55 protein-coding genes, 2 other RNA genes, 2 pseudogenes and 3 other annotated features (1 of these 62 running past the window's edge) are annotated in these 57,671 nt (G+C 40.8%); of the genes and pseudogenes, 9 read left to right on the top strand and 50 right to left on the bottom strand.

All coding sequences use genetic code 11. The features are described 5' to 3' along the window. On the bottom strand, nt 1–2,365 hold the 5' portion of the coding sequence (locus CEF22_RS06795; RefSeq protein ID WP_100402264.1) for a hybrid sensor histidine kinase/response regulator. It extends 689 nt beyond the left edge of the window; the window shows 2,365 of its 3,054 coding nt (coding positions 1–2,365); it begins with the start codon at nt 2,363–2,365; its stop codon lies off the left edge, out of view. Nucleotides 2,366–2,684: 319 nt separating this feature from the next. On the opposite strand from CEF22_RS06795, the gene CEF22_RS06785 reads away from it, so the two are divergent. The 3 genes from CEF22_RS06785 to CEF22_RS06775 all read left to right on the top strand — a co-directional run bounded on the left by CEF22_RS06785 (nt 2,685) and on the right by CEF22_RS06775 (nt 5,373). Then, the gene (locus CEF22_RS06785) at nt 2,685–3,392 is read left to right on the top strand and encodes a helix-turn-helix transcriptional regulator (RefSeq protein WP_100402263.1); all 708 of its coding nucleotides are present in this window, start codon (nt 2,685–2,687) and stop codon (nt 3,390–3,392) included. A 239-nt stretch (nt 3,393–3,631) separates the two neighbouring features. Next, a complete protein-coding gene (locus CEF22_RS06780) occupies nt 3,632–4,507 on the top strand; it encodes a DMT family transporter (RefSeq protein WP_232726076.1) in 876 nt (291 codons plus the stop codon). 116 nt (nt 4,508–4,623) lie between these two features. After that, complete coding sequence (locus CEF22_RS06775; protein WP_100402261.1) at nt 4,624–5,373, top strand: hypothetical protein; 750 nt, start codon at nt 4,624–4,626, stop codon at nt 5,371–5,373. A gap of 56 nt (nt 5,374–5,429) precedes the next feature. On the opposite strand, the gene argS is transcribed toward CEF22_RS06775, so the two are convergent. Then, nucleotides 5,430–7,115 (bottom strand): arginine--tRNA ligase, encoded by a 1,686-nt coding sequence (gene argS / locus CEF22_RS06770; RefSeq protein WP_100402260.1) that lies wholly within the window; start codon nt 7,113–7,115, stop codon nt 5,430–5,432. Nucleotides 7,116–7,310: 195 nt separating this feature from the next. Continuing rightward, nucleotides 7,311–7,523: a binding site (T-box leader), on the bottom strand. A 68-nt stretch (nt 7,524–7,591) separates the two neighbouring features. Here argS and CEF22_RS06765 point away from each other — a divergent pair. After that, entirely contained in the window at nt 7,592–9,013 is a 1,422-nt protein-coding gene (locus tag CEF22_RS06765) for a YcdB/YcdC domain-containing protein (protein ID WP_100402259.1), read from the top strand. Nucleotides 9,014–9,057: 44 nt separating this feature from the next. Here the strand turns inward: CEF22_RS06765 and CEF22_RS06760 are convergent, their stop codons facing one another. The 24 genes from CEF22_RS06760 to CEF22_RS06640 all read right to left on the bottom strand — a co-directional run bounded on the left by CEF22_RS06760 (nt 9,058) and on the right by CEF22_RS06640 (nt 33,610). After that, nucleotides 9,058–10,695 carry a YndJ family protein gene (locus CEF22_RS06760; RefSeq protein WP_100402258.1) on the bottom strand — a complete coding sequence of 546 codons (1,638 nt, stop codon included), beginning with the start codon at nt 10,693–10,695 and terminating at the stop codon, nt 9,058–9,060. Then, nucleotides 10,692–11,315 (bottom strand): DUF4166 domain-containing protein, encoded by a 624-nt coding sequence (locus CEF22_RS06755; protein ID WP_100402257.1) that lies wholly within the window; start codon nt 11,313–11,315, stop codon nt 10,692–10,694. Before CEF22_RS06755 ends, CEF22_RS06760 begins: the two co-directional genes overlap by 4 nt. A gap of 1 nt (nt 11,316) precedes the next feature. Next, complete coding sequence (locus CEF22_RS06750) at nt 11,317–12,231, bottom strand: DoxX-like family protein (protein WP_100402256.1); 915 nt, start codon at nt 12,229–12,231, stop codon at nt 11,317–11,319. A 114-nt stretch (nt 12,232–12,345) separates the two neighbouring features. Continuing rightward, nucleotides 12,346–13,296, bottom strand: coding sequence for an ABC transporter permease (locus tag CEF22_RS06745; protein WP_100402255.1), 951 nt, complete (start codon nt 13,294–13,296; stop codon nt 12,346–12,348). Next, entirely contained in the window at nt 13,296–14,216 is a 921-nt protein-coding gene (locus CEF22_RS06740; RefSeq protein ID WP_100402254.1) for an ABC transporter ATP-binding protein, read from the bottom strand. The genes CEF22_RS06745 and CEF22_RS06740 overlap by 1 nt, the downstream gene beginning before the upstream one ends. Beyond that, nucleotides 14,213–14,917 carry an ABC transporter ATP-binding protein gene (locus CEF22_RS06735; protein WP_100402253.1) on the bottom strand — a complete coding sequence of 235 codons (705 nt, stop codon included), beginning with the start codon at nt 14,915–14,917 and terminating at the stop codon, nt 14,213–14,215. Before CEF22_RS06735 ends, CEF22_RS06740 begins: the two co-directional genes overlap by 4 nt. Next, nucleotides 14,910–15,290 carry a GntR family transcriptional regulator gene (locus tag CEF22_RS06730; RefSeq protein WP_100402252.1) on the bottom strand — a complete coding sequence of 127 codons (381 nt, stop codon included), beginning with the start codon at nt 15,288–15,290 and terminating at the stop codon, nt 14,910–14,912. Before CEF22_RS06730 ends, CEF22_RS06735 begins: the two co-directional genes overlap by 8 nt. A gap of 3 nt (nt 15,291–15,293) precedes the next feature. Beyond that, on the bottom strand, nt 15,294–16,064 hold the full coding sequence (locus CEF22_RS06725) for a hypothetical protein (protein WP_100402251.1): 771 nt from the start codon (nt 16,062–16,064) through the stop codon (nt 15,294–15,296). Nucleotides 16,065–16,273: 209 nt separating this feature from the next. Then, nucleotides 16,274–16,561: a hypothetical protein gene (locus CEF22_RS06720; protein WP_100402250.1), complete on the bottom strand. Its 288-nt coding sequence runs from the start codon at nt 16,559–16,561 to the stop codon at nt 16,274–16,276. Further along, nucleotides 16,561–16,860 (bottom strand): DUF2089 family protein, encoded by a 300-nt coding sequence (locus CEF22_RS06715; protein ID WP_100402249.1) that lies wholly within the window; start codon nt 16,858–16,860, stop codon nt 16,561–16,563. Before CEF22_RS06715 ends, CEF22_RS06720 begins: the two co-directional genes overlap by 1 nt. 127 nt (nt 16,861–16,987) lie before the next feature. Further along, nucleotides 16,988–17,749 carry a tRNA threonylcarbamoyladenosine dehydratase gene (locus tag CEF22_RS06710; RefSeq protein WP_100402248.1) on the bottom strand — a complete coding sequence of 254 codons (762 nt, stop codon included), beginning with the start codon at nt 17,747–17,749 and terminating at the stop codon, nt 16,988–16,990. Nucleotides 17,750–17,961: 212 nt separating this feature from the next. After that, a non-coding RNA gene (ssrS, locus tag CEF22_RS06705) (6S RNA) lies at nt 17,962–18,151 on the bottom strand. Nucleotides 18,152–18,218: 67 nt separating this feature from the next. Then, nucleotides 18,219–19,994 carry an aspartate--tRNA ligase gene (gene aspS / locus CEF22_RS06700; RefSeq protein ID WP_100402247.1) on the bottom strand — a complete coding sequence of 592 codons (1,776 nt, stop codon included), beginning with the start codon at nt 19,992–19,994 and terminating at the stop codon, nt 18,219–18,221. Nucleotide 19,995: 1 nt separating this feature from the next. After that, on the bottom strand, nt 19,996–21,273 hold the full coding sequence (hisS, locus tag CEF22_RS06695; RefSeq protein WP_100402246.1) for a histidine--tRNA ligase: 1,278 nt from the start codon (nt 21,271–21,273) through the stop codon (nt 19,996–19,998). A 76-nt stretch (nt 21,274–21,349) separates the two neighbouring features. Further along, nucleotides 21,350–21,575, bottom strand: a binding site (T-box leader). A 68-nt stretch (nt 21,576–21,643) separates the two neighbouring features. Then, complete coding sequence (gene dtd, locus CEF22_RS06690) at nt 21,644–22,084, bottom strand: D-aminoacyl-tRNA deacylase (RefSeq protein WP_100402245.1); 441 nt, start codon at nt 22,082–22,084, stop codon at nt 21,644–21,646. A 12-nt stretch (nt 22,085–22,096) separates the two neighbouring features. Then, nucleotides 22,097–24,286 (bottom strand): RelA/SpoT family protein, encoded by a 2,190-nt coding sequence (locus CEF22_RS06685; RefSeq protein WP_100402244.1) that lies wholly within the window; start codon nt 24,284–24,286, stop codon nt 22,097–22,099. Nucleotides 24,287–24,467: 181 nt separating this feature from the next. Further along, nucleotides 24,468–24,983, bottom strand: coding sequence for an adenine phosphoribosyltransferase (locus CEF22_RS06680; RefSeq protein WP_100402243.1), 516 nt, complete (start codon nt 24,981–24,983; stop codon nt 24,468–24,470). Further along, entirely contained in the window at nt 24,974–27,088 is a 2,115-nt protein-coding gene (recJ, locus tag CEF22_RS06675; protein WP_100402242.1) for a single-stranded-DNA-specific exonuclease RecJ, read from the bottom strand. The genes CEF22_RS06680 and recJ overlap by 10 nt, the downstream gene beginning before the upstream one ends. 136 nt (nt 27,089–27,224) lie before the next feature. Then, a complete protein-coding gene (gene ltrA, locus CEF22_RS06665) occupies nt 27,225–29,114 on the bottom strand; it encodes a group II intron reverse transcriptase/maturase (protein ID WP_100402241.1) in 1,890 nt (629 codons plus the stop codon). Between the two features lie 714 nt (nt 29,115–29,828). Continuing rightward, entirely contained in the window at nt 29,829–30,119 is a 291-nt protein-coding gene (locus tag CEF22_RS06660) for a hypothetical protein (protein ID WP_198508033.1), read from the bottom strand. A 97-nt stretch (nt 30,120–30,216) separates the two neighbouring features. Then, the gene (locus CEF22_RS06655; RefSeq protein WP_100402240.1) at nt 30,217–30,516 is read right to left on the bottom strand and encodes a LapA family protein; all 300 of its coding nucleotides are present in this window, start codon (nt 30,514–30,516) and stop codon (nt 30,217–30,219) included. 128 nt (nt 30,517–30,644) lie between these two features. Next, nucleotides 30,645–30,824, bottom strand: a complete 180-nt coding sequence (locus CEF22_RS06650; protein ID WP_100402239.1) for a hypothetical protein — start codon at nt 30,822–30,824, stop codon at nt 30,645–30,647. Between the two features lie 70 nt (nt 30,825–30,894). After that, nucleotides 30,895–33,156, bottom strand: a complete 2,262-nt coding sequence (secDF, locus tag CEF22_RS06645; protein WP_100402238.1) for a protein translocase subunit SecDF — start codon at nt 33,154–33,156, stop codon at nt 30,895–30,897. A gap of 142 nt (nt 33,157–33,298) precedes the next feature. Then, on the bottom strand, nt 33,299–33,610 hold the full coding sequence (locus CEF22_RS06640) for a post-transcriptional regulator (RefSeq protein WP_095477994.1): 312 nt from the start codon (nt 33,608–33,610) through the stop codon (nt 33,299–33,301). A 115-nt stretch (nt 33,611–33,725) separates the two neighbouring features. Between CEF22_RS06640 and spoVB the strand changes: the two genes are divergently transcribed. Next, nucleotides 33,726–35,261: a stage V sporulation protein B gene (spoVB, locus tag CEF22_RS06635; protein WP_100402237.1), complete on the top strand. Its 1,536-nt coding sequence runs from the start codon at nt 33,726–33,728 to the stop codon at nt 35,259–35,261. A gap of 2 nt (nt 35,262–35,263) precedes the next feature. On the opposite strand, the gene CEF22_RS06630 is transcribed toward spoVB, so the two are convergent. Then, the gene (locus tag CEF22_RS06630; protein ID WP_100402236.1) at nt 35,264–35,905 is read right to left on the bottom strand and encodes a DUF421 domain-containing protein; all 642 of its coding nucleotides are present in this window, start codon (nt 35,903–35,905) and stop codon (nt 35,264–35,266) included. Nucleotides 35,906–35,990: 85 nt separating this feature from the next. Between CEF22_RS06630 and CEF22_RS06625 the strand changes: the two genes are divergently transcribed. After that, entirely contained in the window at nt 35,991–36,368 is a 378-nt protein-coding gene (locus tag CEF22_RS06625; protein ID WP_232726075.1) for a TIGR04086 family membrane protein, read from the top strand. Between the two features lie 61 nt (nt 36,369–36,429). Here the strand turns inward: CEF22_RS06625 and yajC are convergent, their stop codons facing one another. From yajC to ruvA, 6 genes are read right to left on the bottom strand one after another with little or no spacing between them, the layout of a single operon-like run. Then, the gene (gene yajC / locus CEF22_RS06620) at nt 36,430–36,693 is read right to left on the bottom strand and encodes a preprotein translocase subunit YajC (RefSeq protein WP_095477988.1); all 264 of its coding nucleotides are present in this window, start codon (nt 36,691–36,693) and stop codon (nt 36,430–36,432) included. A gap of 30 nt (nt 36,694–36,723) precedes the next feature. Then, on the bottom strand, nt 36,724–37,863 hold the full coding sequence (tgt, locus tag CEF22_RS06615) for a tRNA guanosine(34) transglycosylase Tgt (protein WP_100402235.1): 1,140 nt from the start codon (nt 37,861–37,863) through the stop codon (nt 36,724–36,726). A gap of 21 nt (nt 37,864–37,884) precedes the next feature. Next, a complete protein-coding gene (queA, locus tag CEF22_RS06610) occupies nt 37,885–38,913 on the bottom strand; it encodes a tRNA preQ1(34) S-adenosylmethionine ribosyltransferase-isomerase QueA (RefSeq protein WP_100403933.1) in 1,029 nt (342 codons plus the stop codon). Between the two features lie 18 nt (nt 38,914–38,931). Then, nucleotides 38,932–39,138: a DUF2905 domain-containing protein gene (locus CEF22_RS06605; RefSeq protein WP_100402234.1), complete on the bottom strand. Its 207-nt coding sequence runs from the start codon at nt 39,136–39,138 to the stop codon at nt 38,932–38,934. Beyond that, on the bottom strand, nt 39,135–40,136 hold the full coding sequence (ruvB, locus tag CEF22_RS06600; RefSeq protein ID WP_100402233.1) for a Holliday junction branch migration DNA helicase RuvB: 1,002 nt from the start codon (nt 40,134–40,136) through the stop codon (nt 39,135–39,137). Before ruvB ends, CEF22_RS06605 begins: the two co-directional genes overlap by 4 nt. Before the next feature lie 24 nt (nt 40,137–40,160). After that, nucleotides 40,161–40,772 carry a Holliday junction branch migration protein RuvA gene (gene ruvA, locus CEF22_RS06595; protein WP_100402232.1) on the bottom strand — a complete coding sequence of 204 codons (612 nt, stop codon included), beginning with the start codon at nt 40,770–40,772 and terminating at the stop codon, nt 40,161–40,163. Between the two features lie 142 nt (nt 40,773–40,914). Here ruvA and ssrS (CEF22_RS06590) point away from each other — a divergent pair. Beyond that, nucleotides 40,915–41,101: non-coding RNA, 6S RNA (ssrS, locus tag CEF22_RS06590), on the top strand. 96 nt (nt 41,102–41,197) lie between these two features. On the opposite strand, the gene CEF22_RS06585 is transcribed toward ssrS (CEF22_RS06590), so the two are convergent. From CEF22_RS06585 to nadB, 6 genes and pseudogenes are all read right to left on the bottom strand, one after another. Continuing rightward, nucleotides 41,198–41,692, bottom strand: a complete 495-nt coding sequence (locus CEF22_RS06585) for a YhcN/YlaJ family sporulation lipoprotein (protein WP_100402231.1) — start codon at nt 41,690–41,692, stop codon at nt 41,198–41,200. A gap of 67 nt (nt 41,693–41,759) precedes the next feature. Continuing rightward, on the bottom strand, nt 41,760–42,704 hold the full coding sequence (locus CEF22_RS06580) for an aminoglycoside phosphotransferase family protein (RefSeq protein ID WP_157843187.1): 945 nt from the start codon (nt 42,702–42,704) through the stop codon (nt 41,760–41,762). A gap of 1,170 nt (nt 42,705–43,874) precedes the next feature. Continuing rightward, nucleotides 43,875–44,031, bottom strand: a pseudogene (gene safA, locus CEF22_RS18820) (SafA/ExsA family spore coat assembly protein); the annotation flags it as partial. 201 nt (nt 44,032–44,232) lie between these two features. Then, the gene (gene nadA, locus CEF22_RS06570) at nt 44,233–45,336 is read right to left on the bottom strand and encodes a quinolinate synthase NadA (RefSeq protein WP_100402229.1); all 1,104 of its coding nucleotides are present in this window, start codon (nt 45,334–45,336) and stop codon (nt 44,233–44,235) included. Next, nucleotides 45,314–46,192: a carboxylating nicotinate-nucleotide diphosphorylase gene (gene nadC, locus CEF22_RS06565; protein ID WP_100402228.1), complete on the bottom strand. Its 879-nt coding sequence runs from the start codon at nt 46,190–46,192 to the stop codon at nt 45,314–45,316. The genes nadA and nadC overlap by 23 nt, the downstream gene beginning before the upstream one ends. Then, the gene (nadB, locus tag CEF22_RS06560) at nt 46,161–47,753 is read right to left on the bottom strand and encodes an L-aspartate oxidase (RefSeq protein WP_100402227.1); all 1,593 of its coding nucleotides are present in this window, start codon (nt 47,751–47,753) and stop codon (nt 46,161–46,163) included. Before nadB ends, nadC begins: the two co-directional genes overlap by 32 nt. Nucleotides 47,754–47,845: 92 nt before the next feature. Between nadB and CEF22_RS06555 the strand changes: the two genes are divergently transcribed. Beyond that, nucleotides 47,846–48,982: an IscS subfamily cysteine desulfurase gene (locus CEF22_RS06555; RefSeq protein ID WP_100402226.1), complete on the top strand. Its 1,137-nt coding sequence runs from the start codon at nt 47,846–47,848 to the stop codon at nt 48,980–48,982. 15 nt (nt 48,983–48,997) lie between these two features. Then, on the top strand, nt 48,998–49,540 hold the full coding sequence (locus CEF22_RS06550) for a transcription repressor NadR (protein ID WP_100402225.1): 543 nt from the start codon (nt 48,998–49,000) through the stop codon (nt 49,538–49,540). A gap of 50 nt (nt 49,541–49,590) precedes the next feature. Here CEF22_RS06550 and pheA read toward each other — a convergent pair whose 3' ends face one another. From pheA to CEF22_RS06495, 11 genes and pseudogenes are all read right to left on the bottom strand, one after another. After that, on the bottom strand, nt 49,591–50,442 hold the full coding sequence (gene pheA / locus CEF22_RS06545; RefSeq protein WP_100402224.1) for a prephenate dehydratase: 852 nt from the start codon (nt 50,440–50,442) through the stop codon (nt 49,591–49,593). Nucleotides 50,443–50,499: 57 nt separating this feature from the next. Then, complete coding sequence (locus CEF22_RS06540; RefSeq protein ID WP_100402223.1) at nt 50,500–50,958, bottom strand: ACT domain-containing protein; 459 nt, start codon at nt 50,956–50,958, stop codon at nt 50,500–50,502. Nucleotides 50,959–50,983: 25 nt separating this feature from the next. Then, the gene (gene obgE / locus CEF22_RS06535; RefSeq protein WP_100402222.1) at nt 50,984–52,276 is read right to left on the bottom strand and encodes a GTPase ObgE; all 1,293 of its coding nucleotides are present in this window, start codon (nt 52,274–52,276) and stop codon (nt 50,984–50,986) included. A gap of 84 nt (nt 52,277–52,360) precedes the next feature. Continuing rightward, nucleotides 52,361–52,912: a Spo0B C-terminal domain-containing protein gene (locus tag CEF22_RS06530; protein ID WP_157843186.1), complete on the bottom strand. Its 552-nt coding sequence runs from the start codon at nt 52,910–52,912 to the stop codon at nt 52,361–52,363. A gap of 233 nt (nt 52,913–53,145) precedes the next feature. Then, nucleotides 53,146–53,430, bottom strand: coding sequence for a 50S ribosomal protein L27 (gene rpmA, locus CEF22_RS06525; protein WP_094835851.1), 285 nt, complete (start codon nt 53,428–53,430; stop codon nt 53,146–53,148). A gap of 15 nt (nt 53,431–53,445) precedes the next feature. Next, nucleotides 53,446–53,778 (bottom strand): ribosomal-processing cysteine protease Prp, encoded by a 333-nt coding sequence (locus CEF22_RS06520; RefSeq protein WP_100402220.1) that lies wholly within the window; start codon nt 53,776–53,778, stop codon nt 53,446–53,448. A gap of 12 nt (nt 53,779–53,790) precedes the next feature. Further along, nucleotides 53,791–54,099, bottom strand: coding sequence for a 50S ribosomal protein L21 (gene rplU, locus CEF22_RS06515; RefSeq protein ID WP_094835849.1), 309 nt, complete (start codon nt 54,097–54,099; stop codon nt 53,791–53,793). A 14-nt stretch (nt 54,100–54,113) separates the two neighbouring features. Continuing rightward, nucleotides 54,114–54,196 (bottom strand) — a sequence feature (ribosomal protein L21 leader region). Nucleotides 54,197–54,260: 64 nt separating this feature from the next. After that, nucleotides 54,261–55,706, bottom strand: coding sequence for an Rne/Rng family ribonuclease (locus tag CEF22_RS06510; protein WP_157843185.1), 1,446 nt, complete (start codon nt 55,704–55,706; stop codon nt 54,261–54,263). 56 nt (nt 55,707–55,762) lie between these two features. After that, on the bottom strand, nt 55,763–56,620 hold the full coding sequence (locus CEF22_RS06505; RefSeq protein ID WP_100402218.1) for a M50 family metallopeptidase: 858 nt from the start codon (nt 56,618–56,620) through the stop codon (nt 55,763–55,765). Next, nucleotides 56,613–57,263, bottom strand: a complete 651-nt coding sequence (locus CEF22_RS06500) for a M23 family metallopeptidase (RefSeq protein ID WP_100402217.1) — start codon at nt 57,261–57,263, stop codon at nt 56,613–56,615. Before CEF22_RS06500 ends, CEF22_RS06505 begins: the two co-directional genes overlap by 8 nt. A 136-nt stretch (nt 57,264–57,399) precedes the next feature. Further along, a pseudogene (locus tag CEF22_RS06495) lies at nt 57,400–57,671 on the bottom strand (septum site-determining protein MinD); the annotation flags it as partial.

The following is a 57,671-nucleotide window of genomic DNA, read 5'->3' as shown; positions in this document are numbered from 1 at the left end:
CATTCGCCCCGACTTCTAGTGATAGGACTAAATCAGTATGCTTCACAACAGCAGTTAAAATAATGATCGGCAATTCCAACATGTCATAATCTTCTCTGACCTGTCTACATAGATCATATCCAGACATCTCTTCCATCATTAAATCAACAAGCATTAGATCAACCTTCATTGTGTTTAAATAGTTTATGGCATCGAATCCGTTATCAACAGCGATGATCGAATATCCTTCTTGTATAAGGGCATCTACTAATACTTTAATATTAAGATGGTCATCATCCACGACTAAAATCGTTTTTCCGTCCACGAAATGTTCAATAGGGAGCTCTAATTTCAATATTTCAGTTTCATTAGTGGCAGATACCTGAGCGGCGGCTATTTCAATCATTGCCTCTGTCGCCAATGGGATAGTAAAAGTGAAAGTTGTTCCCTTCCCGAGTTGACTCGATACTTTAATTTGTCCATTCAAAGCTTCTACGATGTTTTTCGTAATACTTAACCCAAGGCCAAGGCCACCTTTTTCATTATGAGGGTTCACTTGGTAGAAAGCGTTAAAAACATGCTCTAAATCACGTGACGGAATACCAATACCTGTATCACTCACTTGGATTTTAAGCATTTCATCTTGCACTTCCGCACGAACGGAAATCTCCCCTTGTTCTGTATATCGAAATGCGTTGTACACTAAATTATAAAGCACTTGTTTAAAACGTAGTTCGTCCGTATACATCGGTGGCAATACTTCATCTATATTGCATATCAACTGAATATTATTTAGGTTTTGCACAAACACCTTAACTTCTTCTATAACTTCATTCATCACTGTTACTGGCACCACCTGCATAGAAACTCTTACTTCTCCTGTCATATAATTCGATGAAAATAGCAAATCTTCAACGAGGTGTTCTAACCTTTTCGTTACATTATGAATTAACATCACATTTTCCTGTTGCGCTCTCTTCAATGGTCCTTGCATCCCCTCCATTAACGCTTTCGATACATTTAATATTCCATTCAACGGTGTTCGGAGTTCATGCGATGTCTTTAATAGAAATTCATCCTTCATTCGATTGTATGCTGTTAATTCTGCTGATAACTTTTGTGCCTTTTCATACGACACATTTGTTCGGTAACTTAATAGAGAAGAAAAGCCTAACAACACTAGTGAGAACAATAATAAAGCAATATGGTCGATCGGTACACCGAACAAAAAATTCAAAGATACTAAAACAGCATAACAAAAGAGGGAGGCTAAAACGATTAAAAGGTATTTTATCCCTTCTAAATCAAGAAAAACAGCCTTCATTAATACAAAAACATTATAAAAAACCACTAAAATCAACACTAAAATATATATATTTTGCCGAAAAAATAACTCTTCACTTTTTAAATCAACAGGGGCTGAAAAAAAGCTATAAACAGAATAAACCAGAAAACTAACTGCCAACAAGATTATAACCCCTACAATCATTCTCTGGTTGACTAGCTGTGGAAACATATAATAAACAAAAAGAGTCATGCTAGCTAGAGCGAGTAGTGCTGTACCTAACTGCATACTCACTTGCACGTTCATATCAATATCTGAGTTCAAAACAAAAAACCACTTCTGATTGATAAGAGACAGGTGGAACCCAAACGATAAAGCAAATAATCCGAAAAATAACTCTTCCTTTCTCTTTCTATTTTGCCAATATGAAATAAGGTAAATCAGCCCAAATACGATATAGCCAACGATCCCCACAATATCCACTAACATTCTCCAGAGATAACCCTTTTGAATACCATCTTTTTCACCGAATTGAATCGGATATAAAATCCCCGCTTTCGGATAAGATTGATTGCCTACATGAACCATAAGGTCGATCACTTGATTCTCACTTTTACCAAACACAACATATTTATCATCATTTTCCTTTTCAAATGTTGCTGCAGACTGACTAGGGTTCCCTATCCCCCCAACTTCTTCACCATTGATGAATACACGATTGGCTTGGCGAATCGTCTTTATATAAAAGCCGTATTCTCCATCTCTAGATACATGAATTTTCAAATGGTATGTACCTACTGACACACCTTCTGCATTCGGCTCCACATAATCATCCCATGTTTTTGGAACAGGGATTACTAATCTATTCTCTTCATATGGTTCTAGAGATTGCGTTGGTGAAAGAAGCTCGTTCGGATAAAAAGACCATTCACCGTCTAACTGCCATACTGAATTCCCTTGCAGATCCGCTTCAGTTAACGTTAACTCACCATCTTTTACTATTTTCCGAGTGCCAGATTCGAAATAACCCCAATTCTCAAACAAAAACACCGAGAGAAATAACATGATAATAGCAACGATAATTGTTATATTCTTCTTCATTATCATACGTCCTTTTTCACAATTAGTTATATCTACATAGAAGACGATACTCTCTCTATCTACTTCTATTATAAGTTTTTACAGAGCTATCTTCATCACCTTTTACTTCCACCCATTTAATGCGACAATGGATGAAGCTAGTAACAATTTGTTTTTGGATATATTTTATTCCTCCTTAATTTCAAGCTATAATAATGAACAACCTGTTTTTTTATTATGGCTTGAAATTATAAAATGGCTCGTATCCTATCTACCATTACAGTTAATGGTCCCTTCTTTGCAGCTGGTTTGAAAAAATAAATCCTTTGGAGTGATCAAAATGGAATCTATCGAAAAAATCCTAGCGGAACGGCGAACATATTCAGCGATTCAAGATACACATGCTCATCTGTACGCTCAAATGATTTTCCCTCTCCAAGGAGAGCTAGCCATTCAAACAGAGACCCAAACTCTTCAACTAGATGATCAAACCTTATTTTATATTCCACCTCAGTGCGATCATACCTTTCATTCAACTGTTCGAAATGAATGTTTAGTATTAGATATTCCTTACTTTATGCTGTCGCCGAAAGAGTTACAGAATAGAAGCACTTCCATCGGATTAACAGACCATTGGAAAGGGATTCGGAACTTGCTTTTAAATGAAACGGGCCAAAAAGCGGCACTCAAGAAACTCTATCCTTACATTTCCTATCATTTACTTCAAGCACAACAACCGAAGTCGATCCGATATATTCATGAGCATTATGATGAACCGATTTCGATCAGCCAGCTAGCCTCACTAGAGCATTACAATCGCACTTATTTTTCAGAATGGTTTATGAAGGAAACCGGGAAGTCCCCAGCTTCCTATATAAGAGACGTTCGCTTAAATAAAGCGAAAGAGTTACTCCGCCATACCGATTTACCCATCCTACACATTGCTATTCAAGTCGGATTGGAGCATCAATCATCGTTAACGAGACTTTTTCAAACGTACGAAGGCATGACACCGAGTCAATATCGTAGAAATACAGAATACAAGTAAAAATAGACCCGACATTCGGTCAAATCCAGTACATCAACATGTCGTATCCTTACATAAAGTGAAACTTCAATCCGTGGGGGTTTTCTTCATCCCCCACGGATTGTTAGTTGAACCAATCGGGCTTTTACGGGCTGTTGATCTCCCACCTACACGTCTGCGTCCCTTCTGTCATGTTGAGGCGGGAGTCTTACAGCCCGTTAATGCGGGATAAAGAAAGGACGTTGATCTGGATGCACACCATGTTAGGTATATTATTTGCTCTTTTATGGTCGTCTGCGGCGATTGCCACGAAATTTGGATTGTACTCGACTACACCGTTAGCATTGGCCACCATTCGCTTACTATTAGCCGGAAGCTTATTGTTTGTTTATATTTATCTCGTAAAGAAAACATACCGTTGGCCACAATTACATGAATGGAAACCACTGATCATTTTAGGAATCTTGAACACTACCATCTACTTAGGTGCGATCTTTTGGGCATTAAAAAGCATCTCTGCTGGTTTGTTTAATTTATTTGTCACAGTAAATCCTTTTATCGTCGCTTTGTTATCATACATTTGGCTGAAACGGCAAGTCACTTTAAAAGAATGGACCGGTATGATTATTGCCGGGATCGGATTAATAATCGCTACGTGGCCCTCTCTGTCTACTAGCGAGGCCACCATTAGCGGGTTGATTACTTTAGGGATAGGGATGCTAGCAATGGCGGTTGGCAGTGTGTATTTCAAAAAGGTCAAATTAGACCTCCCTAATATCGTCATTAACACTTGGCAAGTCATCATCGGTGGTGTCCTATTAGTCCCTATTACTTACACTCTCGAAAACGAAACATACTTTTTGCATATGGATAATTATTTGCTCTGCTCCCTCATTTGGTTAGTACTGATCATCTCGATCGCTACGATGCTACTTTGGTTTTACCTACTGAAACAAGATGCTGTTAAAGCGAATAATTGGTTATTTTTAACCCCTATTTCCGGCTACTTATTAGCAGCGATCTTTTTAAATGAATCTATAACGGTATTCGATATCACCGCTACATTCTTTGTGCTAATGGGATTACTGCTTTCGGGGAATATTACGGTTTCTTCTAAACAAATGAAAACATCATAAAATTAGGTTTATTTTTGATTTTTCCTTTACTCAAAACTCCCCCTTCCTTTTACTAATTAACTAAAATATACTTAATTGTATGACGTGTTTTTAAATACGAGTTGGGGGAGATTTGCATGCTAGCAGGGGAAGCTTCTTTAATGAGAATCACCGAATTAATGGATGAGCTTGTTGAAGAAATTGATACAGTGATGCAGGCCAAAAACGAGCATGTAGCAGAGTGTCAGGAAATTGAATGTGTTTTAGAAGACTTGCAACACATCGTTGAAAACATTCGTCTCAATGCCTCTGAGTCTGCTAAAGTGGTCAAAAAGATGAGAGAGCTTCGCGAAAAAAGACGAGAATTGAAGAAGTTTATTAAAAAAGTTTATACTGCACAAACAAAATTAGAGCCGTTAAAAGATGATATAGACAAGACCGTAGTGCAAATCAAAAAAGCAGAACAACAAGTGGAAGCGCAAAATAGCGTCTATCACTTTCGATCTAAAGAAACCGCTGCTTTCATCGATTCCATTACCGATCATGAAAAGCGTAGTAAAGTGACAATGATAGAACACCAAAAATCTATTCTAATCAAAAGCTTTTCAGCGACAATACCAAATCAACAAGCAGAGACAACTATTACACCTTCAGAGTTTCCCATACTGCAAGTGGTTCGAAAAGCCAACCAATGGTTAATTTTAGACGGGGAGACGGTCACTTTTAAAAATAAAAAGATCGCCAAAATTATTGATTACATACAAGCAAACGACTTAATGGTCAAGATGAGCGAGAAAAATAAAAATCATTTTTTTACGTATATGAATCAACACAGCAAACAAGATGATCAAGAATTTACATCTAGAATCTGTTCAGAACCTGAGTGATCTGTAAGAGCAAAGATCCCTCGATAGCCGGCTATTTCGAGGGATCGCTTTATTGATTACATCTCCACCGGCGCCTTGATCCCTAGCAGTCTCAATCCTTCCTCTAACACAATCGTCACCGCTTTCACTAAAGCAAGCCGGCTTTCTTTTTCTGCATCATCTACTAAAATTTTGACGTGGCTATAATATTTATTGAATTCCTGTGACAAATCAATCACATATTTGGCGATTTGAGACGGTTCATATTGTTGCAAACTTCTTTCAATCACAGCAGGAAACTCCATTAATAATTGGATCACGGTCCAGCTATAATCATCATTCAAGCTAGCTGGAGAATCGATTTCGCACTCCGATTTTCTCATAATTGAACAAGCTCTCGCATGCGTGTATTGCACATATGGACCAGTCGTCCCTTCAAACTTCAACATATCTTCAAGCGAGAACTCAATATTTCCTTGCCGTTCCTGTTTCAAATCGTGAAAAATAATCGCTCCAACACCGACAGCTTTTGCTACTTCTTCTTTCTGGGCAAGCTGCGGATTTTTCTCCTCAATGCTTTGCTTCGCTAATTCAATCGCTTCTTCAATCACTCCCTCAAGGAGCACGACTTTCCCTTTTCTCGTCGACATCTTTTTCCCATCTTTTAAAATAAAACCGAACGGAATATGAACCATGCCTTTTGCCCATGCGTAGCCCATTTTTTCAAGCGTGAGAAAGACTTGCTTAAAATGCAGACTTTGTTCGTGTCCAACCACATATAAAGCTTGATCAAACTGATAATGATGTTGTCTATAAATCGCAGCCGTTAAATCCCTCGTTGCATACAGAGTTGCCCCATCTGACTTTTTAATTAGGCACGGCGGCAAATCATCTTGTTGCAAATCAACGACTTCAGCTCCATCCGACTCTTGAAGCAAGCCCTTATCTTGCAATAACTGAACTGTTTCGCCCATGCTCTCATTATAAAAAGCTTCCCCATTCAGCGAATCAAAGCGGATATCCATTAAGTCATAGATCTTAGAAAACTCCACAAGCGATTCTTCTTTAAACCACTTCCATAACTGGTTCGCCTCTTCATCTCCATCCTCTAGCTTTTTAAACCACATTCTTGCTTCTGCTTCTAGACTAGGCTCATGTTCCACTTCATCATGAAATTTCACATATAAGCTCAACAATTCTTGGATAGGATGTTGTTTCACTTTGGCCTCACTCCCCCAATGTTTATAGGCAGTGATTAACTTTCCAAATTGTGTTCCCCAGTCACCAAGGTGATTAATCCGAATCGTTTGATATCCTGACTTTTCAGCAATGTTGGCAATGGCATTCCCGATCACAGTGGAGCGCAAATGCCCCATCGAAAACGGCTTAGCAATATTCGGCGAGGAGAAATCAATCGTAATCACTTTTCCTTGACCATAGGTTGAATGGCCGTAATTCGCTCCTTGCTGTAAAATATCGGTGAGTATATGCTCGCTAACGATTTGTTTATTTAAAAAGCCGTTCACATACGCTCCATTCGCAACAACTCTCTCAAACAATGAGTGATCAATCTGGCTCGCTAAATCAGCGGCAATCAACTGCGGCGACTTTTTCATCATTTTCGCTAATGAAAAACAAGGGAAAGCGACATCCCCCTGCTCTGCATATTTTGGTTTTTCGATCATCTCCAGAATTTCTTCTAGTTCCACCACACCATCTAATGTAACAGCAATTTCTTCCGCAAATGTTTTCATCACTTCCATCTCATCACGTCCTTTTCTATAAAGTGAAACTTCAATCAGTGGGGGTTTTCTTCATCCCCCACTGATTGTTAGTTGAACCAATCGGGCGTTTACGGGCTGTTGATCCCCCATCTGCCAGTCTGCGCTTCTTGCCACGTTGAGGTGGGGATCTTACAGCCCGTTAATGCGGGAAAAATAAAAAATCCCGCCTCTAAAAATAGAGACGAGATTGAAATAACCCGCGGTACCACTCTGATTGTTCCTAAAGAACCTGCTTTACTTTATAACGGGGTGATCCCCGGCTCACCCTACTTTGTTTCAGGCGGCTTCTCAGAAGTGCGCTTCATTTAGATCAGACTATCGGGCTTCCACCATCCCCGACTCGCTTTCAGACTCCATCTAAACTACTCTCTTCATCATGGAAATTTTCATTATTTTTTGATATTATATACAATTGTTAAAGGAAATACAATCATCAGTTTAAACACGAGAGGAAGATTCCTATTTTAACCGACCAATTAAAACAAAAAGCAAAAACAATCGGCCGCGTCCCAACCAACTATGAGCTTGAAATTGAAGATTATCGCGAACATGAAACGGACAGTCGCGCTTTATACGTATGGAAAGATCCGAATAATGAAGATACAGGTGTTTGGGTAGAATTAGATGGAGTTGGCCGTTTAATCAAATGGGAAAAGGACACAGCTACAGAAAGCGAAGGAAGCTCCTTAACAAACGAACAGTTAAAAGAAATCGCCTTGCATTTTTTCCTTGAACATTATCCAGAAGCTCCGAAGCTTTTTACCTTTAAAAAAATAGACGAATTAAAAAATGGAGACTTACGATTTACTTTTAACCAAGAAAAATTAGAGCTACCGTTTCCTAACACTGGCTTTTCTGTTCGTATCACAAAAGCTGGAGAAATCGTTGGCTTTCGTTACGATGGAATCGCTAAAAAAATCGTTTCTCCTGAAAAGATCATCAATAAAGAGGAAGCAAAAAATACATTATTAAATGAATTAGAAATGGAATCAATGATCACCGTTCTTAGCAAAGAAATATATGAAAATGGTGATGATTTGCCCCATCTCGTATTTGAACCGAACTTGCGATGCCATCAACTACTAGCTGATGGCACAACCCCACAATTTGAACAAGAGGAGGACACCCCTAAACAGCTTGTCCCATTGGCCAAGCCATCCAAAACATCAACGAAGGACATCGATACTTTTATCGGCTTAGATCGATCGGCTTTCAAATTAATTCGCGAGCAAGATATGGGAGATGCGATCGGTACGGTTTGGCGAATGGACGAAGATGAACCTGAGAAGGCCTCTAGTCGTAGTTTAGATGATTTCTTTCAACAACGAAATGATCACACCATTAAATTGCGAACAGATAAAAACAACAAGCAGTTAAAAGGAATGTTTTCTTTCTTGGAGCGAAAAGGAGATTTACAATTAAGTCTTGCTGAGTGTGAAGATATCGCTCTGCAATTTTTATATCATCTTTACCCAAAAGCAGATCAGTATTTTCGGATGAAGTCAGACCCCCAAGTGGACGAAACAAACGCTTGGTTCCACTTTGAGCTATACCACGGAGGCATTCATGTAAGGTTTGGGTTCGTCAGCATAACGGTCAATCGAACGACGGGGCACATTGATCATTATCTCGGGCCGGAAATTCACCCTGAATTGATCACTTCCCTTCCGCTCGAACCAATTGTTGCTGAGGAAAAAGCAAAACAATTGTTCACTCGCTTTTTTGATGTTGAGCTACAATGGGAGAAAGAATACGTCGAGGACTCCGAAGATTATTATCAGCTTGTTTACAAACCGCTATATCCAAACTTGACAGGTGAATTAGCGTTTATTGAAGCGGAAAACGGTGACATCATCGTAGGGAAAGATTTATATTGATGAAGAAAGCCTGCTAAATGAAGCAGGCTTTCTTCATGGGAGATTTAGAAGTTTTCCTCAACCGCCCTCTTCTTAATCTCATAATTGATCTCAAGAAATTTCACCCCAAAGATCCACATTTGATGATGAGCCAGTAATTGATCGGCTGATTTTTCCTTAATGATAAATGTTTCAGCAAGCGGTAAGCGAATCACAGCCAGTGGGGTACGCAAATAAATTCCTTCGTCTCCGTTGCCTATTGTTCTTCCTTTACTCGAAAGAATTAAATTTTCCCCTTCATTTTCAAAGCGCAAAATGCCCGTCATATTAGAGAATGGCAGCGGCAAAGCGATATTCATATATGTTTCCTCTTCATATGTATGCTGTGAATAAAGAGCAACAAAAATCGTTTCTCCTTTCTCATTATTACGAACCCAAGCACGGACATGCTCCCTGCCGTCTTTACTTGATTGAACAGCCACAATATCACCCGTCATCATCTCCCAGCGTCCACCAAATGATAGATGAATTTGCTGTACGTGCCGACTAACTTTTTCATATAAAAAGGCTAAAGGCTTAAACCATGAAGCCCATTGAATGAACGCCTTCAACTGATAATTTTCTGTCTGTTCGTAAAACTGAGAGATCGATGGCGCTAGCTTTTGTTTATCAAAATGCTTGGAGCAAAAATGCCCCATATCATCGACAAGCCCACCATATGTACGTTCATCTATTAATTTTTTCCTTGTCAGAAACTGCTCACTAATGATCAAATAGCCGAAGATTCGGCTCATCGGCTTGCCATAATAAGGACGTCCATTAGATGTCCCTTCTATAAGCCAACCAATTAATGCGGGCAAAACCACTCCAAAAGCATTGACTGCTCCATGAATAAAGATCATTTGTTTAATAGTCAATCCTTCTGAAAAGCCTAGTCTGCCATACGCATAAAGAAAGGAAAAGAAAATCGTTACAAGTAACGCAGCTGAAGAAAACGTTATAAGCAACTTGGCCCATTTACTGCGAAAATTCGCTTTAACAACAAAGAAACCGTATAGATAAAGAGCGACAGCATATACAACGACGGCAATGAATTCAATCCAGCGCGAATACGTAATCCCCACAGCAATCGTCATTGGTGAGACGATGATGAGCATCAAGATGAACGAATAGAATAAATTTTTTTCACTAATCTTTCTTCCAAGCATCCCACTAATAATCGGAATAATAAAAGCTGAATAATGAAAATGAACGGCGGTTAACAAAATCGTTTCTCTAGAAAAATGCATGATCGGTAGTTCACTCACATAAGCAAAAAACCAAAAGCCACCAAGCCCCAAATAGATCCAGCCACTGTCGATGGCGACTTCTGCAATCGGCCGTACACCTCTCTCCAACAACCGAAAAACCCCAAACAAAGATGCACCTATCGTATAAGCAAACCAAATAGATGCAAGTATCGTAAAATGCCCAATGATAGCGAAATAGGCGGAGAGAACAGCCGGAATATAAAAGATAGAAAGAAATTTCGCAAGTCGCATCCGCTGTCCATCTCTTTTATGCTGATCGGTCAATTCCCAAGTGATTGGTACGAATATCAACATCGATAATAATAACAACATCTCTGCTGGGTGAAGGGACTCCCATTGACTAATGATGTATAGCGAAAAGAGAATGAACCCTACCGTCACTTTGCTTCTCATACTTGTTCACTCTCCACTTCATGAAAATAGCCGCTATAATAAAACAAAGTACCAACTAATGGATTGCTAACATGTACTTCCACATAAAAACAATCCCTATCCTCTTGAAATGATTCAATAATTGAGGCATTCCCATACAAAAATTTAGGTAAAGGAATGTTCTTTCCGAATAACTTCAACCACTGTTTATCGGATGAAATATGTAAACGCCCCTCTGTATCAACGTGAAAATCGAGAGTGGATACTAAAAATGGCGGAACTCCGAAATCATCGATAATCTTCCTTTTCTTCGAATCCAAATACATGACCGCATCAAAATGCCGTTCCTTTTTATCAAAGGTAAAACTGCGATTCCACCTCACATGCTCACAATCGCCATCCGCTATATATGCCGTATTTTTAATAAAAAACGAAATGTCCCTTCCTCTTTCTGAAAAAAAGAGGCGCCGTTTCGCTCCCCATTGAAATAGCGGACGGATCAAGCGATGACCACCGGAAATTTCCTTCATCTTTCCTTGTCCATAAAAGCTTTTTTCTGTCGTAATCGCATAGCGATGTTGTAACATCGGATGCAGCTTAGTAAATGAATCTCCTAAAATAGTTTGATAAATCGATGGCATCTCACTTCATCCCCTTTCTCTTTCTAACCGTCTTACTTGGTTGTGGCAAATCGCTACTGTTGAAATAACCAATTATTGAAATAAGGACGAGTGCCACATTAAGCGAAAGTGGGTTAAACGGATGCACAAAACTCGCCGGATTGGCGACCCAAACTAATAGAGTCATAACTCCGATTAACATAGCGTGAAAGAGAAACCACTTTCTCTTTTGAAAAGGAAGTAGCCACAAGAGGCCGAATGCTATTTCTCCCCCACCAACAAGTCGAATCGCCGTTCCAGCATCAATCGGTAACGAAGCAAGTGAACGTAACATTTTCACTTCTTCTGGATGAACAGTGATAATTTTTGGCACAAGCCCTTGATATATCCAAATGAAGCTCAGCAAAACACAAACGAACGAATAAGTTAAGGATTTTTGAAGAAGCAACTTTGGATGATAGCCTTTTTCAAGCCAGAGCTTCAATGCCTCAAAGCTCCAAGCTGTCGCCCAACCAAGTAGTGGCCGAAACAGCCAAGCATCCATCACTTTTCCGAGTTTGCCAAAGTTCGTCTCATAGTTATATTGTGTTTCGAATTGGATAGAATTTTCTACCGGTGTGTATTTCCAATAGCCGCGCCCTAAACGAATCAAAGAAAGTGGATGATCGGTCCAAAATTTTAATGACGATACTCTCTCTCCTGTTTTTTGTTGAACCTCCCCTATCGTTTCTCCTTTTCCAGCAATCTCAAGGCCAAAACCAATCTTTGTTTTATATAAAAACTGCTGTGGCTCATCCTCTTTTTTCTCGAGGTACGAGATTTCCGTAAATCGTACGTCCCACTCTGTATGTAGCTCTGGCTGTTGTGTATACTTCCATAATTCTTCCATGGACGTGTTGATTTGTGTCTGTACATAAATGGGTGTTTGCTTCTTCATCTCGATCCCTCCTATTGGTAATTATCAGGAAGGTGTTCTTATTTGTAAAGCTTTACTTTCATACCATTTTTAACAAGCAAAAAAAACACCTCCAATCACTGGAGGTGCTAAACATTAAGCAGCGACATCTCTTTTCGAGAAGATAAAGAAAGCCAGCAAGTGGAAAATAACGAAGTAAACAGCAAGGACTACAATTGAGAATTGCAATGTCATACCTTCTACCATCACTTGCCCTGTTTCATATCCCATTAAGTTCGTATTAGCAAATAATGAATATTTCGCCCAATCGTATTTCATGGCGATTAACATCGTCACATTCGCGCCCATAAATAATAGGAAGAGTGAAATACCGATTGCTAACGAGCTATTGCGGAAGACTGCTGAAATCATAAAGGCCATTGTGGCGATCATAAAGATATCGATCGAGCTTAATAAGTAATATTTAAATAGATACAAAGTTAAGCTTTGTTCAACAACATTTCCACCATCATAAGTTAGATGAACCGTTTGACCATCTGTTCCGAATAAGATCGCTCCAACTAAAGAAGAGAATAAGAATAAAATACTAATCATTAATAACCCGAATAAAATGACAGCAACATATTTAGAAAAAAGAATTTTCGAACGACTAAGCGGGCGAATTAAAAGTAATTTAATCGTGCCCCAATTGTATTCACTAGCGACAATTCCGGCCGCAATAATAATCATAAACAACCCAGCAAAACTAAGAAAGCTCGTACTACTATCTACAAATGACCACATCGTTGTTTTCGTATCCACTGGAACATTTTCCGCTAAACGGTATTCATTAATTTTGATTTCTTCTTGAATTCGTTCCTTTCCTTCTTTATACATATTTGGGTTATCTTCTAACTGTTTTTGTGAAGCGGCTATATCAGCTTGAACCATTTCTTCCCACGTTGGCTGCTTTCCTTTTTGTTTGCTTTCATCATATTTAGTATAGGCAGCAGCGGCACTGACCATTAGAATCAACAACCCAATCATGACATACGTTCCCGGTCGCTTAAACACTTTAATCCATTCGTTCTGTATTAACCGAAACATTACACTAATACCCCCTGTTTCTCTGTAATTTCTAAGAATCGTTCTTCTAGTGACTTGGATACTGGTTTCACTTCGTAAATACGAATGCCTCGTTCGGCGAGCAACGTCACGATATCTGGAATTTGCTCTTTATCACTTTCCATTACAAGCTGACCTTCGACAATTTTCACTTGCCCACCTGGGAAGAATTGCTTCACGTATTTCACTGCATCCTCGACATGATTCACTTCAAAAGAGTACATCTCCGTCTCGTCTTCCATCCAATTGTGGACCGACTGCACATCGACTAATTTCCCTTTTTGAATAATGGCGATCCGATCACACATCATTTCCATTTCTGCTAGTAAGTGACTCGATACAATGACAGCCAAGCCTCTCTTTTCTGCTAGTTCTCTCACGTGTTGGCGAATTTCTTTAATCCCCGCTGGATCTAATCCATTCGTCGGCTCATCCAAAATTAATACTTTCGGGTCATGAAGAAGGGATTGAGCAATTCCAAGACGTTGGCGCATCCCGAGTGAATACGTCTTCACTTTGTCGTGAATACGCTCACTTAATCCGACAAACTTCACAACTTCATCAACCTTTTCTTTTGTGATTCCTTTATGCATGCGAGCATATTGTTGCAAGTTTTCATAGCCCGATAAAAACTTATACATTTCCGGATTTTCAACGATCGCTCCAACATTCTCAACAGCCTTCTCAAATTCTTTTTGAATGCTGTGTCCACAAATCACGATATCGCCTTCTGATAACTTCATTAATCCAACAATCATGCGAATCGTAGTCGTTTTTCCGGCTCCATTCGGTCCAAGAAAGCCAAATACTTCTCCTTTTTGAATAGTAAAGCTAAGCGAATCGATAATTTTTTTGCCTTTAATCGTTTTTGAGACGTTTTTCAATTCCACTACTGCGGTCATAATTGACCCTCCTTCACAAAATTATGTTTCAACCATTGTAAAACAGAAATTCCCTGTTCTTCACGCAAGCTTTCTACATGACAATGCGCCTTGATGTTTCCTTCTTCGATGACTAGTGCTTCGTCCAAAATCGGTTCAATCTCCGTGATTTCATGAGTCGTAATAATGACCGTTTGCTCACCGAAATCGATAAATGAAACGAGCCCTTTCACAATCGTATCGCGCACCATTGGATCGAGACCGATAAACGGTTCATCTAATAACAGCACAGGCGCTTGACGAGAGAGGACAAGCAACAGCTTGAGACGGCCTTGTTGCCCCTTCGACAGCTTCGCGATTTTTTGATCAAGATCTAGTTCTAAAAATGCGAGTAATTGTTGCGACTTTTCAATTGAAAAATCCGGATATTGCGAGGAAAAATAATCGATCATCTGTCTTACTTTTAAACTAGGATAAATCATTCCTTCACTGGCAAGAAAGGCGACATCTGAAGCAATGCTTCGATCCACTCGACGACCGTTAATTAACACTTCTCCTGTTGTTGGAAACACAAGTCCGGCACCCATTTTCATCATCGTAGACTTTCCACTACCGTTTGGCCCAAGAATGCCGTACACTTTTCCTTTTTCAAAAGTGAAAGTCATGTCATCTAGTGCTTTTCTTTTGCCGTATTGCTTAGAGACATGATTAAATTCAATCATTGTCTCCCTCCTCTCCACTTAAAAACTGATCAATCGCTTCCGTAATTTCACTATCTTTCACACCAATGTCACGCATATTTTGAATGAATTGGTAAATCATTTCTTGTTGGATGTTCACTCTTAACTTTCGTTTCATCTCTGCTTGTTCTGTCATAAACGTTCCCTGCCCTCTTTTCGTTTCTACGACACCCATGCGTTCCAACTCCCCATACGTTCTTTGAATGGTATTCGGATTGACTCCCGACTGAATCGCCATTTCTCGAACAGAAGGCAGTTTTTCTCCAGACTGGATTTCTCCTCGGACAAACTGTTGAATAATTCGATCGGCGATTTGACTATAAATTGGCTTTGATGTTTTGAATTGTTCGACCATTGCTTACACCTCAACTTTCCGATCGAGCAGCCAGCAAGATATAACATATAAACTAGCAATGTATAACAGAGAAAAGATGATGGGCCACACTGCAATACCTTCTGGAGGTCTAGTAATCGTAAGCCCTATTATCATCGGTTCTAACCAATCTTCCACTGGAATGACCCAACTATTAAATAACTTTTGAATAAAAGGCTGATCGACTATCCAAGTGATGATTGCGTTCATTACGATATAAAGAACGATTAAGAGGACCCAACGAACTTTCTTTAATACTGGAAACACATTGAGAGAATGATAAACCGACCAAAAGAACAAGCCTAAAAAAGTGAAATAAAACGACACTAGTAAAATCATCCCATTAACTAGAAAACCTTCTACATAAGGAATTTCTTGATTGGGGCTGTTCACAAACTCTACTGGAAATTCAATAAAGAAGGAGATCAGCACCAACACATCGACTACCACTAAAGAAGCTAACGTCACAACTAAAGCAATCAGCAGTTTAGAAAACATCAATTTAGATGCCCGAGCTGTTCCATGCAACCAATATTGTCCCTTCTCCTCTTGTCTCAGCAGCACCATTAGCACAACCGGAAAAATCACGACATGAGCCATATAAGCGAAAAAGAGAAAAACAAAAATGTAATCAAAAATACCTTGAGAAGCAAAGAAGCTCGCTCCTCCGATAAATAGCACTATTTCCGCTATTAACCCGATAAGCAACAGGTCTTTCACTAATAAAAAATCCTTTTTTAACAATCCGCGAAGCATAATGATCCCTCCGTGTATCACTGTACTAGTTACATAGTACACTAGAACAAAACGATCCGTCAACCCCTTTTTTTCCAAAAGCTCCATCGAAATGGAACAACTATGTCTATGTATGAAACGAAGAGCCCGTTTTGTTTCATCTGTTTACAAAAACGGGCTCTTCGTTTCTAACGATGTTAACTTTTTGGTTCATTCACTTTCAGCAAACATTACAAGTTTTGCACTTCAATTTTCTCCATTTCCTTTTTCCTCTTTCTTGAAATATATTCACGTCCTGATAGCCAATACCCTAGTAAGAATACGACTCCTAATACGCCTGCTAATAGTAACGCCTTATCACTAACACCTATAAATAAGTTAGTTATTTTTCCATATATTAAAAACGCTATATACAATATTGGTAAAACCGCTCCCCAATAGGCTTGCTCTCTTCTTGAAAGATAATGTTGGACGACTAAAACCCCAATTACAACCATAAATAGAGTCAGATCGCTCATTAAATGTCCTCTCTCTCTTTTTTATATTTATCAATAATTATTTTGGCAACTTCTAAACTTATCCGTTCATCGATGACTAAATTTTTTATAAGATTCACAAATTCAACATCGCCTTCTTTGCTATGAAGTTCAATCTTTTTGATTAAACTGTCTAACTTTGCTCGAACTGTTGGATAAGATACACCGTAGTCTTTAGCCATATCCTTTAAAGAACCGGAGTTCAAAATGAATTTTCTAATAAACTCTACGTTTTCTTTATCTAACACCAACAGCCAAGATGGAATTTCATTTCTTTCCATAACACCCCTCCTTATTAACAATATTAAATTAAAACTTAATATTGTTCAAGTTTTTTTAAATATAATTAAATTAGATTGTCATTTCAAACAACAAAAAGCCACCCTACAACATGCAGGGTGACTCTTATTAATCGTTCACACGAGTGATTTGAATATCTTTTAGTTGCTCACGCACAACATAACTTGCCATAATCAAGCCACAAGTGGATGGCACAAAAGCATTAGAGGCAGGCGGCATTTTCGCTTTACGAATATCCGCATCTTCTTTCCCAACCACTTTACGTACATCTTCCCGAATGACAATTGGACTTTCATCAGAGAAGACAACCGGGATACCTTTTCTAATCCCTTCTTTACGCAAGCGCGTACGAACCACTTTCGCAATTGGGTCAGTATGTGTTTTGGAAATATCGGTGATTTGGAAGCGTGTCGGGTCAAGCTTGTTCGCCGCTCCCATACTTGAGATGATCGGAATATTTCGGCTTAAACACTCTTTCATTAAGTGAATTTTATACGAAATCGTATCTGACGCATCGACAACAAAATCTAAGTCATAGCTAAAAAATTGCTCGTATGTTTCTTCTGTATAAAACATTTTCAAGGCAATCACTTCACACTCTGGATTAATATCAGCAATTCGCGCTTTCATGACATCTACTTTTGGCTCACCGACTGTTGATAACAAAGCAGGTAGCTGACGGTTCACGTTCGTAATATCTATCGTATCTTTATCAACAAGTACAAGACGCCCCACACCAGAACGAGCCAATGCTTCAGCTGAAAATGAACCGACACCGCCAATGCCGAGGATCGCTACCGTTGTATTTTTTAATCGATCAAGCCCTTCCTTACCGAAGGCCAGCTCATTACGAGAAAATTGATGTAACATTATAGACCACTCCATGTCTTTATATTCTCTTATTTCAGATAGGATTAATCATACTTGAAATTGATCGTTCATTCAATATCTTTCCCCGATTTCCGTGTGAAAAAGCGGAGGAAGTTGATCCCCACTTTTGCTGAAGCATACAGAAAAGGGACTGTCACAGAAGGTCAGTTTTCACTGACTTTCTGGACAGTCCCTGATATTTAAGAAGAAGGGTAAGTCCCAATCGTGCCGTCCTATGGATCTATATGTTTTGAACCCGCTCTTCGCAGGTGGGTGTCCTGTAGTAAGTGTTATACGTCCTCAAGCCATGGAGGCATGTATGCTGCTTACAAACCCGGACTCCCTAAACATATATTGTTCGGTCAAAACAGATAGTAAATGAAACGAACACATCAGGACTTACTGTTATTGAAGTAATGATAACATATCGATTCCTTCATTTCAACTAATTAGTTGTCTGAACATTCGATTATTTTTTCGCTGTTAATCGAACCGCTAAGTGTAATTCTTCTAGTTGGTTGCCGCTTACTTCGCTTGGCGCATCCATTAGGACATCACTTGCGCTCGCTGTTTTCGGGAACGCGATCGTATCACGAAGGTTTGTGCGGCCTGTTAATAGCATTACTAGTCGGTCTAATCCAAGCGCAATTCCGCCGTGTGGAGGTGTTCCATACTCAAACGCTTCTAGTAAGAAGCCGAATTGCTCTTTCGCTTCCTCTTCTGTAAAACCAAGTAGTTTGAACATTTTTTCTTGAATGTCGCGCTCAAAAATACGGATCGATCCGCCACCTAGCTCATAGCCGTTTAAGACGATATCATACGCTTGTGCTTTCACCGCACCCGGGTTTTCATCCATGATCGCTAAATCTTCGCGAGCTGGCATCGTAAATGGATGGTGAGCTGCATAATAACGACCATCTTCTTCATTGAACTCAAGCAATGGCCAATCTGTTACCCATAGGAAGTTAAATTGATTTTCATCGATTAAGCCGCGCTCTTTTCCAAGCTTCAAGCGAAGTGCGCCTAAAGCGTCCGCTACGACTGATTTTTTATCCGCTACAAACATGAGCAAGTCACCAGCTGTCGCTTCTGCTGCCGCTGAAATTTGCGCTAGTTCTTCCTCAGTGAAGAATTTAATGATTGGGCCTTTTAAGCCATCTTCCTCCACTTTCATCCAAGCAAGACCTTTTGCTCCATAAATCGCCGCAAATTCTGTTAAATGATCGATATCTTTACGAGAGTAGTCGATGCCGCCGCCTTTCACGTTGATCATTTTCACTTGGCCACCGCTTGATGCTGTGCTTGCAAACACTTTAAAACCTGAACCTTTGACAATCTCGGATACATCAACTAGCTCCATACCAAAGCGAGTATCTGGCTTGTCTGAACCGAAACGGCTCATCGCTTCATCATAAGACATTCTCGGGAAAGCTTCTGTGATTTCTACAGCTTTCACGCGTTTCATAATGCGCTTTAACATCTTTTCTGTCATCGCCATAATATCTTCTTGGCTCATAAAGCTTGCTTCGATGTCAATTTGCGTAAACTCTGGTTGACGATCCGCACGTAAATCTTCATCACGGAAGCAGCGAGCAATTTGATAATAACGGTCAAATCCAGATACCATTAGTAATTGCTTGAAAATTTGTGGAGACTGTGGCAACGCATAAAACTCGCCTTCATGCACACGGCTCGGTACTAAATAATCACGCGCGCCTTCTGGTGTACTTTTTGTTAAAATTGGCGTTTCCACATCAAGGAAGCCGTTCTCATCTAAATAATCGCGCATCGTTTTTGTAATGTCACTACGCATTTTGAATGTTTCATACATCACCGGACGACGAAGATCCATGTAACGATACTTTAAACGAATATCTTCTGACACTTCCATGTCATCTTCAATCATAAATGGCGGTGTTTTTGCTTCGCTTAAGATTGTTACTTGTTCTACTTCAATTTCAATTTTTCCAGTCGCAATATTTTCATTCACTGTACTTTCATCACGAGCAATGACCGTACCTTGAATATCAAGTACGTATTCGTTACGAATCTTTTCAGCTAACGCCAAAGCTTCCGCCGACGTTTTTTGGTCAAATACGATTTGCACAATGCCTGTACGGTCGCGAAAATCGATAAAGATGACGCCGCCTAAATCTCTTCGACGTTGCACCCAACCTTTTAATGTCACCTTTTCTCCAATTTGTTTCTCTGTCATTTCTCCACAATAATATGATCTACCAAACATGTTATTTTGCCTCCATCATCGTTTTTAATACGTCTACTACTTGATCTAGTTCGACTTCTTGCTGTTCACCAGTTTGCATATCTTTTACGTTTATTTTATTAGCTTTTAGCTCATCTTCTCCAAGAATCGCCACAAAGCGAGCGTTTAAGCGATCAGCCGCTTTAAATTGGGCTTTCATTTTGCGGTCTTGATAATCTCTTTCTGCGCTAATACCAGCCTGACGTAAATCATACAATAGCTTCACCGTATAGTCTTTTGCTTCCTCTCCAAGAGACACAAGGTAACAGTCCAGACTATTTTCAAATGGCCAAGCGATGCCTTCTGCTTCAATCGCAGCAATCAGTCGTTCGATACTAAAAGCAAAGCCGATACCAGGTACATCTGGACCTCCTAATTGACTCACCAATCCATTGTAGCGACCACCTCCACATAAAGTGGTAATAGCACCAAAACCTTCTGCATTGCTCATAATTTCAAACGCCGTATGATTGTAATAATCCAAACCACGAACAAGCGTAGGATCAACAACGAAAGGAATTTGCAAGTCTGTTAAGTATTTTTGCACCTTTTCAAAATACGCACGGGAATGATCATTTAAGTAATCAAGAATCGACGGGGCTGTTGCCATTAACTCATGCTCATGATCTTTTTTACAATCAAGAATGCGCAGAGGATTCTTTTCTAAACGGCTTTGACAGTCGTCACAAAACTCCCCAATTCTCGGCTCGAAATGCTGAACTAGTGCTTCTCTATGTGCCGTCCGGCTTTCTGGGTCCCCTAAGGAATTAACCACTAGCTTTATTTGTTTTAATCCAGCCTCTTTGTAAATATCCATCACAAGGGCTAATACTTCCGCATCGATCGCTGGGTCCTCACTGCCAATCGCCTCAATCCCAAATTGGACAAACTGACGATAGCGACCAGATTGCGGACGCTCATAGCGGAACATTGGTCCATTATAAAATAGCTTAACTGGTTGATTCGGATCGCCAAACATTTTATTTTCAACGAATGAACGTACAACCGCTGCTGTGCCTTCTGGGCGAAGCGTTAAGCTTCGATCACCACGATCTTTAAACGTATACATTTCTTTTTGAACGATATCCGTCGTATCTCCTACACTCCGTTGAAATAATTCTGTATGTTCAAAAATCGGTGTTCGAATTTCTTTATATTGATACTTGCGGCATACTTCTTTGGCAATTTGCTCAACATATTGCCATTTTTCTACCGTTCCCGGTAAAATATCCTGCGTGCCGCGCGGAATTTTCACGCTCACAATCATTTCCTCCTTTTATTCAATATCGTCATGAACAGGTGTTTTTTTCCAAAATAAAAAACTCTCATCCCTAAAGAAAAGGGACGAGAGTTTATTTCCCGTGGTACCACCCTAGTTAAAGCTAGTCATTTAGCTTTCACTTTTCCAGTTAACGCCTGCTACACGTTTTCCCCTACTATATGTATTCAAGGAAAAACCTAAGGAGTGTTCGTTCATTAAGTCGCAACGGAAATGCTTTCAGCCAAGGCATCTCTTCTCTACAGAAGCGGTTCTTAACTACTTTTCTCCCTCAACGGTTGATTCATTTATTTTTCGTATTGCTCCTATTATAAAAAACTTTATATAGGCATTCAAGCTTCTTTTTCAACATTTACTTACTTTCTACAATTAACGTCACAGGTCCATCATTGACAAGAGATACGTCCATCATTGCTCCAAATGTGCCTGTCTCGACATGGATACCTTTTTCCCGCAGCCTCTCATTAAACAGATCATACATCTGCTTCGCTTGCTCTCCTTTTGCTGCCGCCATAAAGTTCGGTCGTCGTCCTTTGCGGCAATCACCATAAAGAGTAAACTGAGAAACGGATAAAATCGAACCACCCACATCTAGTAAGGAATGATTCATTTTTCCTGCCTCATCTTCAAAAATTCGCAAATGAATAATTTTATCTGCTAAATAATTGACATCCTCTTCGCGATCTTCATGCGTCACACCAACGAGCAAAACGAGTCCGCTCTCGATTTGGCCCACGATTTCACCTTCGACTGTGACCGAAGCCTGCTTGCTTCGTTGCAAAACCACTTTCATTATCCAACACCCTTAATGTAAAATTCTGCGCACGGAATAAATATCCGGGATTTGTTTAATTCGCTCAACCACTTTATGAAGATGGCTAATATTATGAATATAAATCGTCATGTCAATCTTCGCCACTTTATTGCGATCTGACCTGCCAGAAACAGCGGAAATGTTCGTTTTCGCTTCACTCACAGCTTGCAATACTTCATTTAACAGACCTTGACGATCATATCCAGAAATTTCAATGTCGACCATATATTCTTTCTGTTGATCAGCTCCGCCCTCCCATTCGACCGGAATGAGGCGGTTAGCCGACTCTTCATCCATTACATTTAAGCAATCTGAACGGTGAACCGATACCCCACGACCTTTTGTAATATAGCCCACGATGTCATCACCTGGCACTGGATTACAACAGCGCGATAGACGAATCAATAAATTGTCGATTCCCTTCACCGTCACACCTGAGCTTTTCTTACTAGGTGTCGTTTGCGGCTTCAATTCTTTCATCGATTCCTGAACCGCCGCTTCTTGGTCACGCATTCTCCGCAGCTTTTCTGTTAAACGATTGACTACTTGAAGCGCCGTAATCCCATTATACCCGACCGCTGCATACATATCTTCTTCATTAGAGAAATTGAACTTCTCTGCCACTCGCTTCACATTTTCTGGAGTGATCACTTCTTTGACATCAAAGTCCATATTCTTAATTTCACGTTCGACTTGCTCACGGCCTTTTTCGACATTTTCTTCACGATTTTGCTTTTTGAAAAACTGTTTAATTTTGTTTTTCGCCTGTGAGGTTTGAGCCATTTTCAGCCAATCTTTACTCGGGCCGTAAGAATGCTTGGACGTTAAAATTTCGATAATGTCGCCCGTTTTCAATTTATAATCGAGCGTCACCATTTTTCCATTCACTTTTGCCCCAATGGTTTTATTGCCGATCTCTGAATGAATGCGGTAAGCGAAATCAAGCGGGACAGAACCTGCTGGTAGTTCGATAACGTCTCCTTTAGGCGTGAACACAAACACCATGTCAGAAAACAAATCCAGCTTCAATGATTCCATAAATTCTTCGGCATCCGCTGAGTCATTTTGATATTCTAAAATCTCGCGGAACCACGTCATTTTTTTATCAAAAGAAGCCTTTTCATTAATTGTGCGACCCTCTTTATATGCCCAGTGAGCAGCCACCCCATATTCAGCAATTTGATGCATGTCCGTCGTACGAATTTGCACTTCTAACGGATCACCTTTAGGTCCGATCACCGTTGTATGAAGCGACTGATACATATTCGTCTTCGGCATCGCAATATAATCTTTAAAGCGACCTGGCATCGGCTTCCAGCACGTGTGGATAATGCCGAGCACCGCATAACAATCTTTAATACTATCAACAATAATTCGCACCGCTAACAAATCATAGATCTCGTTAAATTGCTTATGTTGAAGCGCCATTTTTCTGTAAATGCTATAAATATGCTTCGGTCGACCGGATAAATCAGCTTTAATATCTAAATCATCTAAACGGTCTCTTACTTCATCGATGACTTCCTCTAAATAGAGCTCACGTTCCGCACGTTTTCGTTTCATTAAATTCACAATTCGATAATATTGCTGTGGGTTTAAGTAACGAAGAGCCGTGTCCTCAAGCTCCCACTTAATTTTGGAAATCCCTAGACGATGAGCTAACGGAGCAAAGATCTCTAACGTTTCGTTGGAAATTCGTCGTTGCTTTTCTTGAGGCAAATGCTTTAACGTTCGCATATTATGCAAACGGTCAGCTAATTTAATTAAAATTACGCGAATATCCTGCGCCATCGCCACAAACATTTTCCGATGGTTCTCTGCCTGCTGCTCTTCTTTCGATTTATATTTAATTTTCCCGAGCTTGGTTACGCCATCTACTAGCATCGCCACTTCTGCTCCAAACTCTTGCTCCATATCCTCAAGTGTCACTTCTGTATCTTCCACTACATCGTGCAAAAAACCAGCAGCCACTGTAGCCGGGTCCATTTCTAAATCAGCTAAAATCCCTGCTACTTGAATCGGGTGAATAATATACGGTTCACCTGATTTACGATACTGTTCTTTATGTGCTTCTTGCGCATACACATAAGCTCTTCGCACAAACTCTACATGTTCTGGGTTTAAATACGCACTCGTTCGTTCAATCACTTGTTCGGCGGTTAGCACCCGATCATTCGCCATATGTTTACTCACCTTTGCCATGTTTAAAGTATTTTTCTTTTCAAAAAGAATCTAATTGTTCTTATTATCGAAAAAAAGAGAAGAGATGTAAAGCCATCTTACACATTTTCTAAAAAACAATCGAAGTTATTTCACTAAGTCTCTATATAAAAAATGGACACGCAAAGTGCCCATTTTCTTATTACTCATATGGAAGCAACGTTAACACATCGTAACCGTCTAATTTACTGCGACCATTTAAGTATTCAAGCTCAATTAAGAAAGCGATCCCCGCAACTACTCCACCAAGCTGTTCTACTAGTTGAATCGTTGCTTCAATCGTTCCACCTGTCGCTAGCAAATCGTCAGTAATTAACACACGTTGCCCTGGTTTCACTGCATCTTTATGAATCGTGAGTACATCTTTTCCATACTCTAAACCATATTCGACTTTCACTGTTTCCCGAGGAAGCTTCCCTTCTTTTCGAACCGGCGCAAAGCCAATTCCTAAAGAGTAAGCAACCGGACAGCCGACAATAAAGCCGCGCGCCTCAGGACCTACTACTAAATCAATTTGTTTTTCTTTCGCATACTCCACAATTTGATCCGTTGCATAGCGAAATGCCTCGCCGTTATCCATTAATGGGGTGATGTCTTTAAATTTAATTCCCGACTTTGGCCAATCTGGAACAATCTTGATGAATTGTCTTAAATCCATGTCTCAACTTCCTCCTTATTATCGACAGACAAACGCTCTTCCAACCAATCCTTTAGCTCTTGATAGGAAGAGTACAACAATTGATTCTCTAATTCCACTTGCATTTTTTTATGTTGATACGATGGCGATTCCGTTAAATTCCGCTTCGCAGCAGTCTCATGCAATGCCATCATTCCATTGTTTATTGTAACAAATTCTAGCTCAGAAAACACTTGTGACATGAAATCAATCGTTTCTCTCGACCAGCCCCGATGTTTAGCTAGATCATTTCCGTAACGATGTAAATCAAACGTTTTTCGCTTCATTAAAAAAGCGTAAAACCATTTAAAATGATCCCTCGCCGGCATCGTACTGAAAAAATGGTTGTCCTTTTGATGAAAATGAACGTAAATCCTCTCAGGTCGACCATTTGTCAGCAAGGCTTCTATTAGCTGACTAGAAGGTGGCATATCAATCAATACGATATTTTTTTGATCAACCACAACTTGTTTCGCTGCTTCTACATCAGTAACTTCAATGATTTCCGTCTGCCAACGGTCGAGCTTTAACTCCGCGATCGTTTCTTTGTTAAACAGAATCAATACTCGATCTTGTGGCACTTGTTCCAACCATTTTTCGAATTGACGATGCCCACGCGCATCAAATAATTGCCACGTATCTACTCGAAGATCTTGCAGAAAAAGCTGTGGCTTACGAATATTATTCCATTCGTTGACTGCCAACTCGCCAATGACAGAAACCTTTGATAGTGGTGCAATATGATCCGCATAATGCCCCATACCAAAACCAATACTGTCAAGAGACGTTTGTTGATCGTCTAATTGAAGCTTTAAATGCGTTTTATCTGAGCCAATTTTCCGCATAGAAGACAGCCCTACTTCTTCAATTAATACTTTGGGCTTCGGATTCAACACTCCATATGGCGCAAGGGACCCAAGCTGTTCAACAACATCTAAATTAACTTCTGGTAGAGGCACAGTAACATCAATTTCAGTGACTGGAATGAAATCTTCTTCTGTTAGCTGCTCCTGTGCTAACTGACAAAGTCTCGAACGCAACTCATCCACATCGGACAGTTGAAGCGTCATCCCAGCTGCCATCGGATGTCCACCAAAATGCGGCAACAGCTCGCGGCATGTCGATAAGTTTTTAAATAAATCATAGCCAGCAATGCTTCTTGCTGACCCTTTAGCTGTATTAGCTTCTCGATCAAAACTGAGTACAATCGTTGGTCGATAAAATTTTTCAACGAGCTTGGAAGCGACAATCCCGATAACACCCGGGTTCCAATTTTCCTTCCCGATGACGAGCACAGGATATTGCTCAATAGGATAATGTTCTTCTACCATCGCTAACGCTTCCACTGTAATCTCGTTCACAATTGCTTGGCGTTCTTTGTTCATCGCATCAATTTCTTTCGCTAACTGTTCGGCCGTCCCTTTATCTTTCGTCAACAGTAATTCAACGGCCGGATCAGCATCAGATAATCTGCCTACTGCATTAATACGCGGAGCAATCATGAAGCCAATTGTTTCTTCGGTAATCGCTTCTTTTTTTGTTGCTGTCAGCTTACACAGTGCTTCAATCCCTGGTCGAGTTGTTTGTTGCAACTTTTTCAAACCAGCTTTTGCAATCGCACGATTCTCCCCAGTTAACGGAACGAGATCGGCAATCGTTCCAATTACTGCCAGTTCAAGTAGATGCTCTGGTACCTCTCCATATAAAGCATGCGCAACTTTAAAAGCAACACCTACCCCTGCTAAATAGCCAAAAGGATAGTCTCCTTCTGGATGCTTCGGATGAATAATTGCCAGTGCTTCCGGCAGTTCTGGACCCGGTTCATGGTGGTCGGTAATAATTAAATCAAGACCTAGCTCCTTCGCTACTCTTGCTTCTTTAATTGCGGCAATACCAGTATCCACGGTAATAATTAAACGAAAGCCGCTATCAGAAGCCCAACGAAAAGCCTCTTCATTCGGACCATATCCTTCTGTAAAGCGGTTCGGAATGTAAAACTCCACATTCGCTCCTAAATCTTGCAAAACGGTCATCATGACAGATGTACTACTTACGCCGTATAGTGATAGGTAAGCCTTTGATATCATCTCTGGCTTTTCCCCCACTTCACACCGTGCGTGAGATTTTCACCTCACACGGCGTTCCATCGAAAAACATTCAAAACTTTTGTAATCTACATAACTTAACAGAATTCACTTTTTGTTATATGTCTAATCGTCCAAATTAGATTGTTAATGGTTCTATTTCTAATTTCTTTCTTAGCGTATTTAACTTGTTTAAACTTTTTGTGTTCGTAATTAGATGCTGATACTTTGAGATTATTTCTTCATCTTTAGCATGTATTAAAATATGAATGTCTTTATCAACGAGGCAGAGGTTTTTGTATTCGTCAGTACCACCTTGCAATCGTGGTACTTTGTGATGACAGTGAAGTGTCATCGGGTTTAGTTCTTGCCCTGTTACATGGCATTTACCTCTTTGTGCGCAGTATAATGCAATTCGATTGTCGTTATATTCAACACTTCGTTGTGAAATTGGATGTTCCATTAAGAAACGAAGTACGCCAACATCAATAGTAGAAAGATTTTTATGAATTTCTTCTCTACCTTCTTTTGTATATGCATTTACTACATTTCGTTTCATCATTGGACTTTTGTGCTTAATGTAACCAATAGGTAGAAACGGTTCTCGTGATATAAATCTAAGTTGCTTGCTTTTTCCGTATTCTTTCTTTATGAAATCAGATGTAATAACACCCGTTTTCTTGATTCGCCGTTTCATTCGATGGTCTTTCAAACACGCATTAACTTCATATGCGATATTCCCCATGTCTTCAGCTATCATTGTTGCTATACGGAAATATTGATGAAGTCCGATTACAGTTGAGTTGTATAATGCAATTTTTCTTGCTTGGTCGTTGGAGCCACTATCATGTCGGATACCATTGATGATTTCCTTTAGATTATTTTTAGTGCGTTGTACTGCTTTATCGCACATATGACTTTTCACAACCCATTTTTCGCCCTTTGGAATGAGTTTCATTTTTAACCCTAGAAATTCTGAATAGTCCTTTTTAAGATTCACGATTTTTGACTTATCTTTGCTAATTTCTAAGCCCAGTCTATCTTCAAGCCATTTTTGTACTGCAATAAATAACTTTTTGGCATGGTTAGGATTGTTACAAAAGATTTTAAAATCATCTGCGTAACGAACGATATAACATTCCTTCAGTTTAGAAGTTTTCTTTAACACCCTGTATTTGTAACTATTATGAGGATGTTTGTTTTCTCCCTTGCCACTATACTGAGTGTAGTTTTTCACAGTAGGGAACGTCTCCCATTGACTTTCAATCCATCTGTCCAATTCATTGAGCACAATATTTGATAACAACGGAGATAAAATTCCTCCTTGTGGTGTACCTTTCTCATTCTCAAGAATTTGACCATCTGGCATTTTGACTTTAGCTTTTAGCATTTTTGAAATAATCGTGAGTAAATTTTTGTCTTGTATACCTAATGTCCACATTTGTTTTAGCAACTTTGCATGTGAGACGTTATCGAAAAATCCCTTTATATCTATATCAATTACATATGACATTTTGGAATGTTGCATTAATCGATAACTTTGAGCAATCGCATTTTCTACTGAGCGATTCGGTCTAAATCCATGACTTCTACTAGAGAATTTTGCTTCTGCTCTAGGTTCAAGAACTTGTAAAATACATTGTTGGACTATTCTATCCCAAATTGCAGGAATTCCTAAAGGTCTTACCTTCCCATTAGGTTTTGGGATTTCAACTCGTCTAACTGCTTTCGGTTTGTAATCTCGTAATTTATTTCTAACATAACGAACGAATTGTTCTTCAGTTAGCTTTGATATATGTTCGATTGTTCGACCATCTACGCCAGCCGTTTTACTGCCTGTATTTTTCTTAATGTTACGATACGCTAACTTAATGTTTTCAGACGAACTGATAATCCCCATTAAGTTTTTAAAATTACTGCCGTTTTTACTTTGGTCATATAGCATGTCAAAAGTTGACTGCATACTATAATATTCCGTATTTCTTAACTTGGACTTTTTAACATGTTGTGCGATTCGTGAATTTGCCACAGACATCAACCCCTTTCTCAAGCGGTGATTCTTTTAGTCATACTCGAATCTGTGTCTGTTATGCATTTATAAGTCTTTGAAAGTTCCGACTAGAGCCTATCCCTCCACCGTTTATTATCACGGCTTCATAGGTACTGTAGCTCCACTCTCACGGAAAGTTAATCAGTTTTAATAGGGTTCCCCTTTATATACCAAACTGCTTCATAGGTAGGTTAATACCTCCACATCTTCCGCTTTCCACGTTCCGATTTCTCTATCCTTCCATATATCCTTAGGTTTCTCCTATAGTCCTGTATGCTTGAACTTGCCTATAACAAGCTATGGGCTTTCATAACGCCAGATTCTTACTTACCCACACATACGATAGCACTGCCACCTGTTACATTTCTGCAACATCTACGTCTAGACCCGTACATTCAGAGATTCGTCAGTGCTTATGCAGCACATTCTAACCATAGATACTTTATGGACTCCCGGCATATAGGATACACCATCCACCTCTGGACAGCTTTCGTGCAAGTTACTTCCTAGGTATTCACTTACTTACGGTATCTCTCTGCCGACTTCACCGAGCTTCATACTTCACTATTTAACCTTAGCTAAAGCATGTCGGAGTATCAGAGTAGGCGTTTCAAGGCGTTACCCTATCATTCCACCTATCAAGAAATCAGTTCTCCCAGATAACTAAATTAATCTGGTGCCTAAGCTTTTCACTTAGAAACGTGTCGCACCCGCGTCATAATCACCATAAATAAGAATCGGCTCCTCATTGCTGATCGCTGCTCGAATTCTTTCAACAGCTTCAGCCATTCCTTTTAGTAAAAAGGGATCATGAAAATCGTTGCCTTTATCAAATAAAAAATGCCGGGCAGTCTCTTCATCAGTAATGCCACGGTTAATAAGTAACGAAGCCAACAATGGGCTTATCGCTAACTTTTCACATAATTGATCTCGCATTTCCTCGTCCGTTTGTCGAACAATCCAACGGGTTTTTGGTTTTAACATATCGTCACCCCTCAACCTTCTTATTATACAAGAGGGAAAATCGGGTTTCAATGCGCAGAATTTGTTTCCTTCCTCTCTTACAGACGAAAAAAAGACCTTATTTCAGGTCTTTTTGATCAACTTCTTTACTTGCCGTGTTAGGTATTCTTTTTTTCAACTGTTCAATTTCATGGACTAATACTTTATTTTGTCTTTTTAGACCCATTGTTCGGAATACGCTTAATGAAACAGAAATAATTCCACCCATCAAGACAGAAAAAAGAATCACAAGCACAAGCGGCCATTCCGCTTGACCAAACAAATAATTAACCGTCACTGGATCTACATTAATCACAGCAAAAATAGAAATAATAAGTGCGAAAATTACTCCTAATAATAAATTAAATTGTCCTTTCATACATTCCCTACCTTTCTTAAAAAGTAAAGACACATGGTATTTCAAATTATACTATACCCATATAATAAAGGATATAATCTCATCGGTTAAGAGTTTGAATATGTATTCATACACATGAAAAAACGCGGTCAAAGATTAAAAACTTTGACCGCGTTTCTATGTTTTAGCTGAAGCCGACTCGCATTTTGCTTGTCGTGTCTGAACAGTTGGCTCCGTTTTTCTTTGTTTGTCCAGCTACAGGCGCCAACGACTAGTGGACTTCCATGTTCCTCCTTGCGATAAGTCAACATCGACTCACTGTCGTTCATCGTGTTTCCTTTATCTCGTGCGGACCATTCCAGTCCATACGTCGCTAAACGGCGCCTTCCGCTTTTCTTTTTACACTTGCGGTTCGTCGCTCCATTGTTTTTTCTCTTTGTATGTGATCAGTGTACCTTTTTTCTTCAGTTCTTTCTTCTTCCATACGAGCCATAGTTGAGCTGCGATGAAGAGGGAAGAGTATGTTCCTGAAATAAGGCCGACTAATAACGCAATTGAGAAGTTCAAGATCGAACTGCTTCCGAGAACAAGTAACGCCACAACTGCGATGACAACTGTTAAAACGGTGTTGATTGAACGCGTTAATGTTTGACGCAAGCTTTGGTTGACGATATCTTCCAGTTCTTGTTCTGTTTTGATTTTACGCTTTTTCGCTAAGTTTTCACGCATCCGGTCAAACGTCACGATCGTATCGTTAATCGAGTAACCAATAATCGTTAACACGGCGGCGATAAAGGTCATATCAACTTCTAAACGCGTTAAACTGAAGAAGGCGATAATGAAAAACGCATCGTGCAGTAACGCAATAATCGCTGCTAATGCCATGTAGATTTCAAAGCGCAAAGTAACATATAACACGATTCCTACAGACGCAATCGCTAAAGCAATCATGGCATTTTTCGCTAATTCCTTCCCAACGACAGGGGAAACAGTACTAACATTTGGCTCAGTACCATACAACTTAGCAAAGTGATCTTTTACTTTCGCAATTTCTTGTTGTGTCAGTGGTTCTTTAAAACGTGTCACTCCTAAGTCTTTCTTTTCTCCTGAAATGACAATATCGTCAGTGGTTAAACCAACTTTTTCTAATTCTGCTTTTACTGATGCTTCTGTCAATGGTTTATTTGCCATCACTTCCATGCGCGTTCCGCTTGAGAAGTCAATTCCAAGATTTAATCGGAACACACTAAGAACGATCATCCCCGCTACGATTGCTACCATTGAAGCAGTAAAGAATTTACGATGATGCTTCACGAAATCAAAGCGATCGAATTTCGTTGGTAAGTCTAGCGTGTCATAACTTTCACTAATGTCTTTAATATCTTTTTTGCTGACACCGAACCAGCCTGGTTTATTGTTCAACATTCCACTTTGAACGAACAAGCCTAACAGTAGACGTGAGCCCCAAACCGCTGTTAAGAAGCTAACAACGATACTAATCATGAGCATTGTCGCAAAGCCTTTCACCGAGCTTACCCCGAAATAAAACAGAACGGCACCGGCTAAAACGGTTGTCACGTTCGCATCAAGAATCGTTAAGAATGAGTTTTTATTTCCTTCTTTAAACGCCGCTTTAATCGAACGACCTACTTTCATTTCCTCTTTAATTCGTTCATACGTAATGATGTTGGCATCGACTGCCATACCAACCCCAAGGATCAAGGCCGCAATACCAGGTAGCGTTAATACCCCGTTCATCCAATCGAAAATTAATAAAATTAAATAAATATAAACAGACAACGTCACCGTAGCAATTAAGCCTGGCAAGCGGTAATAGAAGAGCATAAATAAGAAAATGATCGCAATACCTACAATACCAGCTAGAATTGTCTGATCTAGGGCTTTTTCCCCAAATGAAGCGCCAACCGAAGTAGAATAAATCTCCTTCAATTTAACAGGTAAAGCACCAGCCTTTAAGATCGACGCCAAGTTTTTCGCTTCTTCTAAAGTGAAAGTCCCTGTAATCGCCACTTCATTTGAATCAAACACTTCTCCGACAGTGGCTGCAGAGATAAACTTCGGATCTTTCTTTTGAATTTCCTGTACATAGGAATCTTTTCCTTCTTCAAAATCCAACCAAATGACCATCTGGTTCATCGGCGCTAAGCTTAACACATGCTCTGTCACTTCTTTAAATTTCTTCTTATCCTTCAGCTTGACAGCGATGCTTGGGTTTCCTTTTTGATCAAATGATTGCTTCGTACCACTGGCCACAACGTCTTTTCCGTCCATCAAGAGCTTGTCATTAACATCACGGAAAGTCAGATTCGCTTGAGTGGACAATAACTCACGCGCTTCATTTTGATCTTCTACACCCGCAAGTTGCACCCGAATACGGTTGCCTTCTTCTACTTGAATATTCGGTTCGCTAACACCTAGCACGTTAATCCGCTTATCTAGCGCATCAACGGTGTCTGTGACCATTTCTTTTGTGATCTTCTCACCTTTCACCGGCTCGACTTGATAAAGAACTTCAAACCCTCCTTGAAGGTCTAGCCCGAGCTTAATATCCTTCACGATGTTCTTCGCCGTAAGCCCAATCGTACTAGCTAATAACAGTACGATAAGAAAAAAGGCTACGATCCGGCTGCGTTTTACCATTATGTAGTTCCTCCTTAGTCATATAAAACTTAAAAAATATGGAATATACCCGACAATATTTAAAAAATCCTGGTAAAAGGATACCAGAATTCCTCAACAAAACTATTATGAAACAGAAAATAACTCGTGTCAATTTTATGCCTCATGGCTTTCTCGGACGAAATAATTCTTGCAACCCTTCGCGATTAACTTCCTCTAGCCAATTAGGTGAACGATAGGCTTCCACTGTGGCAAAATTCATATAATCGATGGCCTTCGTTGACACAATATCAGCGACTAGCTTATAAATATGTACTTCTTGTTCTGGCTTTTTCCACTTTTTTTGTATTAAGTACTGCCATAAGGATGGAACATCAATCGTCCCATAATTTAACAGACGAAACTCCTCTACTTTACTTTTTAACACCGGCAATAGCTGCTGATAATACACTTCGTAAGGGTGTTTATCTCCCAAACGTCTCATCCCCTTTAACTAGAAGAACTGATGAACTTGTCATGCTTGCCCACCTTTTAAGCATATATATCATATTGTAAAGCAATTCATCCTTTTTGAGAAGGCAGGGAGAAAAATGTCGAAGTTTTTAAAAGGAACCATGATTTTAATGGTCTCAATATTTATTACAAAAATTTTAGGGTTTATTAATCGAATTGTTGTTGCCCGGTTGATCGGAGAAGAAGGTGTAGGTCTTTATATGATGGTGTTTCCCACCTTCATCTTAGTCGTCACCATTACACAATTCGGTCTCCCTGTAGCCATTTCTAGAAGTGTTGCCGCCGCTTTAGCTGAGGGGAATCAAGGAAAGGTCAAAAAGATTCTTGCTGTCTCACTAGCAATCACACTCTCATTGTCTCTCATTTTCACACCACTTTTATTATTGATGGCGCCTACTTTATCAAAAGTGTTATTTACGGACCCGCGGACATATTATCCATTAGTAGCCATTACGCCGACTATTCCTATTATTGCCGTCTCCTCTGTTCTCAGAGGCTATTTCCAAGGAAAACAAAATATGAAGCCCGCTGCCTATTCACAAATCATTGAACAGATTGCGCGCATTTTATTAATTGTCGTCTTAACGAAGAAATTTCTACCGTTGGGTATTGAATATGCAGCCGCAGGGGCTATGACAGCAGCCGCTATTGGTGAATTAGCTTCCCTCGTTTATTTGTTGACGATGTTTAAGATCAAAAAAAACTTCCGTCTACGAAAGCGTTTTTTTACCGCCGTTCATTCTGGAAAAGAAACAGCAAAGGAGCTATTAGAAGTAGCCATTCCAACAACTGGTGGTCGTATGATCGGTTCACTTTCTTGGTTTTTTGAACCAATCGTCGTGACGCATAGCTTAGCGATTGCGGGAGTCGCTGCAATAACTGCAACAAAAGAATATGGAGTGTTAACAGGGTACGCCTTGCCTGTTATGTTTTTGCCATCATTTGTGACATTAGCCTTATCTACTTCTCTCGTTCCAGCAATTAGCGAAGCTTATACGAAAAAGCAATATCGTCTGCTTGAGCATCGCATTCAAGAAGCACTTCGATTTTGCTTAATTTCCGGTGGGCTGGCCGTCTTGCTGTTATATTTATACGCTGAACCACTGATGCAGTTTATGTATCATTCTACTAATGGCACCCGTTTTATTCAGCTATTAGCTCCCTTTTTTTTATTTTATTATTATCAAGGTCCTCTGCAAGCGGTACTACAAGCATTAAATTTAGCGAATACAGCGATGGTTAACAGCTTGATTGGTGCTGTTGTGAAGCTTGCTGTCATTTATATCTTCGCTTCTCAGCCGCAATTTGGAATATACGGAGCGGCACTCGGTATGGCAGTCGGTATGTTACTAGTGACTTTGCTACATTTAGCGAGTGTCTTTAAACAAATATCGCTCTCACTTGATTTGCGGCAATTAGGCAAATTTCTAGTGGTATTGGTCACTATTTTCTTTTTGAGCGACTGGATGAATCATTTTCTAGCAGAAAAAGCACACGGACCTTTCTATTTACTTGCAGGAGGAACATTTACAGCCACTATCTACACACTGTTTGCCCTTCTATTAGGACTGATCACAAAACAAGATATGGAAAAATTCCGCTTTAAAAAATAAGGTCAATCTTTTTCATCTATATAAAATCGACCGTCGTGAAAGCTACAAAACGAGATGCTCGTCACTTCATGGTAGCCTCTCTTTTTTAACGCTTTCAACAACCATTGTTCTGTTTGTCCGATTGTTTGTAAATGCTCATGCTGAATCTCACCATCGAGTATGAGCGGTAAAGTAAACGTTCCGCTTTCTCTTTTATTTTCTTTTTGCAAAATCGATAAGCTGCCTGATGGCTCTAAAATGGCATATTCCACTTGATCAATATGACGAATATCCTTTTCTCGCATTTGTAAAAGAAGGTCATGAAAATTATAGCGGTGTCTCCTCATCGCTTGCTCATTAATTTTCCCTTTATTAATAATGATTTCTGGTGTACCATCGATCATCTCTCGAAATTTTTTACTTTTCAAAGAGGCGTAAGCAAAAAGAATTTGAACCACGACTAAAATAAAAATCGGCAAAAGAGCGTACATGAGCGGTTCCTTTGGTTCTGCGATCGCAATGACCGCCATTTCACCGATCATTAAAAAAACGACTAAGTCGAGTATGCTAAGCTCGCCAATTTCCCTTCGTCCCATTAACCGAAACACAAATAAAATAACGATATACAGAAATACCGCCCGAAAACCAATTGTCAAGTAAACCATATACATCCCCTTCATGTTCAATCGTCTGTACATATAGTATGGTCACTAATCGAAAAAAACATGAAGAATAAAAGGAGGAAGAAAAATGAAGTCATTTAGTTATGGTGTGATGTATGGAACAATCGTGATCTTTATCATTGCCATTCTGTGCAGTTTCGTCTTTGCTTCTATTTTACGTTGGAGCTCATTAACGGAACCTTCCGTACAATTGACCATTACCATCATCTCTTTTATCGCCTTGTTTATCGGAGGATTTATATCAGGAAAATTGGCTGGAAGAAAGGGCTGGATGACTGGTGGACTAACCGGGCTCTTGTACACCCTAACTATGTTTTCTTATCAATCGCTTGGCTATCAAGCTCCATTTCACTGGGAGCAATTGATCTACCACCTTTGCTTTATCATCACGGCCATGATGGGTGGAATTCTAGGAGTCAACTTATCGTCTAAACATAGGGACTGATATCTTCTCTTGAAAAACAAATGAAAAGCGCCCTTCCTATTCGGAGGACGCTTTCTTCAACTTATACAGTTGTTGATTTCTCTACTACTTCACGAATCGCATTACGATCGTATGTAAGACGGCTACCATCTCCACATTTAATCACGACTGTTCCTTCGTCAATCGCATCGATAAAGCCGTGAAGACCACCGATTGTAACGATCTTGTCGCCTTTTTGCAAACTACTTTGCATCTGTGCCACCGCTTTTTGACGCTTTTGCTGCGGACGGATAAGCAAGAAGTAAAACAAAACGAACATCAATAAAATCATGATAATTTGTTGCATAATCTCACCCCTTTCTGAGCACGATTGAAATTAGAAGTTTTTCGCATCTGGACGATTGAAGCCATACGCTTCAAAAAATTCGTCACGGAAATCACCTAAACGGTCTTCTCTAATCGCTTGTCTCACTTGTTCCATTAATTTTATCAGAAAATAGAGGTTATGGTAAGTTGTAAGTCTAATACCGAATGTTTCATTTGTTCGAATCAAATGACGGATGTATGCACGAGAATAATTGCGGCAAGTATAGCAATCACAATTTTCATCGAGCGGACCGAAATCGCGAGCATACTTCGCGTTTTTCACGACTAAACGACCTTCACTTGTCATTAACGTTCCATTTCTAGCAATTCGAGTTGGCAAGACGCAGTCAAACATATCCACTCCGCGAATCGCTCCATCGATTAAAGAATCCGGAGAACCTACCCCCATTAAATAACGTGGTTTATCAGATGGCAAATACGGCGTCGTGAAATCCAGCACTCGATTCATTACATCTTTCGGCTCTCCTACCGATAATCCGCCAATCGCATAGCCCGGGAAGTCCATTGATACTAAATCAGCCGCACTTTGACGACGTAATTCTTCATATTCTCCACCTTGAACAATCCCAAACAAACCTTGATCTTCTGGACGAGCGTGCGCTTTTAAGCAACGCTCTGCCCAACGTGACGTTCTCTCAACTGACCGCTTCATATAATCATATTCAGCCGGATAAGGTGGACACTCATCAAACGCCATCATAATATCAGAGCCGAGCGCATTTTGAATCTCCATCGCTTTTTCAGGAGATAAAAACAGCTTGTCCCCGTTTAAATGATTGCGGAAATGAACGCCTTCTTCTTCTATTTTACGAAACTCGCTTAAAGAAAAGACCTGAAAACCACCGGAATCCGTTAAAATCGGACGATCCCAGTTCATAAATTTATGAAGACCACCCGCTTCTTTGACAATGTCCTGACCAGGACGAAGCCATAAGTGATAGGTGTTACTTAAAATAATATTCGCACCCATTTCCTTCAAGTCCTCTGGAGACATCGTCTTGACCGTCGCCAGTGTACCAACCGGCATAAAAATAGGCGTCTCAAAACTGCCGTGCGGTGTATGTACACGGCCAAGACGGGCACCTGTTTGTTTACAAGTTTTAATTAATTCATATTTAATAGCTGACAAATGATATTAGCTCCTTCCCTATTACTTAATTAACATCGCATCGCCAAAGCTGAAAAAGCGATATTCTCTTGCTACAGCCTCTTCATACGCCTTCATGACATGCTCTTTACCCGCAAGCGCACTTACGAGCATAATGAGCGTCGACATTGGCAAATGGAAATTCGTAATCATGCCATCAATCGCTTGAAACTGAAAGCCTGGATAAATGAAAATATCCGTCCAACCGCTCGCCGCTTCAATCTTTCCACCGTGATCACGAGCAACCGTTTCTAGCGTTCGAGTCGATGTCGTGCCTACACTAATGACGCGGCCACCTTTCGCTTTTACATCCTCAATTAAACGAGCCGTTTCTTCTGACACTTGATAAAACTCCGAATGCATTTCATGGTCTTCAATCGTCTCTACAGAAACTGGGCGAAACGTACCAAGTCCAACATGAAGCGTAATAAAGGTAATATACACACCTTTCGCACGAATGTCACCTAATAGCTCTTCGGTAAAATGAAGCCCTGCTGTTGGTGCCGCTGCTGAACCACGTTCCTTCGCAAACACCGTTTGATAGCGCTCTTGCTCATCTAGCTGTTCTTTAATATAAGGCGGAAGCGGCATTTCACCAAGCTCCTCTAGCACCTCATAAAAAATACCCTCATACGAAAATTCAAGAATGCGGCCACCATGATCTTTTTCTGCTACACAAGTAGCTGTCAATCGACCATCGCCGAAGGAAATCACGCTGCCTTCTTTAATTCGCTTCGCTGGCTTCACAAGCGTCTCCCAGCGATCCTCCTCTTCTTGCTTCAAAAGCAAGACTTCGATTTTAGCACCAGTTTCTGCTTTCACACCATACAAACGTGCCGGTAAAACACGCGTATCATTAAGAACGAGGCAGTCTCCTGGCTCTAGAAAATCAGTAATTTGCTTAAACACTTGATGCTGAATATCTCCTGTTTCTTTATTCAATACCATTAATCGACTTTCAGCCCGCTCTTTTAAAGGCGTCTGGGCAATTAGCTCTTCAGGAAGATAAAAATCAAAATCCTCTACTTTCACATTCTTCATCCCTATCTATCATTTCCATTTTCCAATCACATAAAAGACCAATGATAACACGACACTAACAAGGATCGACGTCATGATTGGAAAATAAAAAGTCGTATTTCCTTTTTTAATGAAAATATCACCTGGCAGGCGACCAATCTTCACAAATTGCATCACTAATCCAATGATAAAAATGACCACACCAAGTAACATCAACGTTTTTCCGATTCCGCTCATTCGTTCGGCACCTCCATTTGGAAGTGATGATACACGAGTTCACTCACGATTCGACCTCTTGGGGTACGCTGCAAAAAGCCGATCTGTAATAAATACGGCTCATACACATCTTCAATCGTGACCGCTTCTTCTCCGATGCTTGCGGCAATCGTTTCAATCCCAACAGGACCACCACGAAAACGTTCAATAATGGCCTTTAATAATTTATGATCGATATGATCGAGACCTCTAGGATCGACTTGCAGCAACTCTAACGCTTCTTGAGCCATCTCAAACGTGATCGTCCCGTTCCCACGCACTTGGGCGTAGTCACGCACGCGTTTCAATAGACGGTTCGCAATCCTCGGCGTCCCACGTGAACGACGCGCAATTTCGGCCGCACCTTGGGCATCCATCTTCGTCTCAAAAATATCTGCTGTTCGAAGCACCACTTGTTGCAATTGCTCTTCATTATAATACTCTAGCCGACTTAACACACCAAAGCGATCTCGTAACGGCGCCGACAAAGATCCTGCGCGTGTCGTCGCCCCAATTAACGTAAATGGAGGCAAGTCTAAACGAACGGAGCGAGCGCTTGGCCCTTTCCCAATGACAATGTCTAAGCAAAAATCCTCCATTGCCGGGTAAAGCACTTCCTCAATCGCACGTGGCAAACGATGAATTTCATCGATAAACAACACATCACCTGGCTCAAGTGCGGTTAACACAGCCGCCAAGTCACCTGGCCGCTCAATAGCTGGGCCTGCTGTCGTTCGCAGATGCACACCCATTTCATTGGCAATAACAGCGGCCAATGTTGTTTTTCCAAGCCCGGGTGGTCCGTATAATAACACATGATCTAATGTTTCCTCTCTCTGACGGGCGGCTTCAATGAAAATTTCCAGATTGTTCTTCACTTGATCCTGGCCGATGTATTGCTTTAACGTTTGCGGTCGCAATGACTGCTCTTCATACATTTCGGCTGTTTCAGCCGTTCCAGAGACGATCCGGTCTTCCATTCTTTCACCCCTCCCTCATCCAGTTTAACCATTCAATAATAACTGCAATCCTTTACGAATATATTGATCGGTCGTCATTTCTTCCACTTTCAATTTCGGACTGATCTTTTTAATTTCCCGTTCAGAATAACCGAGTGCTTCAAGTGCCAACATCGCTTCATCTAACTCAGCAGAAATCGAAGCTTTGCGTGCATCCTCTTCCGCTTGAAATAAATTCGGAAAGTACTCTGGTACGACATCCGCTAACTTTCCTTTTAGATCGAGAATCATTTGCCTTGCCGTTTTCTTGCCGACACCAGGAAACTTCACTAAAAACGATTCATCTTCCTCTTCAATCGCATGAATCACTTGTTGAGGCTCACCGCTCGCTAACACAGCGAGTGCTCCCTTTGGTCCAATTCCTGACACACAAATGAGCTTTTCAAACATTCTCTTCTCTTCTAGCGAAATAAAGCCATACAGTGCTAGCACATCTTCACGCACATGCTGATATACATAAATCGTCATTGCTTGCTTTTCAAATTTCGAAAAAGCAAACGGGTTTGGCGTTAATATTTTATAACCAATGCCGCCGTTCTCTACGACAACATACTCTGGTCCAATGAACTCCACGTTTCCTTTAATATACTCGTACAAATTACTTCTCTCCTTCTATACAGTACACTTCATTGTATCATACCATGATTGAGCTGTGGATAAAATCAAAAAGAAACATTTGTTCTTTATTTAAATATAATAAATGAGTTGCATTTTCTCTTCATTTTATGTAATATAACCATATCAGCTGCGTTGTGCGTAATCTTAATAAAGTTTTAACCTTTAAGCTGAAATAGGGAGTTTTATATTGAGACAGGAATATCACGCCCCATTTTGAATGAGGACGATAGGAGTGTTTCTGCAAACACCCACTTTATGGAGTGGTGGTTTTAAAACTCTATTAACTGTACGGCAACCGCGGCCTTTCCATTACATACTAAGCCAGTTTCCTTTTTCGGAGGCTGGCTTTTATTTATTTTATGCAAAGCAAACAAGCAGGAGCAAAAGAAACTCCCGCTTGTTTATTAGCGACTAAATCTTTCATTGGGCAAATCGATTGGCCCACCGTCGCGCAAATCATTATCTAAATTGCGCAAATGGCTGTAAGAAGAATGAGTTGTTAAGACGCGCACTTGATAACCATCTGTATAAGGAGCCACCGCTTTTTCCACGTCTTTTTTAATCCTCTCTGCCTCTTTGCCCTCTTTCTTCAAATGTACCGCTACTTCAATCCTCTTTCCATTAATGAACGCTCGGGCATCTGTCACACCCCGAACCGTCATCGCCTCTTTAGACAGTTTCTCTGCGAACGCACCTGGATAATTTTCGTAGTAAGAGCTTTTCACTTTATGTGGCTTTAATCCTCTATTTCCATGATAATTAATATCTGTGCTACGTTGGTGCTCTTCCCCATAGCTTTCACCGGAATAAAAGCCATGCTTCTCTTCACCATCATTATTACAAGCAGCTAACCCGATCACTAAAAACGTCAGCATTAAAGCTGTGACCATATCCTTCATACTTCCACCTCTGCAACTAAATTTCGGGCATTGATCACCCTTCTTAGTTTGAGGGGATTGCAACAAGTTATGCTAGCTCATTTTTCCAGTTCAAAAAGAAGGCCTCTCTTTTCTCAAAATTGGTCACTGTCAAATCGTAAGCATGCTGATAATTGCCGTTGATGGAACGTATCAAACGGCGACATTCACGAAAAACATCTGTAGGAAATAATAAATGTAAATAAAATTCTTCCTCATCCTTAAACTCCGTTAACACTTCACTTTCCATGACTTGGTCAAGATCCCAATCAACAATTGGCAATACGCGGTTGGCAAACTGTAAATAATCATACATAGCAGGCGCTCTAGCTGCCAAATCGAAATCAATTAAAAATAACTGTCCATTTTTTGATTGTAAAAAATTATGAGCGACGACGTCACCATGGATAATGACTCGATCTCTTTGTTGCTCACCTCTTTTCACCAGCTGATCGAGAGACCATTTCCCCATTTCTATATAGCTTGTTAAAAGTGACTTCGGAAAATAATGTTGTAATTGAGGAAGCGATTCTTTAAAAAAATCCAACCGTTGTTGCCAGCGTGTCAACTGATCTAATGGAGACACCTCATCCAGCTCACTCACAAATTCTGCTGTTTGCACATGAAAGGTGCGCAATAGGCGCAAAGCCTTTTCTCTTTCCTTCTTCGTTTGAAATGTATATGCACGGCTTGATGACGGAATAAACGGCATAAGAGCAAAAATGCTTTTATCCACAATAAAGGGGGAGGATGGATGAAAAGGGATGATAGTATAAAACTTAGCTGCTAATAATTTTTCTGTGATCTTCCATTGTTTCCGAAATTGTTTCTCCGTGGCATATTGCTTTAAAAACCAGTGATTTTTGTCGGTACACACTCGCCATTTCCCGCTTTTTAACGGATGAATCGCTTCAATCCTTTCTTGTAAAGCCATGGACAATTGAAAAAGGAGACGGGATGAAGGCACGTCTCCAGAAGTTATGTTACTGTTCATCTTCTTCATCAAATCTTGGCATACCATACGGCTGAGGTTGGCCATAGCCCCATCCCATCGGTGAATACATCGGTTGAGTAGGATATTGGCCAGACGCATAAGGAGAAGCCATCATTTGTTGTGGGTAAGCTCCGTAAGCTGGCTGTTGTCCGTATCCCCCCATATCATATCCCATACCAGCTGTTGGCTGTTGAGTCGGGGTCATACTAAATGGAGAACCAAACCCTGTTCCTGGCATGAACGGGGTAACAGGAACGCATCCCCCTCCAGGCATTCCGGCTGGAAAAGTTTGTGCTGGAAATGCTTGTGTAGGATACCCTTGCATCGGATATGCCTGTGGCTGCATAGCAGGTGATTCCGTTGTCTGAACTCCTTGTACTTGGTCGCCCATCGTATTCGGCATCATCATGTTTGGCATCATGTTTGGCATAGCATTCGGCATCATCATATTCGGCATGGCATTTGGCATCATCATATTCGGCATCATAACGGATTCATCAGAGGACTCCTCCATCATCGCCATATTGACATTTGGTTGCTGAGCCGGCATCATCATTGGTTGCACTGGCATCACCGGCACATTACACTGCGGCATCATCGGCATATTCCACTGCGGCATTGTCGTTCCGCCGCACCCACAGCTTTGAGTTGGCATGTGATACATAGGCATATATGGATTCATCGGTTGAAAACATCCTCCTTGTAATTGTGGTACCACCATTTCAGGCATGATTGGTGGTGTCATCGTTGTCATCGGTGCTTCTGAGCTTTCTACCTCTTCTTTTTCACTCAGCCCTGGGAAAATATTCTCCGGCTTTTTCGGTACTTGCGGAGCTGGTGATTTCACAGGCTGAACGGCCGCTGGTGCTTTCGGTGCTGGTTGCTTCGCAGGTTGAACAGCTGGCGTCTCTTTCTTCACCGGCTGTTTTACAGGCGGAACAACTGGTGGTGCTTGCTGTGTTTTTTGAAATTGAAAAATTTGATTAATTTCCACCTCCGGAATGATCGGTGGCATGGGAGGAGGCATGATGTTTGGCTTTTGAACAACTACCTTCTCCTTTTCCTTCACAGGAGGGGATGGTGGCTTTACTTCTGTTACTGGTGCGATCGGTTGCTCCACTTTTTTCTCTTTCTGTACCGTTCCACTTTTCGGCATTTCTTTATTGGGCATGCCTGCCAATGTCGGGACTTTAATTTTCATTCCCGGCATAATTAAATCGGGGTTGGAGAGTTGGGCGTTCATTTTCTTCAACTCTTCAAAATTAACTCCGTATTTTTTAGCAATCGTCCAGAGTGTATCCCCTTTCTGCACAATATGGATTTTCATTTTCTCCCTCCTTAGGCATTCGTCGATATAGTGTATGTGGGCGATGCGAATTTGCGAACAAACTTACACAAAAATTTTATGCTTGAAGGAGAGAGAATATGAATGGGAACACTGAGGATGATTTCTGATATTTTCTTGGATTTTTTGACCTTTCGTCATAAAAAAATCCCTCGCTAGCAAATAAGCGAAGGATCTCCCATTTTATTGCCCAAGCATCCGATTTAATGCCAACAACGCATCATTCGTTGTTTGTTCAGCCACTTCAATGACATTGCTTTTGCCACCTTCAATAATGGTGTCTAATGACCACAGTAAATGCGGCAAGTCGATACGATTCATTGTGAGACAAGGGCACATATTCGGATTGAGCGAAATAATTTTTTTATCTGGATGGTTCTGAATTAAACGATTCACAAGGTTCATTTCTGTGCCAATCGCCCAAGCGCTGCCGGGAGCAGATTGTTCAATTGTATCAATGATGTATTTCGTAGAACCGTTATCATCAGACAAACCCACCACTTCCCGGCGACATTCTGGATGAACGATAATTTTCATGTTTGGATTCTGTTTGCGAACCTCTTCGATATTTTTCACTGTGAAATTTTCGTGGACAGAACAATGGCCTTTCCATAAAATGACCTTCACTCGACTAATGTCTCCGTCGTATTCGAGCTCATTGCTTATTGGATTCCACACGGCCATCTCATCTAAACCGATCCCTAAATCAAACGCTGTATTTCGACCTAAATGTTGATCAGGTAAGAATAATATTCTTTCCTTTTGAATGAACGCCCATTCTACTATTTTATGAGCATTGGATGAAGTGACCGTTGCTCCTCCGTTGCTCCCGACGAACGCTTTAATTGCAGCTGTCGAGTTGACATACGTAAGAGGAAGCATCGTGTCACCAAACAATGCTTGTAACTTCTCCCAAGCGATTTCCGTTTGATGAATATTCGCCATATCGGCCATCGAACAGCCGGCGCGCATGTCTGGTAAAATGACCGTTTGTTCTTTTGTCGTTAACATATCAGCCGTTTCGGCCATAAAATGTACGCCGCAAAACACGATATATTTAGCTTTTTTATTGCTAGCAGAAATTTGTGCTAACTGCAGTGAATCGCCGACGGCATCGGCAAATTGAACGACTTCATCCTTTTGATAATGGTGACCAGGGATAAAAAGTGCGTCCCCTAGTTCTTTTTTTATCTCTTTTACACGCTTTTCCATTTGCTCTTTCGTCATTTGGCGGTAGCGATCCGCTAATGAAAACGATGGCTGCTTAAGCATTTCTTGAATAGACATCGTGACTCTCCTCCTTCTTCACATATGGTTGCACTTTTGCGCTAATATCCAAGGATTTGACAGAGTGAGTTAATGCACCGAGGGAAATATAGTCCACTCCGCTTTCAGCATATTCGCGAATATTCCCTAAATCGATTCCACCTGATGCTTCTGTTGTGATATGAAGAGGAACAAGCGTGATCCATTCTTTAATCTCTTCTGGTGTTCGATTGTCAAACATAATGATATCTGCTTGAGCTGCGATCGCTTCTTCTAGCTGTGCTTTCGTTTCAATCTCCACTTCGATTTTGACCGTATGACCAACAAAAGCTTTTGCTTTCGCCACCGCTTGTTTAATGCCACCTGCAAAAGCGATGTGGTTGTCTTTCAACATAATCGCATCATATAAGCCACGGCGATGGTTGACACCACCACCTGTTTGCACCGCATATTTTTCAAGCATCCGCAGACCTGGTGTTGTTTTCCGGGTATCACACACTTTCGCTTTCGTTCCCTTTGTTCGAGTGACGACCTCATGTGTAAAAGTAGCAACTCCAGACATACGTTGAATGAGATTTAACACAACTCGCTCCCCTTGAAGCAACCCTCGCATCGTCCCTTTCACTTCAGCGATCACCGCTCCAGCTGTTATCCAGTCGCCATCCTTTACCTTCATCTCAATCGAACTACCGGGATCAATTAAAGCAAATCCAACGTGGATGACTTCTTCGCCACAAAACACACCACTTTGTTTAGCTAACAGATAAAATTGTCCCTGTTCCTTAGAAGAGAATACCGCTTCCCCACTCAAATCTCCGTCCCCAATGTCCTCCATAAAAAACTCTTTAAGCATGGACTCTAGTTTGATCCGATTCACAAAATCCTCTCCTTATCCATGTATGTTGTATCGTTTGTATAATTCGTTGTCCCATCCAGCTCTCTTCTTCAGCGGTGCAATCAGAACGAATATGCGCCCCACGACTTTCTTCTCGCAATAAAGCTGGATAACTAATTAAATAGCTATTCATAAATAAAAACAGCTCCTCTATTTCTTCACAGGAAAGATCATCCATCCCTTGATCCATCCAATCCTGGATGCCACATTTTTGTAAATAGTGAAGATGGTTTTGCAGCTGTTCTCCTGACCTAATCATCCCGACTGCATCCATCATTCGTTGTTGCAACTCACTTTTAGATAACGGTGCCATTTTTTCCGAATGGATTTGTTCCTCGTAATGAAAAATAGATCCTGTGTTTGAAACGTAAGGCTGTTTATTCAAATAGTTAGCTAGCCTGCGACCAAACACAATCCCTTCTAGCAAGGAATTACTCGCTAACCGATTCGCTCCATGGACGCCGCTGCTCGCTATTTCACCGATAGCATACAACCCCGGAACCGTCGTCCGTCCAAACGTATCAACACAAACGCCCCCCATTAAAAAGTGACTGCCTGGTGCGACCGGAAGCAAGCCATCGGCGACCGAAATCCCATGCTGTTTACAAAGGGTTGTAATCGTTGGAAAGTGCGTCTCGAAATTGGGAATCGAGCGAATATCGAGATACACACCCTTGCCACTAGCTCGCGCTTTATAAATTTCATAAGCGGTAATATGTCTTGGAGCTAAATCCTTTAATGGATGCACATGTTCCATCAGTCGATTTCCGTTGTCATCCACGAGAACACCACCAGCACCTCTCACCGCTTCCGATACAAGCCCTTTAGTTTCTCCATTCACATACAGTACCGTCGGATGGAATTGTATAAATTCCATATCGGCGACCTCTGCACCAGCACGAAAGGCCATCGCAATCCCGTCTCCTGTCAACGTTGTTTGATTCGTCGTAAATGGATAAATCGCTCCCACACCCCCTGAAGCTAACACGACGTGGCGAGCACGATATATTTGAATAGAACCATCTTTTCTTTTCGTTTTCACGCCGACACAAGTTGAACGGTCGGCTGACAATAATAATTCATATGCCATTTCTTGTTCAATAATATTTACATGATCCGGGAGCTGTCCCAGTAAAAATTCAATCGTATGCCGCCCTGTCGCATCACCACCCGCATGAATAATTCGATTCGCTCGATGCGCTCCTTCTAATCCTAATGAAATCTGACCAAGCTCATCTCGATCAACCGGCAACCCTTCTGCTATTAGTTGTTGAACAGCGATTGCTCCTTCCTCAACTAAACGTTCCACTTCACGATAAGAATGATGAAAACACCCGGCTATAATCGTATCTTCGGCATGGAGCTTCGGACGATCGTTACGATCAACAACTGCGGCAATTCCTCCTTGCGCCCAATACGAATTACTTTGTCGAAGCACTGATTTTGTGATAACACTCACATGCAACGACGAATGTAACAAACGAGCCAATTGCAAAGCAGCAATTCCACCACCAATGATCAATACATCGATTTGATTCTTCATATTTTCTCCTCCTGTTTTAACAGGTGTCTTGACACATATATTTACACAACTTTAAACTAAAGACAAGACTTTTTTATAAAGGGGATACGATCATGTCTTATTTTGACTATGCAGCAACTACTCCGATGTGCGAAGAAGCACTCGATGTTTATATAGAAGCGAGTCGTCAGTTTTTTGGAAACAGCTCAAGCCTTCATGATGATGGCGGTCGTGCTCGCTTCTTACTTGACAGCTGTCGTGAGCGACTCGCTACGTTAATTGGAGGAGAACGGGAGGGAATTTATTTCACCTCTGGAGGGACCGAAAGTAATTTACTAGCGATTATTTCTTTAGCGAAACAAAGAAAGAACGAAGGAACACATATTATCACTACAATGGCGGAGCATTCCTCCGTTCATGCCGCGATGAGCTATCTGGAAAAGGAAGGATTTCAAACCACTCGACTTCCTCTTAATTCACAAGGTCTTTTAGACTTGAGCACACTTGAAGCCGCCATTCGACCGGGGACTATTCTCGTTTGTTTACAATTGATCAATTCTGAAATTGGAACAATCCAGCCGGTCATTGAAGCAGGTAAAATGTTAAAAAAGAAAGGGATTCTGTTACATTGCGATTGTGTACAAGCCTTCGGGAAAATCAATTTACAATCGTTGCTCCCTTATGTCACTAGCTTATCAATCGCCGCTCATAAAATATACGGCCCTAAAGGAGTCGGAGCCGCCTATCTTTCTCCTGCTATCCCTTGGCAGCCACTTTTTCCAGGAATCTCTCATGAAAAAGGATTTCGTGGAGGGACCGTCGATGTACCAGCCATTGCCGCCTTCATCGCGGCCGCTGAAAAGGTTTGTCAATCATACTCGTTGGATCAAGAATGGAGTTTTCGAGAGCGACTAAAGGATCTCTTAACTCACTCCCGATATGAGTGGATTGAAGCGGATCAAGAACATCAGCTTCCTTCGATCATCGGCATGAAATTAGCAAGAACCGAGGGACAACTAATCATGCTGAAATTAAATGAACATGGATTTTCAATTTCCACAGGAAGCGCTTGTCAGGCATCGATTGAAGGTGGAACGAAAGCAGTGCAAGCGATGGGGCTTTCCGAAGAGGAAACGAAACAGTTTTTTCGCATTTCTTTTGGTGAACACACAACTTTAGCAGAGATCGACGCTTTAGCGAAGCGACTACTCGAGATCAATTATGCTACAATGGACAGTATGGAAATTTAGCATGGAGGGATTCAAATGGCTCCAGGGAAAAAGATTTTAGGAGAAGAACGTCGATCACTAATTTTAACATGGCTTCAAGAGAGTGAAAAACCTTTAACCGGGAGCGAATTAGCCAATCGCACGAATGTTAGTCGGCAAGTGATCGTCAATGATATTACGTTATTAAAAGCTCGAAACGAACCGATTATAGCAACAAGTCAAGGATATGTTTATTTAGCTCAGCAATCACCAGAGAAATGGTATGAGCGTTCCATTGCGTGTTTTCATTCACCAGAACAGACCGAAGATGAATTAAACCTGCTTGTCGATTTCGGTCTTCTTGTAAAGGACGTTAAAATCGAACATCCGATTTACGGCGACTTAACCGCTTCGATTATGGTATCCAACCGCAAAGAAGTAGCTCACTTTATTCAAAAAGCAGCCGAAACGAATGCCACCTATCTTTCTCAGTTGACGGATGGAGTGCACTTACACACGATTGCCGCCAAAGATGAGCGGACATTAGACGAAGCGGAAACAGCATTAGAAAAAGCCGGTTTTTTGTTAGTAGAGAATTAAGAAAAACATCCAGATGAATGCTCATCTGGATGTTTTGTTAATTAGCTGTTTTATTCAATCGAATAAGCATGATAGCTTCCAAGTACTTGAACCGAACAACCAAGCGCTTCCATTTCAGCAAAAGCTCCTGGAAGTAAGACATCGTCTACTTTTTGTGCAATATCAATAATGAAGAAATAATTGCCTAATCCCGTTTTTAACGGGCGGGATTCAATTTTACTCAAGCTAATATCTCTCCAAGAAAAAGCAGATAGTACTTGATGCAAAGCTCCCGCACGATCAGATGGCAACGTCACGACAATCGTCGTTTTATCTAGCGGATTCGTTAATGGCAAGGTTAACTCCTGCTCTTCTTTTGCCAATACAATAAATCTTGTATGGTTATAGCTATAATCATGAATATTTTCTTGGGCGATCGCCAAGTCATATTGCTTCGCCGATAAAGAATTCGCTATCGCGGCATAGCGATGCTCAGGGTGTTCACTTATGTATTGAGCAGCGGCAGCCGTAGACGTCATTTGTTCAAGAGATGTTTCATGAAAATATTTATGTAAAAATTTATGACACTGAGCGATAGCATGAGGGTGTGACATAATTTTCTCCGCCTGTTGCCACTCAGCCGCGTGATCTTTGTGTACAAGCAAATGTTGCTGGATCGGCGCCGTCATTTCCCCAATAATTTTTAGATTCGCTTCATGAAATAAATAATCGATCGTTAAATTGACCGTCCCCTCTAAAGCATTTTCAAGTGGCACAACGGCCAAATCGACCTCCCCTTCAATAACAGCATCCATACACGCTGGAATCGTTAAATAAGGAATGCGTTCTTCTTGCGGAAATCCTTGGCGAACGGCTAAATCTGTGAATGTCGCCGCCGGACCTAAGTAAGCTATTTTTTTCAACTGACTCTCTCCCTTAATAAGAATATTACAAAAATTCTCTTTAGTAAAAGTCGGCTCTTATGCACCAGAGCCGAGAACTTCTACTGTATCTACAAATTCTAAGTTTTTCAATTCAATAAGCATTTCTTCCAAATCAATCGTCATATCGGTCACATTTAACGACAGGGTCACATTGGCTCGCCCTTGAATTGGAATCGTTTGATGAATCGTTAAAATATTGCCATGATGCTTCGCGACTAGCCGAAGCAATTCAGACAACGTACCCGCACGATCTTCAAGATGAAAAAACAAGGTAATAATACGCTCTTTCACAATCTTATGGAAAGGAAAGACCGTATCTCGATATTTATAAAAGGCGCTCCGACTTAAGTCGACTTTTTTCACAGCATCCCATACAGAATCGACTTTTCGCCGCTCAATGAGTTCTTTTGCATCAAGCGTTTTTTTCATCGCTTCTGGCAAAACATCCTCTCGCACAAGATAAAACTTTTGGTTGAAATCCTTCTTTGCCAACATGCTTCCCCCACTTTACAGCGGCCGATTACTCGACAAATTCAAATTCATATTCCAATAATCGAACGATATCGCCATCTTCTGCTCCACGCTCACGTAATGCCTCATCGACACCCATGGAACGCAACTGGCGTGCAAAGCGGCGAACGGAATCTTCGCGTGAGAAATCAGTCATCTTGAATAATTTCTCCACTTTCGCTCCACTCACTACGAAGCAGCCATCCGAGTCTCTCGTAATTTCAAATTCTGCCGCTTGATTTTCATGCTTATACATGACGCGGTGAATGCCTTTTTCTTCTTCTTCAAAGTGTTCAAGTGGAAATTCTGGCGTTTGCTCAATCTTATCAGCAATCGCAAACAGTAATTCTTTCAATCCTGCTCTCGTCACCGCTGAAATTGGGATAATCTCTACATCGCTACCAACTTTTTCTTTAAATACTCGAAGGTTTTCTTCTGAATCTGGCATGTCCATTTTATTAGCGACAACAATTTGCGGACGCTCCGTTAAACGTAAATTATATTCTTGTAATTCTTTATTAATGGTCACATAATCTTCATACGGATCGCGACCTTCTAATCCAGACATATCAACGACATGAACAATAACGCGTGTTCTTTCGATATGGCGTAAAAATTGGTGACCAAGTCCAACGCCTTCATGTGCTCCTTCAATAAGTCCTGGAAGATCAGCCAATACAAAACTGCGACTATCATCTGTTTCTACCACACCAAGGTTAGGAACGATCGTCGTGAAATGGTAAGCGGCAATTTTCGGACGAGCGGCGGATACGACCGACAATAAAGTAGATTTTCCGACACTCGGAAAGCCGACAAGCCCAGCATCTGCTAATAACTTCAATTCTAACACAACATAACGCTCTGTTCCTGGCTCCCCATTCTCTGAAAGCTCAGGCGCCGGATTTGCTGGTGTTGCAAAACGAGAGTTTCCGCGACCACCGCGACCACCTTTGGCAATCACCGCTCTTTGCCCATGCTCCGTTAAATCCGCAATCACTTCTTGCGTGTCCTCATCCGTAACAACTGTCCCAGGTGGCACTTTGACGATCATATCAGCTGAATTTCTTCCGTGCTGATTTTTGCTCATGCCGTGCTCTCCACGATCCGCTTTAAAATGGCGTTGGTAACGGAAATCCATGAGTGTCCGTAAGCCTTCATCTACTTCAAAGACGACGTTTGCTCCTTTACCGCCATCCCCGCCGGCTGGTCCACCTTTAGGTACATATTTTTCTCGGCGAAACGCGACCATACCATTTCCGCCGTCTCCGCCTTTTACATAAATTTTCACCTGATCTACAAACATAAAGTCCTCCTGTTATCATTAAAGCATCTTTAAATAAAAATGAGCGAGTCAAACATTCCGTGCATTACCACATCAGTGAAGAGACTAAAGTACCACTTCAAATAAGAATTCCTGACTAGAATGCTCGTGAATCTTCCATTGTTGAACATACGATGCCTGTAATTGGCTTTGGATATCCTCCAACAACAACTGCTCATTTTGTATTATTCCACTGAATTCAAAAAAGAAACGAAGCCCCTCATCAGCTTTATTGATGGAAAGGCTAAGAAGATTATCTCCATATCGCTTAATATGTCGCTCAATTAAATAAAAAAGCGAATCAATCCATTCACTAAGCCATTCATCCTGTATATTTACAGAAGTTTCATGATCTAGCACTTCGTATTCTAATTGAAAGGAGCGTTCTTCCCAGTTAAAAGTTAATAACTTTTCAGCAAAATTCGGCAAGCGTAAATTGCATAAATGCGCTTCCTGTCTCGCCTGCAAAATCGCCGTTTCAATGACACGTTCTGCATCCTCTAATTTGCCGAGAGCCATAAAGCCTTTTATGAGTTGAAGCTGGTTCATCCAATCATGCCTCGCATGACGCATTGCCTGGATGACTGTCCAATTTTCATTTTTCATTATTAATCGCACAGGTCCTCCGTGAAGTAATCGAAGGGAAGGATAAGCTTAACACTTCCTGCACTTCCTCCTTTCCCGAACAAACATCTGCCGCTATTCATTAATCGTAATTAATTTTAGCTTTATGCTAGTATAACAGAAATCACTTCAAAATGGAGAGTTCATTCTCTTCTGCCATCACATCATTTAGAAAAAAATAAAGCTCTAACCAATGGGTTAGAGCTTTATTGCTATAGCCTTTACTCTTATTGAGCAGCTGGATATACGCTTACTTTTTTCTTGTCACGGCCTAGGCGTTCGAAACGAACGATTCCGTCAACTTTCGCGAATAAAGTATCGTCTCCACCACGACCAACGTTTTCACCTGGATAAATCTTTGTACCGCGTTGACGGTAAAGGATTGAACCACCAGTAACGAATTGACCGTCTGCACGTTTAGCACCAAGGCGTTTCGAGATTGAATCACGACCGTTCTTCGTAGAACCTACACCTTTTTTAGATGCGAAAAACTGAAGATCTAATCTTAACATGAGTTTCACCTCCTGCTAGTGAAAGATGATTTTTAAATGTTTGCTATAATCACGTTCGATTGTTTGCAAGGAAACAACCATGCCTTCAAAAAGTAACTGTACTTTCTCCTGTTCGCTTTCCGAAAGATTTTCCGGTACAATACAGCGAAGAAAACCGCCATCTTTTCCTTGATCGATTTGGAGATCCGCCTCTGTCAAAGAAAGAATAGCGTTCAGCCCTCCGAAAGTTACGGCTGTTGCCGCTGCACAAACTAAATCTTTTCCGTATTCAGCAAATTCAGCATGACCTTCCATGAGGAAAGATGAAATCTTTCCGGAAGGACGCTTCGTTATGTTTACTTGAATCATAAAAACATCGCCTTACGCGTTGATTTTTTCAATAACAACTTTAGTGTATGGTTGACGATGACCTTGTTTTCTGCGGTAGTTTTTCTTAGCTTTTAATTTGAAAACAGTAATTTTCTTTTGACGACCTTGTTTTTCAACTTTTGCTGTAACAGTAGCTCCCTCAACAAGTGGGCTTCCTACTTTTACAGTGTCGCCGCCAACGAATAATACTTGATCAAATGTAACAGAATCACCTTCTGTTGCATCTAATTTTTCAATGTAGATTGCTTGACCTTCTTCTACCTTTAGTTGTTTACCGCCAGTTTCAATAATTGCGTACATTCTCTGCACCTCCTTAATAAACTCAGACTCGCCATTTTCAGGTGGAATGCTACAAAAGCAAACACTTATAACCTGGAATGCGCGGTTGTAGCACGGGTGCTACAAACAATAACATTAGAATCTTATCATTTTACTAGCATAGTGTCAACGTTTTTTCTTGATTAATTAGTTGAAAGTTCAGCAACCGTCCCTGTTCGGATGATTTCACCTAGAGGCGTCGGATAATCAACTAGGCGATAAATAATTTTCTTATGAAGGAGCTCTTCAAGCTGGTGATGAAACTGATGCTGCTCTCCAACAAAAACTTCCTTCACCTCTTGCGTGATTTTCACAACAATCGCTTCTTGTTCATCTCTTGCATACTCTAATAGTTTTCTCTCTAATTCGAAAGCGATTGTTTCTGCACTTTTCACCCGACCTGTTCCGTGACAAGTAGGACAAGGAGCAGTAACTGTCTCTAAAATCGACGGCTTCGTTTTTTTCCTTGTCATTTGCATTAAACCGAGAGAAGTAAACTCACGAATCGAGACGGATTTCGGATCTTTTTTCACTTCTTGCTTTAACAACTTTTCAATCGTTACACGGTCTCGATCGTGAAACATATCGATAAAATCAATAATGATAATACCGCTAATATCGCGCAATCGCAACTGGCGAGCTACTTCAATGGTGGCTTCTTTATTCGTCAGCAAAACGGTTTGAGATTGATTGCTTTTTCCGGTAAACTTTCCGGTGTTCACATCAATCACCGTCATCGCTTCCGTTCGCTCAATGACAAGAAACCCTCCACTTGGCAGCCATACGACTCGCTTCAATGCTTTTTCTAGCTCACTATCCATGCCGTTAGCTGAAAATAGATCTTCATCTACCGAGTGATAATGCGCTCGCCACTGGTTTTCATGATAGCGAGGATCTTTCTTTAAAGCCGACAGAAAATCAGCACTATCACAAATGATTTCTCCTGTTTGCAACGATTGCATTCGGGCAAATAGTTCCTCGATCAAGAGTGGCTTCTCTCGTAATAACGCCGGAGCTTTCGTCATGATCGCTGCTTTGACGAGCTGTTCATGCTCCTTTCTTAACCGTTCCCCTTCAGATGCGAGTTCTTCTTCTGTCGCATCAAAAGCAGCAGTACGTAAAATGAGCCCCTCTTCCCCCTGCTTCCAGCTTTTTGCCCAGTCCGCTACTCGCTGACGCTTGTTCGGTTGATCCACTTTTTTAGAAAGAGCGGTATAGCCACCCTTAGGCAAATAAACAAGCTTTTCACCGGGCCACTCAATCGTCGCTGAAAGGCGCGGTCCTTTCGTCTCCGTACCATCCTTGATCACTTGCACAATGATTTTCTGCCCTTGATGAACGATTTGTTCGATCGGTCGATTTTGATGACCTGGTAGTTGATCGCGGTGCAAATAACCATTTTGCTCAAGACCAATATTGACGAAACAAGCATTCATTCCTTTTTCTACTTTAGAAATAATGCCATAATATAAAAAGCCGACATGAGATTGTTCTGCCGGCTGAAACAGATGAAATTGTTCTGCTCGGCCATGTTTCACGACCGCTAGTCTTTTTTCTCTTCCCTTCACACTAACCAATAAAGTATTCATACAAAACCTGCTTTCTGCTCTCTTTCCTTCCACTTTACTCAGCAATGATCCATTCGTCAATGAAGAGGGAGCAATTCCTTTAAACAAGCACCCGTTCTCTTTTCGGAAAAATAAGCGTATAGCACTTCATTTTCATCCAACCGCCCAATTTCTTTTCCTTGTTCTGTCACATAAACGATATGCTTCGTGTTACGTCTGAATTGTTCTAAGGCCGAGGCAATCTTTGTATCCGCTGATAGCTGCAACGGCTTTAAATTCACTGTGACATCTTTTTTTCCATAGTATCTTTCTAACAAAAAGCGAATGAACGTATAATGCTTGTCCTTCCATTCCCGCCATAGAGCGACCGTCAAATAAGCGATAATTAACCAAGCTTGAAAGTGAAACGGTAAAAATAGCAAAATCAGTAATTGAAGAAGCACTAAGCAAATAGCGGAAAAGATCATAGCAAGACGAATCGTTAACAGAAAAGGGCGTCGCAAAGAAACAAAAAGCAGCAATAACTTCCCTCCATCAAGCGGATATACAGGAAGCAAATTAAATAATAAAATCGCCAAATTAAATTGCCAAAAATGTTGATACAGATTGTCTGACATCCAACCTGCTGTAAATAACAACCAAGCGGCAATAAATAACCAAAGATGCTGTAGCGGGCCAGCTAAAATGACGAACAGCTCTTCCTTAGCTGGTCGATTCCCATGCTCGTCTACCTCGGCTACGCCGCCAAAAGGAAGAAAGACAATTCGTTTAATCCGCCATCGAAACGACAAAGCCATCGAAGCATGTCCTAATTCATGCATGACAATAATAAAAAAAACAAGCAACAAATCGATAAAATAACCAGTCAGAACTGAAAAGGCAATCATGACCCACATTAGCGGATGAATGTATACCTTTCGAAGTAGCTTATTCAAAAGAGATCACCGAACCCGGGTCGACAAATATACCATCTTTCTTAATCGCAAGGTAAAACGTCTGTTCATTCGGTGCCAATTGTGCTAACACACTTCCCGCTGCCACTTTTTCATAAGGCTGGACAGAGGGGTTCGCAACATGCCCATACCACGATTCGCTATTATCCGCATGCTGAACGATTACCGTTTGACCAAATTCCTCCTTTTGCCCAACAAAGAGGACCGTTCCATCTTTGATCGCCTTTACTCCTTCGTTCAGCCCGGCTTCAACCATAAGTCCCCTCCCGTTTGTCTGAAAGTCTTCAATCACTTTTCCAGAGACAGGTACAGCATATTCCGCTTGTTCATTGACTACTTTCTCCTTTTCTGTCCAGCCATCAACGGTGAAAGGAAGCGGTTCTCCCAATGTTTTCTCATACCACTCAGCCGCTTTTGAAAATTGAAATTCCTTTTCCATGACCTCTTTCATCCAAGCCTGTCCTTCAAGGGATGGGGACGATGATTGTTTAAACATAATAGCAACAGCAAGGACCAATATAAGGGAAGCTAAAGCTTTAAATAGAAAACGGTCCAATCGAAAAAGCGGGTGACCATCCTGCTGTTCTTGTTCAATTGATAGTAAGTCCTTCTCCTCTTCCTTCAACTAGCTCACTCCTTTATTAACAGTCATTAATAAAAGATATGAAAGGAGCGAAAAAAAAAGAAGCCTCTCATTTAAGAAGCTAATGACAATCATGAAATAGCTACATATGTATGAGGAAGCCCCTTCTATTTATTTCTTAAGAGCGTACACTAAAAAAATTTTTAAAACGGGTGAAAAATCCTTCTTTCCCCTCGTCAAGCGGTTGAAGCGGAACCGATTCACCAAGAATTCTTCTAGCGATATTGCGATAAGCAATGGAAGCTCGATTATTTGGATTATGCGTGATCGGTTCACCATTGTGTGACGACTTAATGACCTCCTCGTCATCTATAACGATCCCAATTAGTTCAATCGATAAATGCGTTGCCACTTCATCGACATCAAGCATATCTCCCTGTTGCATCATAT

The sequence above is a fragment of the Bacillus sp. FJAT-42315 genome, assembly GCF_002797375.1.
In the GTDB taxonomy this organism is placed as follows: domain Bacteria; phylum Bacillota; class Bacilli; order Bacillales; family Domibacillaceae; genus Bacillus_CE.
Note: the sequence above shows the minus strand (reverse complement) of the source record. Positions and strands in the feature narration are given on the sequence as shown.

What these genes read in the sequence shown, in the direction of transcription:
- yajC (WP_095477988.1), bottom strand. Translation starts at nt 36,693, where the DNA reads ATGCAACAAATTATCATGATTTTATTGATGTTCGTTTTGTTTTACTTC.
- CEF22_RS06660 (WP_198508033.1), bottom strand. Translation starts at nt 30,119, where the DNA reads ATGTTAAAACCAAAAACCCGTTGGATTGTTCGACAAACGGACGAGGAA.
- ruvB (WP_100402233.1), bottom strand. Translation starts at nt 40,136, where the DNA reads ATGGAAGACCGGATCGTCTCTGGAACGGCTGAAACAGCCGAAATGTAT.
- CEF22_RS06555 (WP_100402226.1), top strand. Translation starts at nt 47,846, where the DNA reads ATGTCTTATTTTGACTATGCAGCAACTACTCCGATGTGCGAAGAAGCA.
- CEF22_RS06745 (WP_100402255.1), bottom strand. Translation starts at nt 13,296, where the DNA reads ATGTTTCGGTTAATACAGAACGAATGGATTAAAGTGTTTAAGCGACCG.
- CEF22_RS06750 (WP_100402256.1), bottom strand. Translation starts at nt 12,231, where the DNA reads ATGAAGAAGCAAACACCCATTTATGTACAGACACAAATCAACACGTCC.
- CEF22_RS06625 (WP_232726075.1), top strand. Translation starts at nt 35,991, where the DNA reads ATGAAGTCATTTAGTTATGGTGTGATGTATGGAACAATCGTGATCTTT.
- CEF22_RS06540 (WP_100402223.1), bottom strand. Translation starts at nt 50,958, where the DNA reads ATGTTGGCAAAGAAGGATTTCAACCAAAAGTTTTATCTTGTGCGAGAG.
- CEF22_RS06735 (WP_100402253.1), bottom strand. Translation starts at nt 14,917, where the DNA reads ATGATTGAATTTAATCATGTCTCTAAGCAATACGGCAAAAGAAAAGCA.
- secDF (WP_100402238.1), bottom strand. Translation starts at nt 33,156, where the DNA reads ATGGTAAAACGCAGCCGGATCGTAGCCTTTTTTCTTATCGTACTGTTA.
- CEF22_RS06650 (WP_100402239.1), bottom strand. Translation starts at nt 30,824, where the DNA reads ATGAACGACAGTGAGTCGATGTTGACTTATCGCAAGGAGGAACATGGA.
- rpmA (WP_094835851.1), bottom strand. Translation starts at nt 53,430, where the DNA reads ATGTTAAGATTAGATCTTCAGTTTTTCGCATCTAAAAAAGGTGTAGGT.
- dtd (WP_100402245.1), bottom strand. Translation starts at nt 22,084, where the DNA reads ATGAAAGTGGTTTTGCAACGAAGCAAGCAGGCTTCGGTCACAGTCGAA.
- recJ (WP_100402242.1), bottom strand. Translation starts at nt 27,088, where the DNA reads ATGATATCAAAGGCTTACCTATCACTATACGGCGTAAGTAGTACATCT.
- CEF22_RS06520 (WP_100402220.1), bottom strand. Translation starts at nt 53,778, where the DNA reads ATGATTCAAGTAAACATAACGAAGCGTCCTTCCGGAAAGATTTCATCT.
- rplU (WP_094835849.1), bottom strand. Translation starts at nt 54,099, where the DNA reads ATGTACGCAATTATTGAAACTGGCGGTAAACAACTAAAGGTAGAAGAA.
- CEF22_RS06775 (WP_100402261.1), top strand. Translation starts at nt 4,624, where the DNA reads ATGCTAGCAGGGGAAGCTTCTTTAATGAGAATCACCGAATTAATGGAT.
- CEF22_RS06720 (WP_100402250.1), bottom strand. Translation starts at nt 16,561, where the DNA reads ATGAGCGATCTGACTCTATTTATGGTTGTAATTGGGGTTTTAGTCGTC.
- CEF22_RS06785 (WP_100402263.1), top strand. Translation starts at nt 2,685, where the DNA reads ATGGAATCTATCGAAAAAATCCTAGCGGAACGGCGAACATATTCAGCG.
- CEF22_RS06715 (WP_100402249.1), bottom strand. Translation starts at nt 16,860, where the DNA reads ATGGAAAGAAATGAAATTCCATCTTGGCTGTTGGTGTTAGATAAAGAA.
- CEF22_RS06680 (WP_100402243.1), bottom strand. Translation starts at nt 24,983, where the DNA reads ATGGATTTAAGACAATTCATCAAGATTGTTCCAGATTGGCCAAAGTCG.
- CEF22_RS06630 (WP_100402236.1), bottom strand. Translation starts at nt 35,905, where the DNA reads ATGGTTTACTTGACAATTGGTTTTCGGGCGGTATTTCTGTATATCGTT.
- CEF22_RS06725 (WP_100402251.1), bottom strand. Translation starts at nt 16,064, where the DNA reads ATGCTTCGCGGATTGTTAAAAAAGGATTTTTTATTAGTGAAAGACCTG.
- CEF22_RS06760 (WP_100402258.1), bottom strand. Translation starts at nt 10,695, where the DNA reads ATGAGAAGCAAAGTGACGGTAGGGTTCATTCTCTTTTCGCTATACATC.
- CEF22_RS06685 (WP_100402244.1), bottom strand. Translation starts at nt 24,286, where the DNA reads ATGGCGAATGATCGGGTGCTAACCGCCGAACAAGTGATTGAACGAACG.
- CEF22_RS06655 (WP_100402240.1), bottom strand. Translation starts at nt 30,516, where the DNA reads ATGAAAGGACAATTTAATTTATTATTAGGAGTAATTTTCGCACTTATT.
- CEF22_RS06605 (WP_100402234.1), bottom strand. Translation starts at nt 39,138, where the DNA reads ATGAGCGGAATCGGAAAAACGTTGATGTTACTTGGTGTGGTCATTTTT.
- CEF22_RS06780 (WP_232726076.1), top strand. Translation starts at nt 3,632, where the DNA reads ATGTTAGGTATATTATTTGCTCTTTTATGGTCGTCTGCGGCGATTGCC.
- obgE (WP_100402222.1), bottom strand. Translation starts at nt 52,276, where the DNA reads ATGTTTGTAGATCAGGTGAAAATTTATGTAAAAGGCGGAGACGGCGGA.
- CEF22_RS06580 (WP_157843187.1), bottom strand. Translation starts at nt 42,704, where the DNA reads ATGAACAGTAACATAACTTCTGGAGACGTGCCTTCATCCCGTCTCCTT.
- CEF22_RS06710 (WP_100402248.1), bottom strand. Translation starts at nt 17,749, where the DNA reads ATGTTACATCAATTTTCTCGTAATGAGCTGGCCTTCGGTAAGGAAGGG.
- spoVB (WP_100402237.1), top strand. Translation starts at nt 33,726, where the DNA reads ATGTCGAAGTTTTTAAAAGGAACCATGATTTTAATGGTCTCAATATTT.
- nadA (WP_100402229.1), bottom strand. Translation starts at nt 45,336, where the DNA reads ATGTCTATTCAAGAAATGCTTAAGCAGCCATCGTTTTCATTAGCGGAT.
- CEF22_RS06510 (WP_157843185.1), bottom strand. Translation starts at nt 55,706, where the DNA reads ATGAATACTTTATTGGTTAGTGTGAAGGGAAGAGAAAAAAGACTAGCG.
- CEF22_RS06550 (WP_100402225.1), top strand. Translation starts at nt 48,998, where the DNA reads ATGGCTCCAGGGAAAAAGATTTTAGGAGAAGAACGTCGATCACTAATT.
- CEF22_RS06740 (WP_100402254.1), bottom strand. Translation starts at nt 14,216, where the DNA reads ATGACCGCAGTAGTGGAATTGAAAAACGTCTCAAAAACGATTAAAGGC.
- argS (WP_100402260.1), bottom strand. Translation starts at nt 7,115, where the DNA reads ATGGAAGTGATGAAAACATTTGCGGAAGAAATTGCTGTTACATTAGAT.
- CEF22_RS06730 (WP_100402252.1), bottom strand. Translation starts at nt 15,290, where the DNA reads ATGGTCGAACAATTCAAAACATCAAAGCCAATTTATAGTCAAATCGCC.
- CEF22_RS06585 (WP_100402231.1), bottom strand. Translation starts at nt 41,692, where the DNA reads ATGAAGGATATGGTCACAGCTTTAATGCTGACGTTTTTAGTGATCGGG.
- CEF22_RS06755 (WP_100402257.1), bottom strand. Translation starts at nt 11,315, where the DNA reads ATGCCATCGATTTATCAAACTATTTTAGGAGATTCATTTACTAAGCTG.
- nadB (WP_100402227.1), bottom strand. Translation starts at nt 47,753, where the DNA reads ATGAAGAATCAAATCGATGTATTGATCATTGGTGGTGGAATTGCTGCT.
- aspS (WP_100402247.1), bottom strand. Translation starts at nt 19,994, where the DNA reads ATGTTTGGTAGATCATATTATTGTGGAGAAATGACAGAGAAACAAATT.